Source organism: Bifidobacterium sp. H6bp9, assembly GCF_032193695.1.
GTDB classification, from domain to species: Bacteria; Actinomycetota; Actinomycetes; order Actinomycetales; family Bifidobacteriaceae; genus Bombiscardovia; species Bombiscardovia kimbladii.
In genome coordinates this window covers 1-57,671 of sequence record NZ_JASTZY010000006.1, presented here as the reverse complement: position 1 = coordinate 57,671, position 57,671 = coordinate 1, and the positions used below count along the sequence as shown (strand labels likewise).

31 protein-coding genes (1 of these 31 running past the window's edge) are annotated in these 57,671 nt (G+C 62.6%); 25 read left to right on the top strand and 6 right to left on the bottom strand.

What is annotated here, in order from left to right:
* The 6 genes from QRX40_RS07590 to QRX40_RS07565 all read left to right on the top strand — a co-directional run.
* Positions 1-152, top strand: the 3' end of a protein-coding gene (locus QRX40_RS07590; RefSeq protein WP_313837447.1) for a polyprenol monophosphomannose synthase. 592 nt of this gene lie to the left of the window's left edge; 152 of the gene's 744 nt are visible here — the last part of the coding sequence; the start codon falls outside the window, past its left edge; the stop codon is at positions 150-152.
* 220 nt (positions 153-372) lie between these two features.
* Complete coding sequence (locus tag QRX40_RS07585) at positions 373-1,230, top strand: DeoR/GlpR family DNA-binding transcription regulator (protein WP_313837445.1); 858 nt, start codon at positions 373-375, stop codon at positions 1,228-1,230.
* A gap of 82 nt (positions 1,231-1,312) precedes the next feature.
* Entirely contained in the window at positions 1,313-2,596 is a 1,284-nt protein-coding gene (gene galT / locus QRX40_RS07580; RefSeq protein ID WP_313837444.1) for a galactose-1-phosphate uridylyltransferase, read from the top strand.
* The gene (galK, locus tag QRX40_RS07575; protein ID WP_313837443.1) at positions 2,593-3,855 is read left to right on the top strand and encodes a galactokinase; all 1,263 of its coding nucleotides are present in this window, start codon (positions 2,593-2,595) and stop codon (positions 3,853-3,855) included. The genes galT and galK overlap by 4 nt, the downstream gene beginning before the upstream one ends.
* A 114-nt stretch (positions 3,856-3,969) precedes the next feature.
* A complete protein-coding gene (locus QRX40_RS07570; RefSeq protein WP_313837442.1) occupies positions 3,970-4,242 on the top strand; it encodes an ACT domain-containing protein in 273 nt (90 codons plus the stop codon).
* A 10-nt stretch (positions 4,243-4,252) separates the two neighbouring features.
* A complete protein-coding gene (locus QRX40_RS07565) occupies positions 4,253-5,617 on the top strand; it encodes a PFL family protein (protein ID WP_313837440.1) in 1,365 nt (454 codons plus the stop codon).
* A 15-nt stretch (positions 5,618-5,632) separates the two neighbouring features.
* Here the strand turns inward: QRX40_RS07565 and QRX40_RS07560 are convergent, their stop codons facing one another.
* Complete coding sequence (locus QRX40_RS07560) at positions 5,633-6,286, bottom strand: tRNA (cytidine(34)-2'-O)-methyltransferase (protein ID WP_101432005.1); 654 nt, start codon at positions 6,284-6,286, stop codon at positions 5,633-5,635.
* Positions 6,287-6,397: 111 nt separating this feature from the next.
* On the opposite strand from QRX40_RS07560, the gene QRX40_RS07555 reads away from it, so the two are divergent.
* The 4 genes from QRX40_RS07555 to QRX40_RS07540 all read left to right on the top strand — a co-directional run bounded on the left by QRX40_RS07555 (position 6,398) and on the right by QRX40_RS07540 (position 16,093).
* Positions 6,398-7,390, top strand: a complete 993-nt coding sequence (locus QRX40_RS07555; RefSeq protein ID WP_313837496.1) for an A/G-specific adenine glycosylase — start codon at positions 6,398-6,400, stop codon at positions 7,388-7,390.
* Positions 7,391-7,420: 30 nt separating this feature from the next.
* Positions 7,421-8,080 (top strand): hypothetical protein, encoded by a 660-nt coding sequence (locus tag QRX40_RS07550; RefSeq protein ID WP_313837438.1) that lies wholly within the window; start codon positions 7,421-7,423, stop codon positions 8,078-8,080.
* Positions 8,081-8,274: 194 nt separating this feature from the next.
* Positions 8,275-11,841, top strand: a complete 3,567-nt coding sequence (gene rpoB, locus QRX40_RS07545; RefSeq protein WP_198201057.1) for a DNA-directed RNA polymerase subunit beta — start codon at positions 8,275-8,277, stop codon at positions 11,839-11,841.
* A gap of 88 nt (positions 11,842-11,929) precedes the next feature.
* On the top strand, positions 11,930-16,093 hold the full coding sequence (locus QRX40_RS07540) for a DNA-directed RNA polymerase subunit beta' (RefSeq protein ID WP_313837434.1): 4,164 nt from the start codon (positions 11,930-11,932) through the stop codon (positions 16,091-16,093).
* A gap of 172 nt (positions 16,094-16,265) precedes the next feature.
* Here QRX40_RS07540 and QRX40_RS07535 read toward each other — a convergent pair whose 3' ends face one another.
* The 5 genes from QRX40_RS07535 to QRX40_RS07515 form a co-directional block, all read right to left on the bottom strand.
* Complete coding sequence (locus QRX40_RS07535; protein WP_313837433.1) at positions 16,266-18,677, bottom strand: transglutaminase-like domain-containing protein; 2,412 nt, start codon at positions 18,675-18,677, stop codon at positions 16,266-16,268.
* On the bottom strand, positions 18,674-19,921 hold the full coding sequence (locus QRX40_RS07530) for a DUF58 domain-containing protein (RefSeq protein WP_313837431.1): 1,248 nt from the start codon (positions 19,919-19,921) through the stop codon (positions 18,674-18,676). Before QRX40_RS07530 ends, QRX40_RS07535 begins: the two co-directional genes overlap by 4 nt.
* Positions 19,922-19,924: 3 nt before the next feature.
* Positions 19,925-21,457, bottom strand: a complete 1,533-nt coding sequence (locus QRX40_RS07525) for a MoxR family ATPase (protein WP_313837430.1) — start codon at positions 21,455-21,457, stop codon at positions 19,925-19,927.
* Positions 21,450-26,891 (bottom strand): Ig-like domain-containing protein, encoded by a 5,442-nt coding sequence (locus tag QRX40_RS07520; RefSeq protein WP_313837429.1) that lies wholly within the window; start codon positions 26,889-26,891, stop codon positions 21,450-21,452. The genes QRX40_RS07525 and QRX40_RS07520 overlap by 8 nt, the downstream gene beginning before the upstream one ends.
* A gap of 165 nt (positions 26,892-27,056) precedes the next feature.
* A complete protein-coding gene (locus tag QRX40_RS07515; RefSeq protein ID WP_313837428.1) occupies positions 27,057-28,610 on the bottom strand; it encodes a serine/threonine-protein kinase in 1,554 nt (517 codons plus the stop codon).
* 173 nt (positions 28,611-28,783) lie between these two features.
* On the opposite strand from QRX40_RS07515, the gene QRX40_RS07510 reads away from it, so the two are divergent.
* The 15 genes from QRX40_RS07510 (at position 28,784) to QRX40_RS07445 (ending at position 57,623) form a co-directional block, all read left to right on the top strand.
* The gene (locus QRX40_RS07510; protein WP_313837426.1) at positions 28,784-33,241 is read left to right on the top strand and encodes a PD-(D/E)XK nuclease family protein; all 4,458 of its coding nucleotides are present in this window, start codon (positions 28,784-28,786) and stop codon (positions 33,239-33,241) included.
* Positions 33,238-37,278 carry an ATP-dependent DNA helicase gene (locus QRX40_RS07505; RefSeq protein WP_313837424.1) on the top strand — a complete coding sequence of 1,347 codons (4,041 nt, stop codon included), beginning with the start codon at positions 33,238-33,240 and terminating at the stop codon, positions 37,276-37,278. Before QRX40_RS07510 ends, QRX40_RS07505 begins: the two co-directional genes overlap by 4 nt.
* Positions 37,279-37,405: 127 nt before the next feature.
* On the top strand, positions 37,406-38,146 hold the full coding sequence (locus QRX40_RS07500) for a GNAT family N-acetyltransferase (RefSeq protein WP_313837422.1): 741 nt from the start codon (positions 37,406-37,408) through the stop codon (positions 38,144-38,146).
* On the top strand, positions 38,133-39,443 hold the full coding sequence (locus tag QRX40_RS07495) for an MFS transporter (RefSeq protein WP_313837420.1): 1,311 nt from the start codon (positions 38,133-38,135) through the stop codon (positions 39,441-39,443). Before QRX40_RS07500 ends, QRX40_RS07495 begins: the two co-directional genes overlap by 14 nt.
* 26 nt (positions 39,444-39,469) lie before the next feature.
* Positions 39,470-40,207 carry a 4-hydroxy-tetrahydrodipicolinate reductase gene (gene dapB, locus QRX40_RS07490; RefSeq protein ID WP_313837419.1) on the top strand — a complete coding sequence of 246 codons (738 nt, stop codon included), beginning with the start codon at positions 39,470-39,472 and terminating at the stop codon, positions 40,205-40,207.
* A gap of 40 nt (positions 40,208-40,247) precedes the next feature.
* Positions 40,248-41,153, top strand: a complete 906-nt coding sequence (gene dapA, locus QRX40_RS07485; protein WP_313837417.1) for a 4-hydroxy-tetrahydrodipicolinate synthase — start codon at positions 40,248-40,250, stop codon at positions 41,151-41,153.
* A 722-nt stretch (positions 41,154-41,875) separates the two neighbouring features.
* Positions 41,876-42,169, top strand: a complete 294-nt coding sequence (locus tag QRX40_RS07480; protein WP_313837415.1) for a WXG100 family type VII secretion target — start codon at positions 41,876-41,878, stop codon at positions 42,167-42,169.
* Positions 42,170-42,631: 462 nt separating this feature from the next.
* Positions 42,632-44,365 (top strand): serine/threonine-protein kinase, encoded by a 1,734-nt coding sequence (locus tag QRX40_RS07475; RefSeq protein ID WP_313837413.1) that lies wholly within the window; start codon positions 42,632-42,634, stop codon positions 44,363-44,365.
* Entirely contained in the window at positions 44,362-44,805 is a 444-nt protein-coding gene (locus tag QRX40_RS07470) for a hypothetical protein (RefSeq protein WP_313837411.1), read from the top strand. The genes QRX40_RS07475 and QRX40_RS07470 overlap by 4 nt, the downstream gene beginning before the upstream one ends.
* Before the next feature lie 4 nt (positions 44,806-44,809).
* Complete coding sequence (locus QRX40_RS07465; protein WP_313837409.1) at positions 44,810-50,134, top strand: Ig-like domain-containing protein; 5,325 nt, start codon at positions 44,810-44,812, stop codon at positions 50,132-50,134.
* A gap of 468 nt (positions 50,135-50,602) precedes the next feature.
* Positions 50,603-54,709: an FtsK/SpoIIIE domain-containing protein gene (locus QRX40_RS07460; RefSeq protein ID WP_313837407.1), complete on the top strand. Its 4,107-nt coding sequence runs from the start codon at positions 50,603-50,605 to the stop codon at positions 54,707-54,709.
* The gene (locus QRX40_RS08775; RefSeq protein WP_396184514.1) at positions 54,706-55,209 is read left to right on the top strand and encodes an FHA domain-containing protein; all 504 of its coding nucleotides are present in this window, start codon (positions 54,706-54,708) and stop codon (positions 55,207-55,209) included. The genes QRX40_RS07460 and QRX40_RS08775 overlap by 4 nt, the downstream gene beginning before the upstream one ends.
* A gap of 2 nt (positions 55,210-55,211) precedes the next feature.
* Positions 55,212-55,535, top strand: a complete 324-nt coding sequence (locus QRX40_RS07455) for a hypothetical protein (protein ID WP_313837405.1) — start codon at positions 55,212-55,214, stop codon at positions 55,533-55,535.
* Positions 55,528-56,148, top strand: coding sequence for a hypothetical protein (locus QRX40_RS07450; RefSeq protein ID WP_313837403.1), 621 nt, complete (start codon positions 55,528-55,530; stop codon positions 56,146-56,148). Before QRX40_RS07455 ends, QRX40_RS07450 begins: the two co-directional genes overlap by 8 nt.
* Positions 56,145-57,623, top strand: coding sequence for a putative T7SS-secreted protein (locus QRX40_RS07445; protein WP_313837402.1), 1,479 nt, complete (start codon positions 56,145-56,147; stop codon positions 57,621-57,623). The genes QRX40_RS07450 and QRX40_RS07445 overlap by 4 nt, the downstream gene beginning before the upstream one ends.
* The last annotated feature ends 48 nt before the right edge of the window (positions 57,624-57,671 follow it).

The window sequence follows — 57,671 nt, the reverse complement described above, 5'->3', positions numbered from 1 at the left end:
GAGTCCAGGCCATGGGCCTGAGCGTCGTAGAAGTGCCTATTGTCTTCGTGGAGCGGGTCCGTGGCAGTTCGAAGATGGATGCCGGGATTGTTCTGGAGGCCATGGTCCAGGTGACCCTGTGGGGACTTGAACGGTTGACCCATAGAAACTGACATTGAATCACAATCGTGTTCGCTTTCTTAAGCGACCCTGCAGACCCTTGTTGGCGTCTTGAAGACAGAATGTGCCTTGGTTGACAGATTGCTGCAATAGCCGCGGCAGGCCTCTGGCATATGGGAGAATGGTCCAGGCATCGAAGAAATGTCGATTTTTCGCCCCCTGCTTTTGGACGGCGACCGCAGTCCAATGGCCGGCTTGCCAATTTGGGCGAATGTGTGCGATAATGTTCGAATGATATCGTCACAACGCCAACACCTGATATTGAACCGGTTGCGTACTCGTGGCGCAGTCCGTATCACCGCCCTCTCCAAGGAGCTGGGCGTCTCCGCCATGACCATCCGTCGGGACATTGCCGATCTTGCAGACAAGGGCCTGCTCAAGAGGGTCCACGGAGGGGCCGTCACCACCAGCTCGCTTCTGGCTGAGCCGCTATTCTCGGTCAAGTCGCAGATGGACATGGGCCTCAAGGACACCATCGCCCGTCATGCCATCGACTATGTCTCCCCGGGCGATGTCATCGCCATCGGCGGCGGGACCACGGCCTATGTCTTCGCCCAGCACCTCCTGGAGAGCCGTCAGTGCGCCGGCGTGACCCTGCTGACCAATTCCATCCCCGTGGCCGAACTGGTTCAGGCCATGGAGAGCAAGGATGTCGAGGTCATCGTCACCGGCGGCGTCATCACCCGGTCCAACTCCCTGGTAGGCCCCATCGCGGACAAGGTCATCGCCTCCCTGCGGGTCAACACGGTCTTTCTGGGGACTCACTCGGTTTCCATACCCCGCGGCTTCCTGATGCCCAACTCCCTGGAGGCGGCCACCGATATGGCGCTCATGGACATCGCCGACCGGACCATCATCCTGACCGATCACACCAAGTGGAGCTGCACCTCCCTGTCCCTGTTCGCCTCCTTCGACCAGGTGGACACCGTCATCACCGACGACCAGCTGGACCAGGAGTCGGCCGAGGCCACCCGCTCCCTGGTCAAACGGCTGGTGCTGGTGCCGGTCAACCCCGAGGAAGGCCAGGCTCAGGACGGAGCCTCCGACGGGTCTGGGGACCGGGTTCAATGAGCGGTAGGTCGCACAGGGGTGTGCGGGTTGCCATAGCTGGTTGCCATGGATTGTCAATCATCACGGACGATGAAGGAGCAGCATGAAGTCAGAGCAGTATGTCCCCCAACGGTATGTTCCCGGCGACTACGCCAGGGGGCATATCCGCATCACCCCCACCAGGCTGGCCGACGGGCGACGGTTCTTCTACCTGGACGACGATCCCGAGTACGTCTCCGGCCGCAGGACCAGGCGTCTGGACGATCCCCGTCCACTGACCGACCGGTTCGCCCCCCATCAGGATCAGGAGGGCAGGACGGTGCCCTTCCAGCCGCCGCAGATGCGCCGGGATCCTTTGACCGGAGACTGGATCCCCATGGCCACGGCCCGGATGAACCGGCCCATCACCGCCGGCCCACAGGCCACCGCCAAGGGCAACCCCCTGGCCGCCAGAAAGCCTGGAGACCCCTACCAGGATGGGGAGATCCCCGATGTGGACTACAACGTGGCGGTCTTCGAGAACCGTTTCCCCTCCATGATGCAGGTGCCCAGTACGCAGGCGGCCAGCCAGCCCTCCCTGGTGGACGGCAACCCCCTCTGGCCGGTGCGCGAGGCCAACGGGCGCTGCGAGGTGGTCTGCTTCGACCCTGACGAACATGCGCTCCCCGCCGATCTGCCGGTCTCCCGTCTGCGGACGGTGGTGGAGGCCTGGGCCTTTCGGACTGCTGAGATCTCGGCCATGGAGGGCATCGAACAGATCTTCCCCTTCGAGAACCACGGCCAGGAGATCGGCGTCTCCCTGGCCCACCCCCACGGACAGATCTACTGCTACCCCTTCATCGCCCCCCGGCTGGAGCAGGAGTTGAGGCAGTGCGCCGACTACCGGGAGCGCACCGGCGGCAACCTCCTGGCGGACATCCTCAAGGCCGAGCTGGACTCCGGCCGGCGGGTGGTCTTCCGCAACGCCACTTGGGTGGCCTATGTGCCCGCCGCCGCCCGCTGGCCCATGGAGGTCCACGTGGCACCCGTCCGCGACGGGATCCTGAGCCTGGACCAGCTCAACGACCAGGAGCGCTGGGACCTGGCCGTCATGTATTCGACACTGCTCAAGCGGGGCAATGCCTTCTTCGACAAGGGCGACGGCAAGGGGATGGATCTGCCCTACATCGCTGCCTGGCACCAGGCCCCGCTGCACGATCCGCGTCGGGAGGACTACAGACTCAACCTGCAGTTCTTCTCCTTCCGTCGGGCCGTGGACAAAATCAAGTATCTTGCCGGGTCCGAGTCAGGCATGGCTGCCTGGGTGTCGGACACCACCCCGGAGCGGATCGCCGACCGCTTCCGCCAATTGGGGCCCATGGACCTGGAGAATGGAGAGAATCAATGACGACGACAGTGGAATTCATGCAGGCCTGGACCCAGGGCGCCGACGGCCAAGGGGCCACCAGGGCCCGAGAGCTCTTTCACAAGGTCTATGGCGGGGATCCCCAGGGCGTCTGGAGCGCGCCTGGCCGGGTCAACCTGATTGGCGAGCACACGGATTACAACGCTGGACTCTGCCTGCCCATCGCCCTGCCTCACCGTACATATGTGGCCGCCAGCCCCAGGACGGACAGCCGGGTTCGCCTGGTCTCCACCATGGATCCTGAGCATCCGGTCCAGGCTGATCTGGATGGGCTTCAGGCTCGAGGGGTGAGCGGATGGGCGGCTTATCCGGTCGGCGTGGCCTGGGCCCTGCAGCGGGATGGCTTCACTCAGGTCCAAGGCTTCGACCTGGCGCTGGCCTCCTGTGTGCCCGTGGGGTCAGGGTTGAGCTCCTCGGCGGCCATGACCTGTGCCGTGGCACTGGCCCTGGATGACCTGTTCGATCTGGGACTGGGCGGCGACGAGGCTGGCCGGGTCAGGCTGGTCCAGGCTGCCATTGTGTCGGAGAACGATATGGCCGGAGCCTCCACCGGCGGCATGGATCAGAGCGCCTCCATGCGGTGTCGATCCGGTTGCGCCCTGCGGCTGGACTGCCGGCCAGAACTGGATGCCATGAGCAATGTGCGCCAGGTCCCCTTCGACCTGGAGGCTGCGGGGCTAGAGCTGCTGGTCGTCGACACCAGGGCCCAGCACCAGCTCAACGACGGCCAATACGATCAGCGACGGGCCACCTGTGAGCAGGCTGCGCATCTGCTGGGAGTGACCAACCTGCGCCAGGCGGCAGACCAGGTCAACGGCGCTGCTGATCCCCCATCCGCCCTGGCTGCCCTGCTGGAGCAGCTGCCCGATGAGACCATGCGTCGGCGGGTACGCCACGTGGTCAGCGAGATAGGACGGGTGGACCGCTTTATCGAGGCCTTCGGCAGGGGCGATTACGTCCTGGCCGGCCGCCTGTTCAACGCCTCCCATGACTCCCTGAGGGATGACTACGAGGTCACCTGCCCGGAGCTGGATGAGGCCGTTGACGCAGCACGCCAGGGCGGGGCCTATGGGGCCCGGATGACCGGCGGCGGGTTCGGGGGATCGATCATCGCTCTGGCTGACGCCGGCAAGGGCTCCGATCTTGCCCGCGACGTCGCCGAACGATTCGCCTCCAAGGGATTCAAGTCCCCCAGAGCCCTGATCGCCCTGCCCTCATCGGCGGCCGTGCGCGAAGCCTGAATCGGACTGCAGACCTTTGCGACCCCGCTTCTCCCGGCGCTCCTCTAAGCTGGGGGAGCGGGGTCCCGGTTTTCAGGGGTCCAGTCAAGGGCGAGGTGGATGAGGAGGACGGCCATGGACAAGGCGATCATCACAGTGGTGGGCAAGGATGCCATCGGCATCATCGGCAGGGTCTGCACAGACCTCTCCCAGCAGGGTATCAATGTGCTGGACATTTCGCAGACTATATTGGACGGCTTCTTCACCATGATGATGATCGTGGACTGCACCTCCTGCCGGGATGATTTCGACGCGCTCAGCCATCGGATGGAATCCTTGGGTGAGGACATCGGAGTCTCCATCCGCTGCCAGCGCGAGGAGATCTTCACCAGGATGCATCGGGTCTGAGGAGGCGGCCATGATCACACGCGACGAGGTCCTCGAGACCAACGACATGATCGACCGGGAGCGCCTGGACGTGCGCACCATCACCATGGGCATCAGCCTGCTGGACTGCGCCAGCCAGGATGTGGACATGCTCTGCCGGAACATTCATCGCCGGATCGTCTCCCTGGCAGGCGACCTGGTGTCCACAGGCGATGCCATCGCCCGTGAGTACGGCATTCCCATCGTCAACAAGCGCATCACCGTCACCCCCATCTCCCTAGTGGCCGCCGGAGCCTGCCACAGCGTGGAGGACTATGTGGCCGTGGCCAAGGCCCTGGACCGCTCGGCCCAGGAGGTCGGGGTCAACCTGATCGGCGGCTACTCGGCCCTGGTAGGCAAGGGCATGACCCCGGCCGAGCGGCTGCTGATCAAGTCCCTGCCCAGGGCGCTGAGCCAGACTGAACGCGTCTGCGCCAGCGTCAACGTGGGCTCCACCAGAACGGGCATCGATATGGATGCCGTCGCCCTCATGGGACGGGTCGTCAAGGCCACTGCTGAGAGCACCGCCGACTCGGACAGCTCTGGCTGCACCAAGCTGGTGGTCTTCTGCAATGCTCCGGACGACAACCCCTTCATGGCCGGTGGTTTCCATGGGGTCAGCCAGGGGTCGGCCGTCATCAACGTGGGGGTCTCCGGACCCGGCGTGGTCAAGACCGCCTTGGAATCGGCCAAGGGAGCGGACTTCGGGCAGCTGTGCGAGACCATCAAGCGGACGGCCTTCAAGATCACCCGGGTGGGTCAGCTGGTGGCCCAGGAGGCCAGCCGTCGCCTGGAGGTGCCCTTCGGCATCATCGACCTGTCCCTGGCGCCCACCCCGGCTGTCGGAGACTCAGTGGGGGAGGTCCTGCAGACCATGGGCCTGGAGCAGGTGGGCGCCCCCGGGACCACTGCGGCCCTGGCCATCCTCAACGATCAGGTCAAGAAGGGCGGCATCATGGCTTCCAGCTCGGTGGGCGGGCTGTCCGGGGCCTTCATCCCCGTGTCCGAGGACGCCGCCATGATCCAGGCTGCGCAAGAGGGGAGCCTGACCCTGGAGAAGCTTGAGGCCATGACCTGCGTCTGTTCGGTGGGGCTGGATATGATCCCCATCCCTGGGGACACTGCTGCCGAGTCCATCTCCGGTCTGATCGCCGACGAGGCGGCTATCGGCATGATCAATCAGAAGACCACTGCAGTCAGGGTCATTCCTGTCATCGGCAAGCAGGTGGGCGAGTGGGCCGAGTTCGGCGGGCTCATGGGCGGCGGGCCGGTCGTGCCCGTCAATACCCGTTCCTGCGCCGACTTCGTCAATCGGGGCGGACACATTCCGGCGCCCATTCACAGCTTCAAGAACTGAGTGCGCTCGCGGAGTTCAGCGGCCGCCTTGGAATCCCAGCTGCCGCCAGGCTTCGTAGATGGCGATGGAGGCGCAGTTGGTCAGGTTCAGGCTGCGCAGGCTGGGCCGCATGGGCAGCCTGACCTGCTCGGCTACATGAGGGCCGGCCATGATGTCCATGGGGTCGGGGATGTCGCCCGGTTCGGGGCCGAACAGGAGGATGTCGTCCGGCCGGTAGCTGACCTCGGTGTAGAGCTTGTCGGCGTGGGCGGTGAAAGCGATGATCCGGCTGTCGGGCATGGAGCGGACCAGGTCGTCGAAGTCCGGGTGCAGGACCACGTGGGCCATGTCATGGTAGTCCAGGCCGGCCCGGCGCAGCTTGGTGTCCTTGAGGTTGAAGCCCAAGGGCTCTATCAGATGCAGGATGGTCCCGGTCACGGCGCACAGGCGGATGGCCGAGCCGGTGTTGCCGGGGATCCGCGGCGAGTAGTAGCACAGGTGGGGCGTGGAGGTCTTCACCCGGCTGGCCTGATCGGCCTTCATCATGGCGTCCACTACCGATATGGGGTTGCCGTGGGCGTCGGTGACCAGCTCGTCGGGACCATAGTTCGATTTGCGGTATCCATACTCATACATGCTTTCGACGGCTTTCGACGGGTCGCCGGACCGCTCCTGCTCCTGCCTGTTCATGAGGCCAACCTACCGTCGCCAAACGACAGGCCAGGCAGTGCCGGTCGGCACCGTCGGGCAGAATACGGCGGTTGAATGAGGCAGGATCGAGTGGCGAAGGGCGGTGTGACCATGGAGAAGACGGAAACGGCCTTGGCGGAGACTGAGCCCATCCGCCTGCGGCTGTTCGACTGGTGGAGCCGTTATGCCCGCGACCTGCCCTGGCGCTTTGGACGAACCACGCCCTGGGGGGTCTTGGTTTCAGAGGTCATGAGCCAGCAGACCCAGATGAGCCGGGTGGTGCCCTACTGGACGGCCTGGATGAGAGTCTGGCCGGATGCGGCCTCACTGGCCGCCGCCCCCAAGGCCGAGGTCATTACGGCCTGGGGCCGTCTGGGCTACCCGCGTCGAGCCCTGCGCCTGCAGGAGTGCGCGCGGCAGGTGGCCGGCCAGTATGCAGACCGGCTGCCCCGGGATTACGACCAGCTGGTGGCCCTGCCTGGCATCGGCGACTATACGGCCAGTGCTGTCATGAGCTTTGCCTACGGCGAGAGGATCGCCGTCATCGATACCAACATTCGCAGGGTGCTCTCCAGGGTCTTTCTGGGACGTGAATCCAAAGGGGGTGCTGCCAGCCGAGAGGAGCGCCAGCTGGCCTGGCAGGTCCTGCCTGAGGACGAAGATCCAGAAGCTTCTGATCATCGCGTGAACGGTGACGACCGCTTGGAGACGGCTGACCCGCAGGTCCGGTCGGCAGCCTGGCGGGAGCCGCCCTCGGCCCGATGGAACCAGGCCGTCATGGAGCTGGGCGCCACGGTTTGCGTGGCCCGCAAGCCGGCCTGCGACATCTGCCCTCTAGCCGGCCACTGCCGTTTCCTCAAGGCTGGGCTGCCCGATCTGGGTTCAGGCAGGACCAGGCCCCGGCAGTGCTTCGCAGGCACCGACCGGCAGATTCGCGGATCCATCCTCCAGGCACTGCGGCAGGCTTCGGGCGCGCCCGTCTTCAGGAAGGATCTGAAACCCTTGTGCGACGACGAAATCCGACTCGATCGGTGCATCGCCTCCCTGGACGAGGACGGCCTTCTGGAGATCGGACAGGACGGCAGCCTGAGTCTGCCGCAGTGAAGGCCGCCCTGGCGATTAGAGTGGAGAAGTATGGCCAAGCGACGCATGAGCGAGAAGAAGCGGCGGATGTACCGTCGCCGGAGGATTGCGGCTGCCCTGCTGGCGGTGCTCTTCCTGCTGGTCTGCGCCGGTCTGGTCTGGGGCGTGGGGGCCGGCATCAGAGCATTGCGTGGAGGCAGCGGGGCCCAGGGAGCCTCGACCAGCGCCCAGCAGCAGACTCCAAAGACCAAATCCAAGGACAAGCAGAAGAAGGATCAGAAGAAGGACTCCGGCAAAAAGCGTTCTTCTGGAGCTCCTGACTGCGGCAAGGGGGACCTGGCTCTGGAGCTGGCCGCGCCCGATCCCAGCACTGGGGTCGGCGGATCCATCGACTTTACGGCGACCATTCGCCACAAGGGAACGGGCTCCTGTCTGGTGGACGGCTCCGACGGCGGACGGGTGCTGATCATCACCAGCGGCCAGGAGACCATCTGGCGTTCCGATGCCTGCCCGGTTGGGGCTCGCACCCTGCTCATGGCCACCGGCGACAAGGACGTGCAGACCATCACCTGGAATGCCGACAGCAGCCAGGATAGCTGCCTGCCCGATGATCAGCTGCCTCGAGTCAATGCCGGCTCCTACCAGGCCAAGCTGGTCCTCAAGGCCAATCCCCGGGCGGCTTCCCAGCCTGTGCCGGTCATGGTCCAATAGCAGCTTTCCAAAGACGACACGCCGATTGCATCCATGGTTCTTGTCTGCTATAGTTTTGTCTTTGCATGAGGTGTGTCATATAGCGGGCATGCATCATCGAGGAGATGCCCGCGAATAGGCATATGGCGGCCATTCGGCATCTCCCTGGGGTAACAGGAATGATCGAGTACGGCGAGCGATAAGGAACGTCCATTTTGGCTGCCAATAAAGCTGTAAGAAGTACCACCACTACGCAGGCACGCGCTGACGAACACGACATCAAACTGCACAAGGCCACCGACCGTGTCAACTTCGGATCCATCCGCGAACCCATCGAGGTGCCCTACCTCCTGGGTGTGCAGACCGACAGCTTCGACTGGCTGGTCGGCAACGACCGCTGGAAGAAGCGGGTCGAGGAGGACCAGGTCAACGGGACCCATACTGTGGCCCCCGTCTCGGGCCTGGATGAGGTCTTCCAAGAGATCTCACCCATCGAGAACTTCGCTCAGACCATGAGCCTGACCTTCTCGGATCCTTACTTCGAGGAGCCCAGGCACACGGTCCAGGAGTGCAAGGAGAAGGACTACACCTACTCGGCTCCTCTGTATGTCAATGCCGAGTTCGAGAACGGGGACACCGGCGAGATCAAGTCGCAGACCGTCTTCATGGGCGACTTCCCGCTGCAGACCCCCCACGGCACCTTCATCATCGGCGGCTCGGAGCGCGTCATCGTCTCCCAGCTGGTCCGCTCTCCTGGCGTCTACTTCGACCGCACCCAGGACCGCAACTCCGACAAGGAGATCTTCGGAGCCAAGATCATCCCCAGCCGGGGCGCCTGGCTGGAGTTCGAGATCGACAAGCGCGATGTGCTGGGCGTGCGCGTGGACCGCAAGCGCAAGCAGTCCGCCATCGTCTTCCTCATGGCCATCGGCATGACCAAGCCGCAGATCCGCAAGGCCTTCAAGGGCTACCCGCTGGTGCTGGACGCCCTGGAGAAGGAGACCATCGAGACCCAGGACGAGGCCCTGACCGACCTCTACCGCAAGATCCGGCCCGCGGACACCGCCTCGCCCGAGGCCGGCCGCAACCTGCTGGACTCCTTCTACTTCAACACCAAGCGCTACGACCTGGCCCGGGTCGGCCGCTACAAGATCAACCGCAAGCTCGGTCTTGAGACCGACTTCAACGACCGCAGCCTCCACCCCGAGGACATCATCGCCACACTGAAGTACCTGGTGACCCTGCATGCCGGCGGGCAGACCTTCCCCGGCCGCCGCGACGGCCAGGACATCGAGCTGCGGGTGGACGTGGACGACATCGACCACTTCGGCAACCGCCGCATCCGCCAGGTGGGCGAGCTGATCCAGAACCAGCTGCGCACCGGCCTGAGCCGTATGGAGCGCGTGGTCCGCGAGAGGATGACGACCCAGGATGCCGAGGCCATCACCCCGCAGTCCCTGATCAACATCCGCCCGGTCAACGCCACCATCAAGGAGTTCTTCGGAACCTCCCAGCTGAGCCAGTTCATGGATCAGAACAACCCGCTGGCCGGCGTGACCAACAAGCGTCGTCTTTCGGCCCTGGGCCCCGGCGGCCTGTCCCGCGACCGCGCCTCCATGGAGGTGCGCGATGTGCACCCCTCCCACTACGGACGAATGTGCCCCATCGAGTCCCCTGAAGGCCCCAACATCGGTCTGATCGGCTCCCTGGCCACCTTCGCCCGGGTCAACCCCTTCGGCTTCATCGAGACCCCCTACCGCAAGGTCATCGATGGCCAGGTGACCGACGACGTGGTCTACATGACCGCCGACCAGGAGTCCGAGCACACCATCGCCCAGGCCAACCAGGAGATCGACGAGACCGGACACTTCGTCGAGGACGAGGCCCTGGTGCGTGACGCCGAAGCCGAGGCCAAGGATGTGCCCGTCTCCCAGGTGGACCTGATGGATGTCTCCCCCCGGCAGATGGTTTCGGTGGGCGCCTCCCTGATCCCCTTCCTGGAGCACGACGAGGGCCACCGAGCGCTGATGGGCACCAACATGCAGCGTCAGGCCGTCCCCCTGGTCAAGTCCGAGCGTCCCTTGGTGGGCACCGGCTCCGAGTGGCGCTCCGCCATCGACTCGGGCGATGTCATCCTGGCCGAGAAGCCGGGCGTGGTCACCTACGTCTCCGCCGACATGATCCGCGTCATGAATGACGACGGCACCCAGTCCTCCTACAAGCTGGCCAAGTTCCAGCGGTCCAACCAGACCACCTGCTACAACCAGGTTCCCCTGATCAAGGATGGGGAGCGGGTCGAGGCCGGCACGGTCCTGGCCGATGGCCCCGCCACCCAGAAGGGCGAGATGGCCCTGGGCAAGAACCTCCTGGTGGCCTTCATGCCTTGGAACGGCTACAACTACGAGGACGCCGTCATCATCTCCCAGCGTCTGGTCCAGGACGACACCCTGAGCTCCATCCATATCGAGGAGTACGAGACCGACGCCCGCGAGACCAAGCTGGGCGCCGAGGAGATCACCCGCGACCTGCCCAACGTGGGCGAGGACGCAGTGGCCAACCTGGACGAGCGCGGCATCATCCGCATCGGTGCCGAGGTCGAGGCCGGAGACATCCTGGTCGGCAAGGTCACCCCCAAGGGCGAGACCGAGCTGACCCCCGAGGAGCGGCTCCTGCGGGCCATCTTCGGCGAGAAGAGCCGTGAGGTGCGCGACACCAGCCTCAGGGTGCCCCACGGCGAGACCGGCACGGTCATCGAGGTCAAGGAGGTCACCCGCGAGGATGCCGAGGAGGATGGCGACGAGCTGCCCAACGGCGTCAACCGGATGATCAGGGTCTACATCGCCCAGCACCGCAAGATCACCCAGGGCGACAAGCTCTCCGGCCGCCACGGCAACAAGGGCGTCATCTCGAGGATCCTGCCCGAGGAGGATATGCCCTTCATGGCCGATGGCACCCCCATCGACATCATGCTCAACCCCTTGGGCGTGCCCTCGCGTATGAACCTGGGCCAGGTCCTGGAGCTCCACCTGGGGTGGATCGCCCACTCCGGCTGGGACATCAGCCTGGATCCCAACCTGGAGGCCGAGTGGAAGAAGCACATTCCGGCAGGTGCGGAGAAGGCCGAGCCCGGCACAGCCGTGGCCACACCGGTCTTCGACGGCGTACGGCAGGATGCCCTGAACGGCCTGCTCAAGACCACCCTGCCCAACCGTGACGGCGAGCGCCTGGTGGGCGACGACGGCAAGGCCGTGCTCTACGACGGCCGCACCGGCGAACCCTTCACCAAGCCGATCTCCGTGGGCTACATGTACATGCTCAAGCTCCACCACCTGGTCGACGACAAGATCCACGCCCGGTCCACCGGCCCCTACTCCATGATCACCCAGCAGCCCTTGGGCGGCAAGGCCCAGTTCGGCGGCCAGCGCTTCGGCGAGATGGAGGTCTGGGCCCTGGAGGCCTACGGTGCCGCCTACACCCTGCACGAGATGATGACCACCAAGTCCGACGACGTGGACGGCCGTGTGCGGGCCTATGGAGCCATCGTGCGCGGGGAGAACCTGCCGGCGGCCGGCATTCCCGAATCCTTCAAGGTGCTGCTCAAGGAGATGCAGTCGCTCTCCTTGAACGTGGAGGTGCTCAACGCCGAAGGCAACGTGATCGAGATGAAGGACGAGGACGACGACCCCAACGCCGCCTCCGACGATCTGGGCTTCAACATCGGCGCCCGCCCGGACGCCGCCGCCAAGGCCGACCAGTCAGCTCCCGAGCCGGAGTACCGCTGAACCACCAGTCACAGGGATGCCCGCATTGCGGGCATCCCGCTAAAAGGCAAACTTCAGAGCAGTTACAAGATCAGAGACAGGACATAGAGTGCTGGACGTCAATGCATTTGACAAACTGAGAATCGGACTGGCCACGGCCGACGACATCCGCGGCTGGAGCTATGGCGAGGTCAAGAAGCCCGAGACCATCAACTACCGTACCTTGAAGCCCGAGAAGGACGGCCTGTTCGGCGAGCAGATCTTCGGACCCACCCGCGACTGGGAGTGCGCCTGCGGCAAGTACAAGCGCGTGCGCTTCAAGGGGATCGTCTGCGAGCGCTGCGGCGTGGAGGTCACCCGCTCCCGCGTCCGCCGCGAGCGTATGGGCCACATCGAGCTGGCCGCCCCCGTCACCCACATCTGGTTCTTCAAGGGCGTGCCCTCCCGGCTGGGCTACCTGCTGGATATTGCGCCCAAGGACCTGGAGAAGGTCATCTACTTCGCGGCCTACATGGTCACCAAGGTGGATGAGGACAAGCGCCACAAGGATCTGCCCGACCTGCAGGACGAGTTCGACAACGAGATCACCCAGCTGGGGAAGAAGCGCGACCTGGAGATCGACAAGCGCGCCAAGAAGCTGGAGGAGGACCTGGCCGAGCTGGAGAAGACCGACGAGGTCAAGGGCTCTATGAAGGCCCGTCTGCGCAACGGGGCCGAGCGGGACATGACCGCCATCCGCAAGCGCTACGACGACCAGATCCAGAGGGTCACCGCCGTCTTCGACCGCTTCAAGACCCTGAAGCCCGGCGACATGGAGGGCGACGTGGATCTGTGGCGGGAGATGCAGGACCGCTACGGTGACTACTTCGAGGGCTGCATGGGCGCCGAGGCCATCAAGAAGCGCCTGCAGGACTTCGACCTGGAGGGTGCCGCCAAGGAGCTCCGCCACGAGATCGACACCGGCTCAGGCCAGCGCAAGGCCCGTGCCCTGAAGCGGCTCAAGGTGGTCTCCGCCTTCCTGAACACCGGCAACAAGCCCGAGGCCATGGTCCTGGACGTCGTCCCGGTCATTCCGCCCGACCTGCGCCCCATGGTGCAGCTGGACGGCGGCCGCTTCGCCACCTCCGACCTCAACGACCTCTACCGGCGCGTCATCAACCGCAACAACAGGCTCAAGCGCCTGATCGAGCTGGGCGCCCCCGAGATCATGCTCAACAACGAGAAGCGCATGCTCCAGGAGGCTGTGGACTCCCTCTTCGACAACGGCCGCCGTGGCCGTCCCGTCACCGGGGCCTCCAACCGCCCCCTGAAGTCCCTGGCAGACATGCTCAAGGGCAAGCAGGGCCGCTTCCGTCAGAACCTGCTGGGCAAGCGCGTGGACTACTCGGGCCGTTCCGTGATCGTGGTCGGGCCCTCCCTGCGCATGCACCAGTGCGGCCTGCCCAAGCCCATGGCCCTGGAGCTCTTCAAGCCCTTCGTCATCAAGCGGCTGGTGGACCTCAACTACGCGCAGAACATGAAGAGCGCCAAGCGGCTGGTCGACCGCGGCGACCCCGAGGTCTGGGGCGTGCTGGAGGAGGTCATCTCCGAGCATCCCGTCCTGCTCAACCGTGCGCCTACGCTGCACCGTCTGGGCATCCAGGCCTTTGAGCCGATCCTGGTCGAGGGCAAGGCCATCCACCTGCCCCCGCTGGCCTGCGCGGCCTTCAACGCCGACTTCGACGGCGACCAGATGGCAGTCCATCTGCCCCTGTCGGCAGAGGCCCAGGCTGAGGCCCGTTCGCTCATGCTGGCCTCCGACAACATCCTCAAGCCCGCCGACGGCCACACGGTCACCATGCCCTCCCAGGATATGATTCTGGGTCTGTACTACCTGACCACTGTGGTTGACGGTGCCAAGGGCCAGGGCCGGATCTTCTCCAGCCTGGCCGAGGCCCGGATGGCCCTGGACCTGGGCGAGATCGACATGCAGGCCAAGATCCTGCTGCGGGTGCCCGCCGACTTCGTCATGCCCAAGGATTGGGAGCCCGGCGACCTCAAGGTCATCGACCCCGAGCCCGGCAGCCCCGACGTGGTCAAGGAGGAAGTCTTCAAGGACGGATCCAGGCTCTTCGCCACCAACTACGGGCGGGTCCTGTTCAACCGGACGCTGCCTGTGGACTACCCCTTCATCAACGAGCAGGTGCCCAAGGGCAAGCTGTCCGGCATCGTGGACGACATCGCCACCCGGTACTCGACCGCCCAGGTCGCGGCCACCCTGGATGCCCTGAAGGATCTGGGCTTCACCCGGGCCCAGTGGTCCGGCGTGACCATGGCCTTCTCCGACATCGTGGTGCCGCCCGAGCGCAGCGAGATCGTCAACGAGTACCAGGGGCAGGCTGCCAAGGTCAACTCCCAGTACGACATGGGTCTGCTGACCGACGAGGAGCGTCGTCAGGAGCTGATCAACCTGTGGACCGAGTGCACCGACAAGGTGGCTGACGCCATGCAGGAACACTTCACTCCGGACAACAACGTGAACATCATGGTCCAGTCCGGGGCACGAGGCAACTGGATGCAGATCCGCCAGATCGCCGGCATGCGAGGCCTGGTGGCCAACCCCAAGGGCGAGATCATCCCTCGACCCGTCAAGTCCAACTATCACGACGGCCTGTCGGTGCTGGAGTACTTCATCTCCCAGCACGGCGCCCGCAAGGGTCTGGCCGACACCGCACTGCGCACCGCCGAGTCGGGCTACCTGACCCGTCGTCTGGTCGACGTCTCCCAGGATGTGATCGTGCGCGAGGAGGACTGCGGCACCATGCGCGGTCTGACCATGAAGGTGGCCGAGCGCGACGAGCAGGGCAACCTGGTTCTGGTCAAGGCCGCCGACGGCGGACCCTACTCCAGGCTCCTGGCCGCCGACGTCATCGACCCCAAGGACGGCAAGACCGTGCTCTACAAGCGTGGCGATGCCCTGTCCATGGACGTGCTTCGCGACATGGTCGCCCACGGCGTGGAGGAGGTCAAGGCCCGTTCGGTCCTGACCTGCGAGTCCACCCGCGGGGTGTGCGCCAAGTGCTACGGCTGGTCCCTGGCCACCAACAAGCTGGTGGATGTGGGCGAGGCTGTGGGCATTGTGGCTGCCCAGTCCATCGGCGAGCCCGGCACCCAGCTGACGCTGCGTTCCTTCCACTCCGGCGGCGTGGCTTCGGCCTCCGACATCACCCAGGGTCTTCCCCGTGTCACCGAGCTCTTCGAGGCCCGTACCCCCAAGGGCGAGGCTCCCATCGCGGAGTTCCCCGGCACCGTCAAGGTGGAGGACACTGATCGCGGCCGCCAGGTGACCCTGACCCCCGATGACACCTCCGTGGAGGCGCTGACCTACCCGGTCACCCGCCGTGCGCCCATGATGGTCAAGGACGGACAGCACGTCGAGGCCGGCACCCAGCTGATCGAGGGCTCCGTGGATCCCAAGAAGATCCTGCGCATCCTCGGCCCGCGTGCCGCCCAGGTGAACATCGTCAACGAGGTGCACACGGTCTACCGCTCCCAGGGCGTGGACATCCACGACAAGCACATCGAGGTCATCGTCCACCAGATGCTCCGCCGCGTCACGGTCATCGACTCGGGCGACACCGACCTGCTGCCCGGCGAGCTGGTTGACCAGGCCAAGTTCAAGGCTGCCAACATGAAGGCCGTCAAGGCCGGAGGCAAGCCGGCTGCTGGACGCCCCGAGCTCATGGGCATCACCAAGGCCTCCCTGGCCACCGACTCCTGGCTGTCGGCCGCCTCCTTCCAGGAGACGACCCGCGTGCTCACCGAGGCCGCTCTGAACCAGAAGGTCGACGACCTCAAGGGCCTCAAGGAGAACGTGATCATCGGCAAGCTGATCCCTGCCGGCACCGGCCTGGCCAGGTACCGCAACGCCACTGTGGAGCCCGACAAGGCCATCCGCGACACCATCTACCCCAACTTCGGCCTGGGTGGCGGCGACGTGGATCTGAGCGACGCCGACCTGAACGATGTGGACTTCTCCAACATCGACTTCGGGGATCTGAAGCTGGGCGACGACTTCAACCCTGACGACTTCCTCAACGACCAGGGCGGCCAGAGCCATCTGGACACCCCCAACGTGCAGGATCCGTCTGCTGAGGCCGGCGATCAGACGGCTGCCACCACGAACACGGGATCTTCGGATGCCGCCGATGGCAGTGACTCCGCCCAGAATCCGTCCCAGCAGCCTGGTTCGGCCACCTTCTCCTCCTCGGAGGATCAGCACTCCAACCAGTGAGAGTCTGAACAACTGGTAGCCGCAGATCCGCTTGGGCCGGATGACCCGGCCTGGCGGATTCGGCTGCCGGATATGTGATAAAGGATGAGGGCCCGTGCGATCGCTATGATCGCACGGGCCCTCATCTTGTTTTTCTCGCGGTCTAGGTTGCCGGCAGACAGTGGCAGATAGGTCAGCGCAGGTGCCTAGGGGAAAGCAGGGTCCGCCAGCGTCGGGTTCGTGGCAGGGATGCCAGGATGGCGGATCGCAGCTTGTCCACCAGCTGCCAGCAGTCTACGGCCTCCTGCTCGTCTGAAGGGTGCCGGTCGAACGAGGCCTGATCGGCCATGTTGCGCAGTCGATCCAGATCCCGGCGCAGACCAGCCGACGAGGACCCTGGGGAGTCAGCCAGCAGGGTCTGGGCGATCAGAGCTGCCTGCTCGCTACGGGTGCCCTCCAGGGGCAGGCCGGTCTGTCTGCCCAGGTTGCCGATCTGTCGCCAGCCGGCGCGGATGCGCGTCTTCGGGTCGCCGGTCGACCGGGCCCGTCGGCGTAGCCAAGCCTTGACAGCCAGCAGGGACAGAACCAGAAGAGCCGGCAGCCAGAGCGGCATGGTCCAGAGCGTCACTCTGGCTATCAAAGGTCCGTACCGTTTCCAGAAGGAGGGTGAAGATTGTCGCGATGCTTCCTGTCCGCCGACGGTAGTTCGACCCTGGGTGGCCCGGTCGTCGCGGGGAGGATCGACCAGCGGGGGCGGCGGCTGGCGGACCAGGGTGCGCGGATTGGGTGGCGTGGAGTCCAGGGACTTGTCCGGGATCTTGGTCTCCGGTGGCGTGGGGTAGAAGGGGACCCACCCTAGTCCTTTCAGACTGACCTCCACCCAGGCCTGGGCATCGCGTCCGGTGAAGTCGATTCTGGTGCTCCCGTCCGCCTGGGTCCTGGTCCGTGCCCGGCTGATGGAGCCATCGCGGTTCTTGGGCAGGAATCCCAAGACCACTCGGGATGGCAGGCCCATCTGCCGGGCCAGGAGGGCCATGGCCGAGGCGTATTGTTCGCTGTCGCCCACCATGGCCTGGCCTTGCAGGAGCTGATTGATCCGATAGTCGCCATGGCCGGAGGGCGACGGGTAGTCTCCTGCCAGACCGTGGGAGAACCATCCCTCCCGGTGCAGCCGTTCCTCAATGGCCAGGGCCCTGGCGCCGCCGCGCACCTGCATGGAGGTCATGGAAGCAGCCGCCTTGGGCAGGCTGTCAGGTGCATCCGCCAGGGGAGGCACCTGCGCATCTCCCGGATCGCTGTCAGCTATACGACGGGTTGCAGGTCGGCCTTCGGCCACGCCGTGCACCGAATAGCTGGTCCCCTTCTGCAGGGGCTGATCGGTCAGTGTGGTGTCTGTGGCCTTGTTGAAGTAGAGGTCCTCCCTTTGTAGGCCCTGATCCGTATCGATGCCGTCGACTTGTCCGGCGGAGGGCAACCAGGCATGGTCGAACCCCTCCCGAATCAGGAAGGTCGCGGTAAAAGGCTGTCCGGCCTGTCCGCTGTCTTGGGCCTGCTCCTGCTGCCTTTCCGTGCGGATCTTGGCCCCGATGCGCCGGTAGTCGGCTGCTCCTGCGCCCGAGGAGTCGGACAGATTCCAGACCTTGCCGTCATAACGGTCCATGACGGCCATACGGACCGGGGTGCCAGCGGGCAGGTTGCGGACCGTGACCAGGGTATCGTCGCGGTGGCGTTTGATGTACGCCCGGTAGTCGCTCAAGGGGCTAGTGAACTGGTAGGGGTCCATGGGCGGCTGATAGTGGTCACGAATGACCAGCCGGGTCGGGGTGGGCAGCAGTCCAGCGGAGAAAATCAGTCCAGCTGTCAATGCCAAGGCCAGAAGAGTGGATGCGAGCCCTTGCAGACGGAGCAGCCCCAGCCCGCTGGCGCACCAGATCAGCAGGAGCAGCCAGAGGATGCCACCCGTCAATGCCGGGTAGAGGCCCCTGCTGGTGCCTAGGGCTGCTGACACAGCCATGGCGGCCAGGATGGGCAGCGTGGCTGTCAGAACGGCCACGGGGTGCGCGGGCCGTCCCAGGTTGCGACCCAGGCCATGGCGGGCCAGCAGCACGGCCAGATAGCAGGTCCAGAGCATCAGCGTCCACAGAGCCATCAGTCCGCCTGCTTCCTGGCCGAGTGGGGGATCGATGGCTGCCAGGGTCTTGAAAGCGCCGAAGGTGGCGGACCAACCTTGTGCCAGGGTTGCCCAGGTGGGCAGGACATGGGCCAGGGTGGTCCCGTTCAGAGCGAGGATGGGGCCCAGCAGGAACTGGGCTGCGATCAGCAGCAGAGGCTGCATGAGGGCTGTGGCAATGCCACGGCGAGGGAGCATGGCGATCAACAGTCCGGCCAGACATGCTGCGGCTCCCACTGTCAGCCAGAAGGGCAGGCTGCCATAGACCGGCAGCAGCTGCAGTCCGGCCAGCAGATCGAGTGGAGCCAATGCGGCGACCAGAATCATGGGGGAGCGGCGCCTGGTCGGGTCGACAGTGGACTGCAGACCAGCCCGGTCGATCAGGCGGATAGGCTCCCTCTGGGCTTGGTCCATCCACGATGCTGATGTGCTCATGGCTGGGTCTCCAAGAGGATGGGAAGGTCCTTCCTGTTGCCCAAAACAGCGTTGACCAACCCCGGCTGCGTCTGCAGGCTTGGATTGGCGCCCAAGTCAGCAGCCAGCAGCATGACCGGAGATGCGCTTTGGGCCGATCCGTCCATCAGGGCTGAGGGTTGGCGGTCGCCCAGCGAACCGGTCACCAGGATGGTCAGACTGGTCCGCTCGGGAGCCTCAGCCAGGTCGGGCTTGTCGGAGCTGTCCTGACGGGGGCGGATGGCGCTGCAGGCATCCAGAAAGCTTCGGGGATCCTCCGTAGGCAGGGTGGTTCCATGGGCATCAGGATCGTCCGGTTCCGGAGCCAACGCTTGCAGCCGACGGCCGTCAAGCAGGCATCGGCAGCCCAGGGAAGCATAGATTTCGACCGCCAGTTCGAACTCATCCGCGTTCCGGTAGGAGGCGGCCTGGCCGTCCAGGATCAGTTTGGTCCTGGTGCGCAGGGTGGGCTCGTACTGGCGGACCATCAGGGTGCCGGCCCGGGCAGTGGACAACCAGTGGACCCGTTTTATGTCATCGCCCGGAACGTAGGGGCGCAGAGCATGAAATTCCAGATCGTCGTCGACAATGCCAGAACCAGGATTCCCCTCCAGGTCGCGTTCCAGTCCGGCTTCGAGGGGCGGCAGGGCCACCGTGCGGGGATGGATATAGAGTTTTCGGGCGCCGGTCAGAATTCGGCGGCGACGGATGAGCCCCAGCGGATCGCCGGCCTCCATGGTCACCGGGCCCAGGTCAATCACGCCACGGGACCTGGCTTCCAGCTTCAAGCGGATCTGGTGACTCTGGCCGGGGGCCAGGGCTGGCAGGGGCGCTATGACCGTTCCTTGGCCTAGAGCCAGACCGATTCGGCCGCGACGGGTGGAACGGCTGCCTGGGTTGGTCAGAACCAGGACCAGCTCGGCCTGGCCACCCACCTCCAGATGGCCTTGGTCCAGACTCGTTTCAGCGTTGCAGGACAGGTTGCCCAGGCTCGTCAGCAGCCCAAACAGCAGCATGCCCGCGCCCAGCAGAGCGCCCGCCAGCAGTTCACGCCAGCCTGTAGGGACGAAGGCCAAAGCGCACAGGAGTGCGGCCAGAGCCATAGCCCGGCCCAGGGCGGTGATCGACTGCCATAGGTCGGCGGCCCGGGATCGCAGGCTCTGTCTGGATCCCGTCGAGGATGCCGGTCTCGCTTTCGGGGCAGGTCGGCTGGCGAAGGCGGTCATGGCTCACTGCTCTCCTGTGGGGACGGGGACCTTGGCCAGGGCTTCGGCCAGCGCTTGGTGTTCATCCATGTCCGCCAGCCTGCTCTGGGCGGTCAGGACCAGCCGGTGGGCCAGGATGGGGTCGACCAGGTCCTTGACATCATCGGGGATCACGTAGTCGCGGCCCTGGGCACAGGCCTGGATCCTGGCGCAACGGACCAGAGCCAGCCCCCCTCTGATGGAGGAGCCGACCCGGATGGCGGGGCTGTGCCGTGTGGCTTCGATGATATGGATGACGTATTCCATGATGGATGAATCGCAGAAGACCTTGGAGGCGCAGGCGGCCATGGCCTCCACCTGGGCGGCGTCGACCACCGGTTTCACCAGGCCTGCCCGGTCGCGGATGTCGGCCTCTTGAAGGATGCGCATGCTGGCATCGTGCCCAGGCGCCCCAAGCGAGGTGCGGATCAGAAAGCGGTCCATCTGCGCCTCGGGCAGGGCATAGGTGCCCAGCTGCTCGATGGGATTCTGGGTGGCCATAACCATGAATGGCCGGGGGAGGCGGTAGGTGCGGCCATCCACGGTCACCTGACCCTCCTCCATGACCTCCAGCAGGGCCGACTGGGTCTTGGGGGAGGCCCTGTTGATCTCGTCGGCCAGAACCAGGGAGGCGAAGACCGGCCCGGGCCGGAAGGAGAATCGTCCTTGAGACTGGTCATAGAAGGTCACGCCCAGCAGATCAGAGGGCAGCAGGTCGGGGGTGAACTGGATTCGCTTGCAGTCCACGGCGATGGAGGCAGCCAGGGAGCGTGACAGCTGGGTCTTGCCGGTGCCTGGATTGTCTTCCAGGAGCACATGGCCTCCCGCGATCAGGGCAGTGACGCACAGGGCGATGGTCTCCTCCTTGCCCAGCACCGCCTGGCCGACGTTGTCCACGATGGAGCGGAAGAGGCCGGCGAAGGTCGGCACATCCACGGCGGCCTGGCTGCTGCCTGCGGTCTGGATTGATCGCCTCTGCTGCCTTGTGCCTGCTGCCCGATCCGCTGCTTCGGTGGAAGACCGCCTGTCCCGTTCTGTCTCTTCCACCTCCCCGGGTTCGTCGGTCCTGACTGCGTACGTGGGGGCCGAGGTCTTCTCCAGCTGGGGGTGACGGGACTGATCAGTGACATCGACAAGGTCAGGCCTTGCAGGAGCTGATGAGGGCCGGGCGAACAGGTCACGGACCGGTTGGCGGCCGGGGATGGTCCCGTCTTCAATCATGGTGCGGTCAGATGGGCTGGATTCCGCTCCGGACTCCCGGCTTGTTCTTTGTCTGGCAGACACAGGGATGCGACCGGGCCGGGTCCGGTCATCGCTCACCGCAGGAGTGGATTCCTGCTGGCCCAGACCGGCCATGAGGGCTTGGCGCTGCCGCTTGAGTACATCCAGTCGGTCGGCAGGGATCCGTCGGCTCTCGCTGCCCTCCTCGCGGACGGCTTTGGGGGTACTTCTCCTGGTCGCGTCATCCGGGATGGTGCCGTCCTGCTGGATGGGTTCCTGTGCGTTTCGTTCATCCATGGTCATTCATCCTTGTCTGCTGAGGGGACCCCTGACGGGTAAGGGTCTTGTCTCTTGGCTTGTCGGTCTCCTTGGGCAGGGTCAGCTCCTTGGCGGCGGCAGGCGAATGGCCTTCGGACCCCATCCCGCGGATGCGAGCGACTGCCCGGAAGGTCAGCGTGTCACCTGGCTTGGCGGATCCAGCAGGCAGGGTGATGACTTCACTGACCTCCGGCTGGTTGCAGGGCAGGGGCCAGGAGGCCTTGTCGGAGTCGAGGCCATCGATGCTCACCTGGATGTCTGCGCAGGACCGGCCGTGTTCGCCCCCAGGGGCAAGGACCAGCTTGACCTGGTCCTTGCCCTGGTACTCCAGAGTCTGGAATGCAGGGGAATCCGGATGCGACCAGGTGGCTCCGGAGGCTGAGGCCACAGGTCCGGATCCGGCCATATTGGCCGGAGTCACGCTCACCGTGCAGGTGGCTCCTGCCTCGTCATGGCCGACATCGAAGACCGCCTTGGTGGCGGTGGCCGCGCGCCATCGTGGCGAACCGCAGCCGGAACCCTCGCCGTGGACCGTATAGCCCTGGATGGGCGAGCCATGATTCTCTGGCGGGCGCCAGGTGACGGTCAGAGTTTCCTTGCTGCCGCCGTCCACGGTCAGTGCCTGCACGCCTCCGGGAAGCGCGTCCGGTCTGGCTGCCGCCGGCGAGGAGGCAGGGGACCAGCCCACCTGGTTGTGGGCTTGGACAGTGAAGGAGTAGTCATGGCCGTTGGCCAGCCCGTCGACCCGGCAGGTGACGGCATTGCCGCAGGAGCGTTGTCCCGAGCCTGCCGATGAGGTGTAGGAGACCCGGTACTCGTCCACTGGACTGCCGTTGGCTGCGCCCGGCTCCCAGGCCAGACGAACCGTTCCGTCGCCGGCCTGGGCGGCGCCCGCCAGCATTCTGGGGGCCTGCGGGCGGTCGATGATGCCCACGGTGATGGTGGCGCTCACCCGGCGTCCCGGATCCCGGCTGCCATCCTCGACCGTGGCCAGAATGGTGTTGGTGGAGGCGCCGATGTCACGATCGGCCTTGATGGCGATCCTTCCGTCGCCTAGGTTGCTGGCTGTCAGTCGTGAGGCGTCATCGCTGACCAGGCCGACCAAGCGCAGCGGAGTGTCGGGGAAGGGGTTGAGGGCGCCGTCGAACAGGTTCAGCTCCAGGCTCTGCCCGGCTTTGAGCCCCACCTGACGTGAGGGGACCGAAGCCAGGGGCCGAGTGGTGGCGACGATGCGGAAGGCCAGGGCCGTATGCACATCGCCGGATGAACTGGTAATGGTCACCGGCAGGGTGGCCTTGGTGCCAGGCGTTGCGGTCTTGTCAGCGGACACGTTCAGTTGGCCCCGAGGGCTCAGCCTGGCATGGATCGGCCCCTGGGGGTCCCCGGAGGAGAAGGTGCTGTCTGCCGGGTCGCTTCCCTGGGGCCAACGGGTCATGGCAGGCAGGGATATGGTCTGTGCCGGCTCCCCGGCCACCAGATCGATGACCGGTGCCGAGAGGGCCGGCGGGGCTGCTCTGCCGCCCACCACGGTGATGGGCAGGGTCAGCACCGACTCGTTGACGATGGCCTGACCGTCCGGATCCCCGTCACGGACGGCAAAGGTCAGTGAGGCTGGACCGGCATAGTCCTTGGCGGCGGTGAACCTCAGGGTGTGCTCGTCCACATAGGGGTCGGATCCGTCGGACTTGGTGGCCGAAACGGACTGGCGGGAGGTGATCCGTGCGGTCTTGCCTGCACCCACCCTGACCTGATCGGCGATGTCGATGGTGATGCTCTGGCCAGCCCGCACTTTGAGGGCCGGAGCCCGAGGCCTCAGGACAGGGGGGAATACCCCATAGGCGGGGACCTTCACAAAGGCCATTGAGGTGATCTTGTACCGGGTGTTGGTGACGGTGTAGGGCACAGCCCTGGCCTGGTCGGTCAGATCGATGACCAGCTTGGCGGAGCCGGCTTCGCCTGCGGTCCTGGCGTGGGCCCTGGCTCCAGGATGAATCCCAAGGCGCAGGTCATCGAGGGTGCCGGATGGATTGCTGATGGAGTCGTCCAGATTGACCTCCACGCTGCGCTTGTCCACCGTGTCCTCGGGAGCCACCTGGTAATCCTGGGCTATGGGCGGCTGGATGGGGGCTTGAGGATCCGAGACCACGGTCAGGGTGGCCTGGTCGCTCAGTCCCGCCCGGTTGCGTGCCCGGTAGATCAGGTAGGAGGTGCCCGGCTGTGAGGGGGCGGTCAGCCGGATCATGCCGTTTTCCACGCTGGCCTGATCCAGGCCCTGGCGCTCCAGGTGGGGGTCCAGACTCAAGGAGTCATCATCCCCAGAGATGTCGTTGAGCAGGACTGGCACATCGGCCACGGTCCCAGGCCGCAGCCTGACCTTGTCGTCCCGGGCGAAGACCCCGGTCACCGACGAGTCAGGGAAGACCCCGATGCGCACGCGCGCCTGGGCACGCTGCCCCACCCAGTCCTCCACGGCGTAGGTGAACTCGTCGGTGCCGTGCGAGTCGGGATAGGCCTCATAGATCAGGTAGTCGGCCCCGGCTTTGACGATCCTGCCCAGCCTGGGCGCCTGGTTGCCCAAGCCGGACAGGGTGTCGCAGTCTCCATCCTGGTCGATGCCGGTCAATGGGACGGGGATGCGCACCTTGGTCCCGGCAGCCACCTGGGCCCGCAAATCCTTGGGTGTAGGCGCGGGTTTGCTGGCCGGGTCGGAGACATGCACCCGGAAGGTGATGGTGCCCGAGGCCGCGTTGCCCAGATCGTCCCTGACCGTATAGGCGGCCGGGAAGTCCCCGGTGCGCTCGCTGGCCTGATATCTGACCGTGTCCCCGGATACGAAGGCCAAGCCTGCAAAGGTCCGCTGATCCGTAGTCAGCTGCTGGTCCAGGGTGACGCTGGTCCCGTCAGCGTGAGCGACCTTGTCCATGACCGAAACCGTGACCAGGCCCGATGAGCGGACCCCAACCGTCAGATTCGGGGCCTTGGGCGCCGAGGCCGCCCTGCTCAGGGAGGGGGGCTGCAGGACGATGGTCCCCTGAGCCGTACCATCGGCGTTGGCAACTGTGTAGGCGATGCTGAGCGGCCGTGTGGGGATTTTTCTGGCAGACAGGTAGATCCGGCGGTGATCCACGATGCCGACCTTGATGCCGGAGTCCGGATCCACGCGCACATCGGTCAGGGCCAGCACTCCGCCCATGGGATCCAGGTCGTTGTCAAGCGGATCGACGATGGCGGTCTGGTCGGCCCCCAGCAGGGCTACGTCGTTGACAGGAACCGGCAGCGCGGATCCGCCCTGGCTGTGTTCTACTTCCAGCCTGACCAGCCCCTGGGTCTCCCGGTCACCCTGGGCCACCCGGTATGGCACATAATAGGTGCCCGGGTTGGCGGCGGTGGCGGTGAAGGAAAGGCTTTCGGCGTTGACCTCCACCTGGATTCCATCGGGTTTGTCGACCCGGACCAGGCGGAGCGGCTGAGCGGCATTGGCGTGTACGCTCCTGCTCAGGTCCACGGTGGCCTCTCGGCCGGCAGTGGCCTGGCGAATGACCGGATCGACCAGTGGTGCCAGGGTATTGACGGGTTTGACGGTGAAGTAGATCAGTCCCTGACCGCTCATGACTCCGTCCGAAACAGTGACTTTGACAGCCAGCCGACCGGAGGTGGCCGACCCGGCGCTCATGGTCAGCTGTCCGTCAGCCCTGGTGGACAGGGATATCCGATCCGAATTGACGGACTCGGCGCCGGCCAGGGTCAGCGGGTCCCCATCAGGATCCTCGAAGCCGGCCAGGGCGTTGACAGTGGTCGTGGCGCCCTGCTCCACCTCGTACTCGGGAGGGGTGTCGTTCTGGACCGGTGCCTGGTCGCCTCGGTCCATCTTGGCAGGGGCGATGCTGAGGTCGATGCCAGCCGAGGAGACCTGTCCGCGTCCGTCGGTGATGGAGTAGTTGATTCGGGCCCGTCCCACAGGTGCGTCGCTGGCATCCACCTGCAGGTAGCGGCCGTTCATGACCGGAGTCAGGCGCAGATTCCCTTGCGAGCTGCGCGCATCCTCGATTCGCAGAACCGAGCAGTCGGTCTGGCGATCGTTGCGCAGGGGGTCCAGCAGGGCTCTGGAACCGGCCCGGATGCCCAGGCTGTCGTCCTCGGCCTGGATGGGTTGGGATCCTGATCGACAGGTGGCCGCGAACCGCTGACGATTGTCGGCCGAGTCCTGACGCTGATCGGTCCTGTCCGCGTGCTTGACCTCCATGGTCTGCCACTGCGGCCGAATCACCTTGGTGGAGGATCGAGGATTCCAGACATCGCCGGTCAGCACGTCGTTGAGGATGACCCTCCGGTGGTTGGCCCGGAAGACCAGATCCGAGGTGGGACTGATGGCCTCCAGGGTGGAGGGGCGCGGCTGGGGTGACCGGACCCGCGGTACGGCTGTCCCTGTTGCGCACAGCCGCAGGAAATTGTTCCCCGAGGAGGCCCAGGCCGTCCAAAGGCATCCGCCCGAGGATACCGGCTGGGCGGGTTGGCCGCTGCCGCCGGTGCCTAGAGTCTCAACCTGATTCCGTGGGTGATCCAGATCGACCAGGTGGACGCTTTCCTGATCGGTCAGGCCCACCCAGGATCCCTGGCGGTCCATATCCACTGGAGTGGACTGGAGCTGCAGGTCTCCCCGGTGCGGTATCCGGATGGATCCCTCAGGCCAGTAGAGCCGGTCGCCTGCCAAGAGGACGGGTCTTCCGTCGATGACGCTGAACGCAGTGGCCCGGACGGGAGTGTGGTCCGTCAGAGAGTCCAGCTCACGGTGGGCCCGGGAGTCCGGTCCGTCGATCCTTAACACGACCCCGTCCGAGGGCCGGTAGGCGTAGACGGCCCCGGAGGCATCCACAGTGACGGCGGCCCCGGAGCCTAGGGTCAGCGCAGGGTCTCGGCGCTGAGGGTCCAGATCTCCCGGCGAAGCGGCCCGGCCCACCCAGATTCTGCCGGTCCGTGCCTGGAAGAGGGCCAGAGTGGGCCCATTGACCATCCGTTGAACCCTGGCATCCGACCGGGTGGTGTCCCCCAGGGTGGCGGTGGAGGCCGCTATGGGAGCCATGCCTCCCTCCCGGCCCAGGATGACCGCGTATCCGCTCTGGGCCAGGTCGAAGCGGTCGGTGCCCGTCGACAGGGCCACGTCCGCCTCTCCGATGTCGGGCTTGAACCGGGCTACCTTGCGCTCGTTCTGGGAGGTGATCCAAATGCTGCCGTCATCCACCTGAACGGCGCGGCGGTCCACCCCATGCACGAATAAGACGCCCAGGACGAGCAGGACCAGCGCCGTCAGCGTGACGGCCAGGATGGCGGCAGGGTTCCTGGCGCGGACGGCCAGAGCATGCCGCAGGCGCAGCCCGGCCCGGCGCATCCGCAGGAATCGTCCCTGCAAGTCCATAATCCCCTGGGTTCCTTTCCTGTCCTGCCACACAGGCTTGGCTTCTTAACTCGTCCCGGACCGCCGTCAATGCTCTCTCTGAGGACTGATTTTAGCTGGTTTGCAGGGTCTTGGCGGTCTGTGAAAGTCGGGGTGGTCGAATGTGAAAATTCATCCACCGAGGGTTCACTGAACGGCGCAGATGATGGTCGGTTCCTGGGACATGCTCCGGTCGGCCCGCACCAGGGTGACGCTGATGCAGGTCTGGCCCCCCTGCGGATCGTCGATGCGGGCGGTCGGCTGTCGGGTCTGTACGCTGCGGCCACGATCTTCGGTGCCGCTCTGGTCCAGGGGATGCCAAACATAGCTGTCTCCAGGTTTGGGGTCGGGATTGGCCCAAGCGAAAACTGCCGTGGTGCCCTGGTAGCGGCCCTGACCCTGGGTGGGCGAGGGAACTGAGCCCTCCTGCAGGTCATGAGGGTCGCTCGAATCCGTCGGGTCCGGGGACTGTGCCTGCTGGGATTGGACCTGGGAGGAACCTGCAGCCGGCTGTGAACCTCGCTCGGATCCGTTCGGCAGGCCGACAACCAAGGCCCAGACCAGGGCAACGGCCAGGACGGCAGCGAGGATCAGAGCCAGAAGAATCACACGGCGGCGGCCGGGAAACCGCCTAACCTGGCTGCCTTCATGGTCAGTGACGGCCTCCCTGTCTTGTTGCAGGCGCGATTCGGAGCTGACCCCAGTCCCGGTCCAGGAGTTAACGGACTCCTTGCTTTTTGTCCGTCCTGCCATGGCACCGGTATGGGCGTGCGAGCGTGCATCTCCCTGCGGATAGGGGGCGATTCCCTCGCCGATGAAGGGCGTCGCATGGCCGTAGAGCTGCTGCTGGACCTCCTGCAGGGCGCGGCCGAACTCCAGCGCCGAGTAGTAGCGGTCGTCCCGGTCATGGGCCATGGCCTTCTCCAGAACCGCAGCCAGCATAGGGGAGGCCTCACCCATGTGCAGAACCGGGGTTTCCGCTGTCAGGATCAGCTGTGCCAGGTGATCCTCATCCCGGGCCCGGTAGGCGTATTCGTAGGGGGAGCGGCCGGCCAGCATGCCGAAGAGCGAGGCGCCCAGGGAGTAGATGTCGCTGGCCTCGGACCCTCCCGAGCGGTTGGCCAGGACCTCCGGGGCCGCCCAGGGTATGGAAAGCCCGCCGGCCCGTTCGCCTCCATAGATGCCCGAGGAGATGCCGAAGTCGGCCAGGACGGGCAGGCCCTGGTCGGTGATCAGAAAGTTGCTGGGTTTGACGTCCCGGTGCAGGATCCCGCGTTCATGGGCGCAGCAGAGGGCTGAAGCCATGCGCACTCCCAGGTCCAGCACGCCTTCCTGGTCCATGCCCCCCTTGAGCATGATGGTCTTACAGCTGCCTCCCGGAGCGTATTCGAGCACCAGGCAATCCCGTCCGTCATCGCTGACCAGGGCCTGGTGGATGCTCAGGATGCAGGGATGGGTGGAGAGCTTGGCCAGGGTCTTGGCCTCGCGCAGAAAGAGCTGATGGGTCTGCTGGTCCATGCTGCCTTGGAGGGCCGCCTTGACCGCCACAGGTCGGTTGAGCCCCTCCTGCTCGTACAGGTAGACGGCGGCGGTGCCTCCCAGGTCCAGGGGTCGCAGGAGCCGCAGCCCGGGCAGCGCCGGCGCCTGGTCCATGGCTGGAACCGCACCCGGGCGCCGGGCCTGGGAACCATTCTGCTGCAAGGGACATCACCTCCTGGGGACTGCCTGAGAACTGTAATCCACGATAACAGCACGCCGTTCCCGATCAGGCTTCCTTTGAGCCTCCTGCGGACGGTTCAGGACCAGTGGGTTCCGGGGCCTGCAGATGGACCATGCCGACCCCTATTCTTGTAGCTATGAGCAAGCAGCCACCGGTGGATCCGCAAGAGGCCATGGAACCGGTCCGCGCCCTTATCGGCGATCGGCTCCGGAACGAGGAGGGTCGCCCCACCCGGGCCCTGGTGGTGGCCGGTCCCCCCCGCAGCGGCAAGACCAGGCTGGCCACCCGGGCCCTGCTGGCTGGCATGGAGCAGTTCGGTGACGGAGCCAGCATGGCCGTATCAGGTAGGACCGCGGCCGACCAGGTCAGCCGCCAGGTCATTCTTGAGCGGGGCAGGTCCGACCGCACCCGGCCTGTGGGCACCCTGCAGGCCCTGGCCTTCCGTCTGCTGACACGGTCCCGGCTGGCCCAGGGAGGCCACGATCCGCTCTTGCCCAGACTGCTGAACGGTGCCGAGGAGGATGCCCTGCTCAGGCAGGTCATGACCGTCCATCTGGAGCATGTGCAGGCCGGGGATGACTGTGCGGTCTGCCGACTCCTGGAACGCTACTTCCGCAACGGGGCAGGCTGGTCGGCCGTCCTGGTCGGCGACGGTCAAGGACGGGTCGTAGGGGTCGCCGACAGGTTCATCGCCCAGCTGCGGGACATGTTCGCCCGCATGACGGAATTAGGCCTGGACAGGGGTGACCGGGACCAGCTTCTGGATGCCTTGGCCGTACAGCCCATGGACCCTGACCGTCGCGACCGGCTGGGCCTGCAGTGGCGGCTGGCTTTCGCCCTGGAAGATGAATATCGCCAGAGCATCACCGAGAGCTACCCGGACGAATTCCGTCTGGATCCCTCCATGCTTATGGTCGAAGCCTCCCGCAGCCTAGGCGGGCTGGCTGATGACGACCTGCCTGACCTGCTGGTCGTGGACGACTGGCAGGACATCACCCTGGCCGGGATGGGCCTCTTGCAGGGCTTGAACCAGGCTGGCTGCCGACTCCTTCTGGTGGGCAACCCCGACCAGTCGGTCCAGTCCTTCCGCGGCTCCTATCCTGAGTTTCTGGCCACTCGCCTAAAGGCCCTGTCCAAGCCCATGCCCGGCGTCGCCGCCCCTCTCCTGGCCCAGGACTTCGCCTGTCTGGGCGCTGCCACCGTGACCCTGAAACCCCGGAGGATGGTGGTTCCTGAAGCGGCCGCAGAGCATGCCGAAAGCGTCCAGGGCTCCTACGCCGATCTGGTGGCTGCCAGGGTCAGCCTGGGCATCGCCGGGGTTGAGGAGAGCGACACCCCTCTGCCCGACAGACCTGGCAAACTGCCCGCCTGGCCCGGCGCCGGCCCGGTGGCGCCCCTGGCCGCCGGTGACAGCCTTATCTGCGACGGCAGCGTGCAGACCAGGCTCTTCCACACCCCTGACCAGGAGGACGATGACCTGGTTTGGCAGATCAAGCATGAGTTTCTGGCCAATCAGCGTGACTGGAACGACATGGCCGTCATCGCCCACGACAACATGACCCTGCGCAACCTGGGCCGCAAGCTGCGCGTTCAGGGCGTGCCGGTGCGCTTCTCCTCGGTGACCCGTCCGCTCAGCCAGGAGCCTGCCATCCAGGGGCTCTTCGCCCTGGTCGAGCTGGCCCAATCGGTGCTGGACCCTGGCACCGCCGGAAGCGCCCCGGACGATCCCGCCCAGGTGGCAGCCTGGATCCGTTCGCGCCTGCGCACCCTGATGGCTGGCCCGCTCTTCCGGGTTCCCGCCACCGCCGCTCGTCAAGAGCGTCCCGTCAGGATGGAACGCCTGGAGTCCATCATGGAGACCATGGCCGCATTGGCCCCCTTGTCCGGCCAGCAGGGGAGCGATCCGGACTCATCAGGCTCCTTGGACGACCTGCCCCTCCTGGGACAGGCCTGGCAGGCCTGGGTCAAGGATCTGGCCGAGCGGCGTGCCCAGCGGGACCGTTCATCCGGCATCAGCGTCGACGATTCCCTGTTGACCAGGCACGATTCCGTCGAGCCAGGGGGCGCGTCCGGCCCCTTCTCCACTTCCTCGGCCCCAGACCAGCCGGTGGATCTGGGAGACCGGGATGGTCAACAGCCAGCCATTCTGTCTGTTCAGGCCCTGGAGACCCTGCTGGTTCTGGACCCGGATGACCGATCCTCAGGGATCATTCTGGAGGCCATGACCGCCATCGCAGGAGGTCGCCGTGAGGATCCTGACGTTCAGGTCCTGGACAAGGCCCTGCAGGTTCTGCGCCTGACGGCCACACGCATCAGTGCCCTGGAGGACCGTCAGCCCCAATACGTGCTCTGGGAGGCCTGGCGGAGCCTGGACCTGGCCGACGACTGGCAGCGGCGGGCCCTGATGGCCACCCAGGAGGGTGAGGAGGCCAATGACCGTCTGGACGCGCTCATGCGGCTCTTCCAGTACGCGGCCGGCTCCCGTCGTTTCCCCACGGTCGAGGCCTTCATGGACCAGGTGCGCACCATGCAGATCGAGGCCGACTCACTGGCGCGGATCGGGCCCATCGAGCACGCCGTCACCCTGACCACACCCGCCGGCGCCGCCGCCCTGGCCACTGACTGGCCCCTGGTCTGGCTGCCCGCCGTCCAGGACGGGGTCTGGCCCAATCTGATTCCCCGCGACACCATGTTCGGAGCCGAGGAGCTGGCCGACCTGGTCCTGCACGACCGCATCGGCGACCCCCTGGCGGACACGCTCAGCCACGATCCTGCCCTGCGCTCCATCCTCTATGCCGAGAAGAAGGGCTTCCTGGAGGCGCTGACCCGGGCCCGGACCCAGGTGCGCATCAGCGCGGTCTGGAACGATGACCTGGTTCCTTCGGACTTCCTCTACGGCTATCTGCCTGAACGTTATCCGCGCACTGCAGATATGAGCCAGGCCGAGTTCAGCATGGTCGGCGCTGGCTCAGGCGGCAGTGAGCGCTACGGAGGGCTGGAGGTGTCTGCCAGGGGCCTGACGGCGGCCGCCCGGTCCATCCTGGCTGTCCAGGCGCTGCTTCCGGAGGGCCGGATTGACCGTGACCGCGTGGACGATGCCGTGCAGACCTTGCGGCTGCTGGCTGACCTGGGCCAGGATTCAGCCGATCCCAGGCATTGGCCTTTCCTCTATGACTATGGCCAGGATGGCGCTGCTGAGCCGGCCTCGGAGGAAGAAGTTCATACTGCACAGGCCGCCGCCTCAGGCGTCGCATCGGTTGCTGAAAGGGACCGTGCTTCTCGGCCCGCACCTGTTTCCGCCGGGCAGGCTGAGCGACCGGATCGAACCCACGACCGTGACCATCGCCATGAACACCGGTCCGACCGCCAGGTGGTCCTCCTTTCGCCCTCAGCGGTCGATGCCATCTGGAACTGCCCCCTGGAGTGGGCCCTGGGTGACCAGTTCTCCGGCCCCTCCCCGTCAAGGGTGCCCACGGAGTTCGGCTCCCTGATTCACAAGGTGGCCAGCGAAGGCACGGCCCAGGGTCTGGATCGCCCTGGCCAGGGCGATCCGGATGCCCGCCAGCAGCAGGTGCGGGATGCGCTCCTGGACATCTACCAGGATCTGGCTCCCCAGGAACAGCGCCTGCGGGACCCTGACGAACTCTATGACCAGCGCGGTCGCAGCAGCCGGGTGGGGTCCATCCTGGACAACCTGGCCTCTTATTTCGTCCGCTCCTCGGATTCCGAATACGGCCTGGAGGGCAAGAGCCCGGTCCCGGTCGGCGACCTGCTGGGGGTCCAGAGCGAGCGTTCCTTCGACGTCAGCCTGTCCGTAGAGGACCTGGTCCCTCTTTGGAAAGCCACCTTCCCTGACAGGCCTCTGGATGCCGACGGGCTCTTCGCCCTGATGTCAGGCCTGGTCGACGGCTTCCCCGCAGCCCTGGATGCCAGGACGACGGTCAGGCTGACCGGCCGCATCGACCGTCTGGAGGTCAGGTCCCTGCCCGAGGGCATCCGTCTGCGGCTGGTGGACTACAAGACCGGCAGAGTCCCCTATACCCAGGGGCAGCTCTTCAACGACCTGCAGCTGGTCTGCTATCAGCTGGGACTGGCCTTCCCGCCCACGCCCGGCAGCAGCCCGGAGGTGGGGGCGGCCTGGAGCCTGTCGCAGGCCCCCGACTTGGAGAGGACCGAAAGTATGAGGCTGAGCCAGTCTCTGCTCCTGCAGCTGCAAGCCCCGCCCAAGGATGCGCAAACGGGCCTGCGCCGGGAGGAGATGGCCTATCAGCCGCCCCTGTTCGAGGGTGACAGGCTGGTCACTGTCGCTCAGCCCAGAACCGGCATGCCCTCCCCGCTCAAGTCCAAGGCCGAGCCTGCGGACCTGCCTGATCAGGTGCCGCCCGGGGTGGATGCGGACCTGTGGGCCATGGTCCGAGCCGCCAGGGTCTCCTCCCAGGCTGTATGGGGGCTGACCATGATAGCCAGGGTCTTCTTCGCTGCCGGGGTCAAACTGGCGGCTGGCCTGGATGATGCGGTCTTCGACCCGGCCCGTTGCCATCGGGCCGGCAATGGCCAGGAATGCCAGGCATGGCAACTGGTGGCGCCCAACCTACTGGAGGATCAGGAATGAAGCAGACTGCCGAACAGTCCGCCATCGTCGATGCGGATGTCAATGAGGATCTTCTGGTGGTGGCCGGCGCCGGCTCGGGCAAGACCATGACCATGACCAGCCGGATCATCGCCCTGATCCGCCGGGGAGTGCCCTCCGAGCAGATCCTGGGGCTGACCTTCACCCGCAAGGCCGCCTCCGAGCTCCAGTCCAGGGTGGGGGCTGCGGTCATCCGACGCGACCAGGACAGAGGCGCCTCGACCGTGGATCCCGAACGCAACTTCCTCAAGCCGACCGTGTCCACCTATGATGCCTTCTTCCAGTCCATCGTGCGCCAGTACGGCCTGCTGGTGGGCATGGACCAGGACACGCGTCCCCTGAGTTCGGCAGGGGCCTACCAGCTGGCCTCCCAGGTGGTCGCCGACCATCTGGATCTGATCTTTCCTGCCGGTTCCTCAGCACAGGATGGCCAATCCGACGACCTGGGCTCTGCGACCTTCTCGACCACCGTCAACCGGGTCCTGGGGCTGACCGGGGCGGTGACCACCTCCATGATCAGCAGCGACTGCCCTGATTTCGACCAGGCTGTGGAGCGGATCCGTGCCTGGGACCGCGCCTTTGTGGATCGCGCAGACCAGCTCATCGGCGACCAGCCCGTGCCGGACGCAGAACCCACAGTCAGCTTGTCGCCGCCCAAGCGCAGCAAGAAGGAGACCGACGAGCACTATCAAGGCAAAATCAAGGCCTTCCAAGACAAGCGGCAGAGCATTCGCCTCTACCGGGTGGATGCCATGCGACGGGCGGTTCTGACATGTGAGAAGCTGCTGACCCTGGTCCAGGACTACCAGAGGGCCAAGCGGCAGGCCAACATGGCCGAGTTCGGCGACTTCACCCTGGCCGCCTTCCAGCTGGTCGAGCGCTTCCCCTCCATCAGCGCCCAGCTGCGGCGCCGCTACAGTCACGTTTTTCTGGACGAATACCAGGACACCTCCACCACCCAGGCCCTGCTGCTGGCGGCCATCTTCCATCCGCAGAATCGGCAGGAGGGCCGGGGGAGGGAGGAACAGGCTCCCGGCAGATCGGCCGTGACCGCCGTGGGCGACCCCTTCCAGTCCATCTATGCCTGGCGCGGGGCCAGTCCCGGGGCCTTCCGCACCTTCCAGGCCCAGTTCGGCATGCTGGCCGACCGGCCCGCCTCCGGCGGCGGCCCTCTGTCTGGCGTGACCGCCTTTGGGCGCTCGCAGGACCAGGACCCGCTGACCCTGTCGCGCACCTTCCGCAACTCCAGCTGGGTGCTCAAGGCCGCCAACCAGCTGACCGTCCCCCTGCGCCATCGGGGCCAGGAGAGCCGGTCCGAAGCTGAACTGCGCGAGGTGGACGTGGCCAGGCTCCGCCCACGTGAGGACGCCGACCCGGGTACCGTGGGCCTCTTGGGCTACAGTACCGGCGGTCAGGAGATTGATGGCGTGGTCAGGTTCGCCCTCAGGGCGCGCGAACTCTATGGCAATCACGGTGACTCGCCGCACGTGGCTGTTCTCTTCCGCTCCAAGGCCGCCCTGCCCAGGTACCGCCAGGCCCTGGAGGCTGCAGGGCTGAGCTGTCAGGTCGTCGGGTACTCCTCCCTCTTCGACCGGCCCGAGGTCATGGATCTTAGAGCCCTGCTCTCCCTGGTCTGCGACCACACCGACAGCGATTCCCTGATGCGTCTGCTGGCCTCGGCCCGGTTCGGCATGGACGCTGCCGATCTGAGCGCTCTGGCCTCCCTGGCCGCCAAGGTCAACGAGGACAGCCAGTACCGGGCCCTGGTTAGGGCCGGCCTGGTCGAGTCCGACCCTGATCCGCGCCGCCGTCGCGAGGATCTGCACCGTTACCGTGACCAGGTTCCCAACGATGTCTTCCTGGTGGATGTGCTCCTGCGCGACGACCTGCCAGACCTTTTGAAGAGTTCCGGGCTCTCTGCCAGAGGGCGGGCCCTGGCCGCCGAGGCCGCCCGGGTCATCTGCCAGGTCCAGGCCGAGTCCTCGGCCCCCCTGCGCCAGGTGGTCATCGCCGCCATCCGTGCCTTGGATCTGGATGTGGACCTGGTCTTGTCTCGTTCCCTGGCCAACCCTGAACGCCCTCTGGAGCCCAGCCAGGCCAAGGTTGGCATCCAAGCCCTGTTGGACCAGGTTGATGTCTACTTGTCTGAGCTGCCCCAGGGCCTGGGGCCCAGCCTGCGCGGGTTCGTCTCCTGGCTGTCATCCCTGGACCAGAGTCCCGAAATGCCTACTGACGGGGACGACCGCCATGCCGATGTGGCCCTGATGACCGTCCACCAGGCCAAGGGACTGGAGTGGGATGCCGTGGCGGTGGTCGGGCTCAAGCGTGGAGCCTTCCCCAGCAGCCAGGGCGACCGGCTCACGGTCAAGCCCGACTCGGACCGGCCGGTGGTCCAATCCCCGGATGGCCCGGTCTACCAGTACAACTGCACGGCCCGTACCTGGCTGGTCGATCCCGAGTCCGTGCCGGTGCCGGTGCGGGCTGATGCCATGATTCTGCCCCGCTTTCCTCACGACGCCCCCCTGGGAGCTGACCCTGAAGACCTGCTGGGTCGGCTGGACCTTGCGGGCCTGGAGGAGGAGGCCATGGGCCTGTCTCGGGAGAGCGGGCTGGATGACCAGGCCCGCCCGGTCCGGGCCGATGCCATCGCCCCTTCTCAGCGCGAACAGTACGGCCGCCGGCTGCTGGACGACGAACGACGGCTGATCTATGTGGCGGCGACCAGGGCCCGGCATGACCTGCTGCTGACCTTCAGCCAGGATTCCCAGACGGAGACTGCCGCTCTGAACACGCCGGCTCCAGACCCGGATAAGGCCTCCAACTTCTGGACCGAGCTGGTGGAGCTCTTCCAGGAAGAGCCCGATGCGGTCAAGCTGGAGCAGGCAGAGGATGCGCAGGAGGGCCAGCCAACGCCGCCCTTGGGGCTCTTTGTCGGTGAGCACGCCCAGTCCTACCGCCAGGCCATCGTCGACCGTGCTCTGAAAGAGGTGGATCAGGTCGCCGCCCGCGACGGCCAGCGTGACCAGGCGCTCTGGCCTCCGGTGCTCAATGCGCGGACCCGTGAAGCCCTGGATCGCTCGGCCGCCTGGGTGCGCGCCGGGGAACCGGGCGACCCCGCAGTTGATGAGGAGGGCGATGACGGGCTCTACGCCAATGCGGTCCGCGTCCTGCAGGTCAGCACGGGTCGTCTGGGTGTCGCTGATGACCAGCTGCTCACGGATCTGGATCTGCTGCGGCGCACCGGCCGTCGGATCCTGGGGCATGGGGCTCGCAGCGTCACTGCCATCCAGGCCGGTTCGGCAGGGGGCGACCCCAAGATGGAGAGGGATTACTGGCAGGGGCTGGTCAGACCCATACCTCAGGTGGCCTCCCCGCAGGCTGAGGCGGGCACCCGCTTCCATGACTGGGCCAGGCGCTTCATCCTGCCCGAAATTTCCGACCCTCAAGGACTGGTGGACCTGCCCGATCAGGCGGAAGCGCCGAATCTGCTCGATGGTCCGCTGGGTCCCGGGGCCATGGCCGAGCGGGCCCGTATGCTGGCCGAGCTTGACCAGGAGCAGGGGTCTCTGGATCCCCAGGCCGATCCCGTGCAGGCCCGTCTGCTGACCTGGGAGCAGCGGCTGGCTGAGTCTGACTGGGCCAAGCGCACCCCTGTCTGGGTGGAGCGGCCTATCGTGGCGGTGCTGGCAGACCAGATCGTCAAGGGCAAGTTGGATGCCGTCTTCGCAGGCGGGCTGGACCCAGATCGAACGGATCTGCGCTACACCATCGTGGACTGGAAGACCGGTGCCCGACCGCACGGTGAGGAGTCGACCAACCGCCGTCTGGTCCAGCTGGACTTCTACAGGCTGCTCCTGTCACGCTTGGAGGGTATCGGCCTGTCGACCATCGACGCCTGCCTTTACTATGTAAGCGAAGACCAGTCCCAGGATCGACTCATCAGGGCCCGTGCCAGGACCGAAGAAGAAATTCTCGCTTCCCTGGCCGAGGGCATACCCGAGCAGTCGGACGAGGACTGAGTCTGCGGCAGACCCCGCCAGATAAGGCGATGGGTGCCGCGCATCAGCAATCATGAACAGCAGGCGATCGGCAGACGGCCAAAGGCCGGCATGGGGCCGGGCACGCCCGAATGGAGCAATGAGACAGATGACTACGTCCAGTAATCGCGACCAGGCCTCCCGCAGGAGGGGGAGCGTGGAAATACGACCTATGGTCTGGGCGGATATGCCCGACCTGGTGGGGACCTTTGACGCCACCTGGAAGGTGCAGGAGGATCCCGAAGGAACTGTGTCCCGGCTGAGTGCCGCCCACTTCATCCTGCACTATCTGGTGGGTGCTACCAGGGCCCGGATAGCCGTCGGTGGACAGGACTTTCTGGGGGTGACCCTGCTGGCTGAGGGGCGTGGCGAACTGTGCTTCCCCCAGGCCCAAGAGGAGCTGGAGCAGGTGGACCAGCAGCTGTCTGCCACGACCTTGGGCGCCCAGACCCTGGACCGGGCCCGCCAGTGGCAGCTGACCGAGGTCAGGCTGGAGGAGCAGTGCGGCCTGGCGGTCCCGCCCCAGGCTGAGCTGAGGCTCTTCCTGGTCTCCAGCCGTGCCCGGGGACGAGGCGTGGGCGGCGCCCTGTGGCGTGACACCCTGGAGCATCTGGACCAGGCGGGCATTGAGCGCTTCTACCTGCACACGGACTCCTCCTGCGACGTGGGCTTCTACGACCATCAGGGCATGGAGCGGCTTGCCGAGCTCAAGGGCCGGGACCATGCGGCCTTCGCCGGTCGCGACCCCTCCGACGATCCGCAGTTCTTCGAGGGTATTGACGACATTTTCATCTACGGCGCCCGCGTGAGCGACCAGCTGGGCAAGGACGGTGATCATGGCGGCCGCTAAATCCCCCTTCCTGCGCCTGTTCACCTACCCGGGCGCCGCCGGCTTCTGCCTGTCGGCCGTCCTGGCCCGCCTGCCCCTGGGCATGATGGGTCTGGGCATCGTGCTGGCCCTGAACAACATCTATGACAACTGGACCTCGGCCGGGCTGATGAGCGCCGTCTACACGCTCTGCGCGGCCCTGGTCACCCCCTTCTATGCCCGCTTGTTCGACCGGTTCGGCCAGCGTCGGGTCGGGGTGACCGCCCTGATTGTGCAGGCTCTGGCCATCCTGGGATTCGCCGTGGGGGCCATGCGCCGGGTTCCCTTGGGAGTGCTCTTTGTGCTGGCGGCACTGATGGGCCTGACCCAGTTCGCCTTCGGAGCCCTGGTGCGCACCCGCTGGGCCTGGGTGCTGCGCGAGGACAAGACCAATCTGCTCAACACCGCCTACGCCCTGGAGTCGGGACTGGACGAGTGCGTCTTCATCCTGGGACCCATCCTCTCCGCCTACCTCGCCACCTCGGTGAGCCCGGTCTCCCAGCTCTACCTGCCCGCTCTGGCCCTGCTGGTCGGCGGACTGACCTTCTTTGCCATGCGTTCCACCGAGCCTCCGGCCGTCGTTCGCATGGAGGCCGTCGACCAGTCTGCGGCGGATCATTCCCCGGTTGATGCTCATGGGGACGTGCTGCCGAGTGATACTGACGGCCACCAGGGATCGCGCTCGGCTCTGGTCTACCCGGGCATCCTCCTGTTGGTCGTGATCTTCGTCGTTTTCAATATGAGCTTTTCGGCGGTGGACGTCTCGGTGACCGCCCTGACCAAGTCCATGGGTCGCGAGGGTGCTGTGGGCCTGCAGCTGGCCCTGTTCGCTTTGGGCTCCCTGTGTGGAGCGCTGATCTTCGGCTCGGTCAAGCTCAAAGGATCCCGCTGGCGCTATCTGACGACCTTCCTGGTACTGCTGACCCTGGGCTACGTGGTCTTCCGCCTGGTCATGGACAACCTGGTCCTGCTGGGTCTGGCCGAGGTGCTGACCGGCCTGTGCGTCTCGCCCATCTTCGCCACCGGCAACCTGATCGTGCGCGAGAACGTGGATGCCCGGGCCCTGACCGAGGGGCTCTCCTGGTTGTCCACAGGCGGATCCATCGGCACCTCCCTGGGATCAACCCTGGCCGGAGTCGCCCTGGATCAGTTCGGGCCTCACGGCGGCATGACCATTCCGGCGGTGGTCACCTGCTGCGCTGTCCCCTTGGCGCTGCTGGGCTGGGCCAGGAGCCGCAGGAGGGGTATGGTCGTGGAAAAGACCGAAAATGCACAGTGAATGAACAGTGAAGAAGGAGGCAGCCGATGATCCGCGTATCGGTGCTGGGTGCAGGCGGACGCATGGGAACCGAGGTGGTGCGTGCTCTGAAGGGTGCGCAGGATATGCAGACGGCCCTGCTGCTGGGGCCGGATGACGATCCGTCGTCCATCAATCCGAGCAATACGGATGTGGCGGTCGACTTCACCAGCCCCGATGCCGTCCTGGGCAACACCCTGACCCTGATAGGGCAGGGGGTCCACGCCGTCATCGGCACCACCGGCTGGACCAAGGAGCGCCTGGACCAGGTCAGGCAGGCCCTGGACGGGCATGCCGGACTCAGCGTCTTCATCGCCCCCAACTTCGCCATCTCCGCAGTGCTGGCCGACCGGTTCGCAGCCATGGCGGCCCGCTACTTCGAGTCGGCCGAGGTGGTCGAGCTGCACCATCCCGACAAGGTTGATGCCCCCTCCGGCACGGCTCTGGGGACCGCTTCCGCTATCGCCGAGGCCCGCCGTCAGGCTGGGATGGGTCCCATGCCTGACGCGACCCAGCAGGCTGATGCTTCCAGGGGCCGGGTGGTTGACGGTGTCCATGTCCATGCCGTCCGGCTGCGGGGACTCAATGCGCATGAGGAGGTGCTCATGGGCAACCCCGGCGAGCAGCTGACCATCCGCGCGGACAGCTTCGAGCGTGTCTCCTTCATGCCCGGAGTCCTCCTGGCCGTGCGCCGTGCTGGGAGCATTCCCGGACTGACCGTGGGCTTGGACCACTACCTGTTCTGATATCCGCAAGAGCGTCCCCTTCTGCAAGTAGCGTGAAGACATGACTGAGACTGGTGCCCATCTGCTTCCTCCTGCCCCATTTGGCCGGGTGATCCCCGCCATGATCACGCCTATGAACAAGGACGGATCCGTTGATTACGAGGCTGCCGCCAATCTGGCCCGGACCCTGGTGGCCGATGGGGTCGATGGCATCCTGGTCAACGGCACTACAGGCGAGTCTCCTGTCACCCACATGGAGGAGAAGGTCAACCTGGTCAGGGCCGTCAAGGATGCCGTCGATGTGCCTGTCATCTCCGGAGCGGGATCCAACGACACCGCGCACACAGTACGGATGGTGGAAATGACCCAGGAGGCAGGCGCCGATGCCCTGCTGGTGGTCATGCCCTACTATTCGCGGCCCTCCCAGGATGGGGTGGTGGCTCATTTCCGTTCGGTCTGCCAGTCGGCTCAGCGACCGATCATTCTTTACGATGTACCCGGACGGACCGGACTGCACGTCGAGCTGGACACCTACCGGCGGCTGGCCGGGCTGGACGGGGTAACAGCCGTCAAGGATGCCACGGGCGATCTGGCATCCATGCCCCGCAAGCGCCAGGAGACCGGCCTGACCTGGTATTCAGGTGACGATGGCCTCTATCTGCCCTTCCTGGCTTTGGGTGCGGTCGGCATCATTTCGGTGATTGCCCATGTGGCCTCCGGGCCTATGAAACGCCTGGCCGATGAATTCGATGCCGGGGACCTGGATGGCGCAAGGGATTTGGCCGCACGTCTGGACCCGCTGGTCCAGGCTCTGAACGGTCAGGGACACCAGGCCGTAATGGCCAAGGCTGCCCTGAAGGCAGCCGGAAGACTGGATCAGACCGCCATGAGGCTGCCCAATCTGGGTCCCGATGAGGATCAGGTGGCTCTTGCCCGTAAGGGCATGAAGGCTGCCGGACTGATCTGAATTACTCCTGAGAGCAATGGCGCTATTGCCCCTTCTCCAGCCATGTACACTGGGTGCAGCGGGTGGGGGCAAACCGTCGCTGGTTGTTGGCTTAATCCTCCCGCTGGTTTGTGGCCCTGGTCTCCCTGACATCCATGGTCCGCCACTGGATTCTGATCATCTACGCTGATTTCCGCGGATTCCAGACGTGCCCGGCTTGGCTGTCATTGAGGATGAACTGTCGGTGGCAGGGCGGATGGGTTGGAGGGTGACCATACAGAGATCCTGCCTCGATTTGTCTCCCGGGCTCTCTCCTGTTGACATCGCGGTGGATGATGCCCTTGGTGTATGCACTGTAGAGGGCGCTCGCCATCCTCACCCCACCCCCAGATCGAGGGCCTGCTTCCCCCTCAAGAAGAGTTCATGGGCATCATGGCGTATGTGCTTGCCTTGGCGCCACCGGGCGTGAAGAGGCCTCCTGCTCGTACAGGTACACGGACGATGTGGCCCCTCTGCGTAAAATGCGGACATGGCGATAGCCCGCAGATATGGTATTGATATTGGTGGGGCTCCGGAAGGTGGTCGTGTCATAAAAAACAATAACCTATTCGCAATTTTGTGGATTATACAGCCTCCTTGATTAGGTGAAATGCCCGGCCCGTGTTAAACTTTTCTTGTTGGTTGAGGAAGCTGATTGTTTTTGGAGGTATGTATCAGCTGATTCGTGCATAGGAGGGAATGCTATGGCAAATGTATCGGTTACTTATGGTGATTTGGACGGCGCTGTCAACGATTTGAAGAGTGGGCACGATACTCTCGTCTCCGAATTGAACGCCCTGAAGAGCAAGATTGATGCCCTCGTCGCAAGCGGATTCGTCACGGACCGTGCCTCCGGCGCTTTCCAGCAGTCTTATGAGGAATTCACCAAAGGAGCCACCCAGACCGTCGATGGTCTGGACGGCATGGAGGACTTCCTGAACAAGACCAAGCAGTCACTGACTGATCTGGATAGCCAGCTAGCCAGTTCTTTGCAATAGGTCTTCTGTCTGCGAGGGGAATACGCGCCTTTGATGCCTACGGGTGTGATGACAGGTGGGGCATAGTTGTTGCTCAAGACGTGTATAGGTACACTTTGGCTATCTTGTCTTTAAGACACGCGATCGAAGTTTGTGGAGTTGTCTAGGCTTATTGCGGCTCCTTCTGGCCAGCCATGATCAGAAGGAACCGCAACTGTCTCTCTCCAATGGCTCGTTGCTGTGCTACGAGAATCAGCCTGTCGGATGTGTATTTGTCATCGTTATAAGCGAGCCTGGATTGCAAGACTGAGGTGTTCGCGTGCACGAGTCCTCCGCAGGAATCAGAAACATTGTTAAGGATTGAGTGTGGGCTTGATTCCGTATTAATGCCGGGATTGGGATCGTGTCTGATTCCTAAACAATGCAGTTTCTTTTACGAAGTCGATTGATGACTCGAAACATGCACAATGGCTGGAGAGAGATGTGGCTGCTGAGAATACGGTAATCGGCGGGAGATATCGTATCTTGACGCAGATAGGCAGGGGCGGAATGTCCACCGTCTATCTTGCACTGGATACATCATTGAACAAGCAATGGGCTGTTAAGGAGATCAGGCGGGTAACCGATCCCGTGAAGCGGGACATGATTATCAAGAGCATCACCGTTGAAGCCAATATGATCAAGCGCTTGGACCATCCGGCTATTCCTCGGATTGTAGATCTGATCGATGAGCATGGCACGCTGTATGTCGTCATGGACTATGTGGAGGGCCGGACGCTCGCGGATATCCTTAAAAACGAGGGGCCGCAGCCTGAAGACCGCGTAGTTGATTGGGGCATCCAGCTATGCGATGCACTTAACTACCTGCACAGCCGGAAGCCTCCGGTCATTTACCGGGATATGAAGCCATCGAACGTGATGGTAACCCCAAATGGAGCCATCAAACTAATAGATTTTGGCATTGCCATTGAAATGGGAGCTGATGACGACCGGTCCTCACTGATCGGGGATGACAGGCAGTTGGGCACGCAAGGTTATGGTGCTCCCGAGCAATTCAGCGAAACAGGTCGCGTGGATCAGCGTACCGATATTTATGCCTTGGGTGCGACACTATACAACCTGCTGACAGGTGTGCACCCGCGTTCCGGATCATTCAAACCCATCCGGGACATTGTTCCCTCCCTGTCTGCTGGCCTTGAAGAGATCATATCTGTCGCGACTCAGACAAACCCTGGGGCAAGATTCCAAAACAGTGCTCAGATGGCTTATGCATTGAGACATTACAAAGAGGTTGATGAGGTTCATCGTCAAGCGCTCACCAAGAAATGGCGCGCGTTCATCGCTGTCATAATTGCTTCAGCGGTCTGTTTTGGTCTTTCGGCATGTTCGCTGGGCATGGTGTATAGAACGCGCAATGGCGACTTCAGTTATTGGATGAACCAAGCCGCTCAGACAACGGTCAGTGCTAGGGCCGAAAACGACTTTGTCCATGCTGCCTCCATCAAACCGGATTCTGTCGACCCGTATATAGGGTTGATCAGTTTGTATACGGCAGACGGTGCATTCGACTCACAAGAGGAGCGCACTTTCAATGCTGTAATCACAGAGCACAGCAATTCTCTGCGTAAACATTCCGAGGATTGGTCGAGATTGTGTTATGAAACAGGAAAGCTGTATTGGTACTACTTCAAGGTGCCTGAAGAAGCCAAAACAGCCTCAGGTTCCGCTATGACGGATCAGGAATCAATGAGGATGGAACGCATCAGAGCGGCCTCTCCTTGGATGCACGAGGCAGCTAAGAGCAAGGACTACAAGAAGGCTGAACTCGCGGATATCTACGCAGGCATGGCAGATTTCAACACGCAAATCGTTCCACTCATCAATGAGGGATCGGATGCCGGCAAATACAAGCCGTATGCAAGGCGTTTGCAACAATTGCTGGATGCTTCCCGCCACGAAAGCAATGATGTTATTCGATTGGAAGCCGCCAATCTGACGCTGGACGCCTTGCAGATCTTTCCAAGGAAGTTCAGGGCGGATGGCATCGGCAAGGATCAGATGAACGCCTTGGCGGATCGGTCTATCTCCTTGGCCGCCTCGGTAACCCCTACGACTGCGTTGCTTGATGAGAGAAAAAACGAGGCCAATGAATCCTCAAAACGGGTGCACACCGATATAGACAACGCCTTTGTGGATATCAAGGGGGATAAGCAATGAGCACCTGGTCCTGGAGAATGCTGGCTCTGGTATTTCTGGCGGTTGCCCTGGTTCTGGTGGTTGCCGCGATTGTGCTCTATAGGGTCCTGCATATACGCCAGGTGCGGGATGTCCTTACTGGCCGCAGCGCGGCTACTGAAATTGAACAGATGCGCACAGCCAGGGCAGGCACATGGGCAATGGCCGGCTCACAACTGCAGACTGGCGATCTGAGTTTCAACCCAGGAGTTGGGAACAGTCAGGATTTCGCCTCCTCCCGCGAGCGTCCGGTCGAATTCGTGGTGCATTCGACCGATGCTTCATCGGAATCCGGGCAAGTGAGCGCTCAATCATCAGAGGTTGATGATGATGAGCAGCAGACCTCTCTGATCGGCCATGGGCATGCTGAAACCAGCGCTCGCGATGATGAGGCCCAAACCACGCTTGCAGAAAGGTTTTGAAACCATGGTGGAGTCCGCAAAAAGAACTAAGGCGATAAAGGTCTTTTGCTGCATGATGAGTGTTTTAGTTCTGTTCTGTCTCACCTTGCTCGTATGGCAGCTATTGCTCCCCACCCGTGCCTTTGCGGCAGAGAAGAAGAGTGCCAAGGACCGCATAACCGTGTCGATGACTTATCGGCAGATGAAGTCCGAAGATGACCTTACAGACGGAAAAACATGGATTGCCGCAGGGCCGCGTTCTGTTACCTTGACCATTACTCCGCGTTCGGCGGACGGTGTCGATTGGCAATCCTCAAAAGATGGCTCGCTGGCAATCGAAGGCATCGGCCTCTCCGGCAGCGGACCATGTCCAGTCCTGCAAAGCGACGATCCCGGACAACAGCCCACCCGGACCTACACGCTTAGATACACCGATGGCGGAGGTAACTCCCACGAAGGTCAGGAATATTCGTTGGACGAGTGTCGGCTGAAATTCAGCTATACATTAACCTCGGACAATGAAGGCGGGAAGGCCGAGAGCCTCAGTGGAGACTTTTCAGAAACGCTCAGTTCTATAGATATGGCTGCCGTCGATAGCGAAGGTAAGGATATCGATTTTGCTCAACACCCCGATTCTATAATTGTGGATTCAACATCTGACAGAAGCCTCAGACTATGGGTATCCGGAGCTCCGACTGCCGACCCGCTTTCTGGCTATTTCAGCAAAGTTGACACAGTATCTCTTTCGTCACGCGACCCGTGGCTGGACCGTATAGTCAACATTGCCTTCAACAACTACAAAAGGGCCAATTCCAATGCCGATTTTGCTCCCATGACCATAAGTCGGATTCCTCAGCATAACCAGGCCGATGACCCCAATCATCTTCCTCCTGCCAGCTTCTCTTGTGGGCGCCACACCTTATACTCGCAAAGAGATGCCAAAATCGACAAGGGCCATGGGGATCACTCAGGGGTCTGGAAGGTGCTCAATCAATCATGTGTAGCTGATATGAACAGGCTGCCATACAATTCCAATGCCCGTTATGAGGCCCGCCCCCAAGAGGAGCTCTCCCGCTATCTGCATCCAACGGATACCGGGCAGGATCACAACTACCTTTCATTCATTTATGACACTGAAAAGCCTATGCTGACCTCAGCCAGCTATTTGTCCCACGGTCTTGAATCACACCCTGGAGATGTTGATTTCCCCGTTTCCGACGGAGTCATGGCCTTCAGGGATCGCGTCATCAGGCTGAGGGCCAAGGATATTCTTCCATCAAGACCAATCGTCGATCCGAGTGGCAACCAAGTCTACCCGCCGCGAATCAGGAATGATGGTCGCAGTGATTCCTCTGCTTCCGGCTTGGCAAGGCTCATACTGGAAGGGAGCCGTTATGACGGTGTCGACAGTCAAGGTAATTCCCGGACTCCGGTTCCATTGAAGCAGTGCTCTGCTGACACTGGTGTTCGGGAAGATGGCGGCTGTGATTACTCCATCTCCACAGGTTCTGACGAACAGGGCGAATACTATGATGTGGATTTCCGATCCTCCGGATATTACGATTTCAGCGTCATAAAGGCCAAAGTCGTTGATAAAGCTGGCAATGAAGATGACTTCTTCCCACTTAAAAGCGGACAGACGGATCGCTCCCAGGCTCCTAACACGGATGCAATGATTGGAAAACTTCTGATTGATGTCAGCTATGAAACACTCGGGGAGCCCAGGATTGCGGTTGCGAGTCGTTCCTCCGACGCCCCCCAGAAGCCAGGCGCTGTGCCTCCTGCCCCCTCTGGCAGTGGACTGGACAGGTATTATTTCAATTCAGATGTCCGCTTGGCCGTGCAGACCAAAGACCAGTATTTGGCCTACTACTTCCGTAAGCTGGCCAGTGATCCCCGCAGAAATGTCGGCGTATTGAAGTATTGGCGCGATGATATGCCAAATGGGCCCAACGAGGCCAAGACGGCCTGCAAGGTGGAGGAACCCAACATAACCGAGGATCGCGACGAAAACTGGACGTGGAGTCTGGCCTGTGCTGACAGTGTCGAGCAGATCAATGGAGTCAGCGGGTCCTATCCGACCAACGGTAAATACACCTTTGTGCTCAATGCGGATATTATGCCTGCTTGGTTCACTTCCTCAAGGACTCAGTTTGGTATAGATACCAGTGCTCCTGTGGCAGATGGATTTGAGGGTCCGCGTGGTGACGGATTGAAGATAATCCGTAGATTCCCTGTCAAGGGTTCCCATAAGACCATTGTGACCAGTCCGGGTGAAAATCATATCCGGTTCAGGGTTCAGGATCTCCTGCCAAAGGAGCAGAGGGGTGCTGATGAAGTCCCGGGAGCCTCCCAGGAGGGAGCATCAGGTATTGCCGGGGATTGCGCTGCGGGCACCTGTCATGGCACGATCCAGATTTCCATGCCTGCTCCAACCGATTTGCAGGGCAATGCCATAGGCGATTCTGCTGCAAGGAACATGACCGTACCGGTGGATGAATCCGGCTGGGTCAAGATCGATTTGAAAGACGAAGGTTTATACGATCTGTCGAAAATCGTGCTGACTGTTGCTGATTGGGCAGAGCATCCGGTCAATAGCGGTGATGGTGACCGGGCGCGGAATGTGCTGAAAATCAGCCTTGACAAGTTGGTCAACAAGTATCCTGATGCCGGAGGTTTCAATGAAGCCTACGATGCCCTGGTGATCGACAACCCTCAGAATCAGAGGACGGCCGAGATAATACTTAGACAGGCCGAGTCCAATCCCGCTTCTACAAATCCTGCATACTACTTCAGAGGCGAAGCGCTCGTCGACTTCAAAGTGAAAGACAGGTGGTTCCCACTATATCAGTCTGTCGGCGACGAGAGCAATAAGAATTTCTTCCATGGCTCCGTCAGCCCGGCCGCTCCGACAGCATTCCCTGCAGTGTCGTTCGAACCTGACGCCTGGGTTCCTGACTCAGCGAGTCCGGACACCTGGGTGTTCCGAGGATATCGGGTTCCCCGTTCTTCCGCCAACCAGAAGAGTCCCCATGAGGGGGTTTATGAGTTGACGCTTTCCTATGCCGGCCTGCAGTGCGACAGCAGCCGGTTCGCTACCGCCCAGCGTAAATTCGTCATTGACTATACAGGTCCCCGGCTGGGCAGTCTTCACTTATCGGCGACCACCCCCCATCATTGGCAATGGATATTCCCTACATCGCCCCTGCATGTGTCCCTGGACGGTGTTAAAGACGAGGTTTCCGGTGTGGATGAGAAGAGTGCGTCCTTTACGGACTACCAGGGGGATGAGGCGACTCCTATGCTTGGGTATGACCCCTGGCTGGCCCCTAAGGATGCGCAGACCCCTGAATCCACCTTGCGATTCGAATCTGATGAGGTCATTGCTTTCGACATGAACGCCGACAGTCAGCGTCTCAGGTTTGATACCACATCGATAGCCGTCAAGGATTTAGCCGGCAACCCCTCATCGACTCATGCGCTGAATTCTTATGGCGGCGATCGAAGCGACATAGTCAACGATACCCAGGGATATACGGGGGCTGCCCTCGATCTTGCCGGTCCGAAGATCACTGTGACCTATGACAACAATGATGTCAGAAACGGCAAGTATTACAAGGCCAATAGGGTGGCCACCGTTGTTGTTGACGAGTCGAACTTTGATTTCATAAGTGCGAAGGACAGCGGGCGCATCATCGTCGAATCAAGTGTTGATGGTCGCAAGGCCCGGCTTGCCGCCAAGGATTTTTCCAACCCAAGCGGCGATAAGCACACTTATCTGGCAAAGCTGGCCTGTGAGAGCGATGGAGATTGGACCGTCGATGCCTCGTTGACCGACCCGGGCGAGCACCAAGCGGTTGCATTCCATGACGAATTCGTCATCGATACAACCAGGCCGGTGCTCTCTCTGAAATTCGACAACAATGACTCTAAAAATGGCATGTACTATAAGGCCCCCCGGGTGGCCACCATCGAGTTGGTGGAGCGTAATTTCAGCAGGGGGGAATCGACGGTAACAACATCGGCCAAGGACGACGCCGGCCATGAGGTTCCGGCATCTTCGGGTGATGGCTGGTCGTATGCAGGAGATCCCAAGGAGTACACCCTGGTCCAGCAGGTATCGTTCAAGGGTGAGTACCATTACACGCTCGAGGCCAATGCCACTGATCTGGCCGGAAACACTGCGGAGGCGGTGAAGGAGCCGGAATTCGTCATCGATATGACCAAGCCCGATCTTCATATCGAAAAAGTGGAGGACAAGACAGCCTATGCGGGCACGGTGGCGCCACGAATACAGGTCGCTGATACGAATATGGATCAGAGCCGAACGACCTATGCGCTTGTCGGGGACAGGCGGGGCAAGGTCAAATCCGCAGACTTGGACCCGAACGAGCATGAGGAAGATAACACCCGAACGGTCGATATTCCTGATTTCAAGCGCAAGGTAGCAAACGACGATGTGTACACGCTGACTGCAACAAGCGAAGACATGGCCGGTAATTCCGCATCTGTGAGCAAGACCTTCTCGGTTAACAGGTTCGGCTCGACCTACCTGTTTTCAGCGGGAACGTCCTCGGTCAGGGGTGCATATTTGAAGAAGGCGGTGCCTATCGAAGTCACCGAGCTGAATGTCAGCGGCATTGATTTGGGTAAGTCAGCCATCAGGTTGGCCAAGGACGGAAGCATCCATGCTGTTCCCGGATCCGATTATCGGATTGTCGACGATAGCGACAGCGGATGGAGCAAACGAACCTATGAAATTCCTGCCAGGTTATTTAAGGGCGACGGCTACTACCGCCTGATGCTCACATCCACTGATCGAGCAGGGAATCTGTCAGAGAATACCATGCAGCACAAGGATGCGAAGCGCAAGGGGGATGCCTCGGTGAACTTCGCAGTGGATTCGCAAGCTCCAACAGTCTCAGCTCTGGGCATTGCCTCCAACAGAGTGTACTACGGGCAACGGCATGGTGTGGGCATAGATGCCAAGGATAACATGAAAGTACACTCCGCCCGGATTGATGTGGATGGCAGGACACAGGGGCGGTGGTCTGGCGATGAGCTCCTCAGAGGCGCGCAGTCCATTAATCTGCCGGCGGATGCTCATAGGCACACGGTGACAGTCAGGACCGAAGATGCGGCGGGCAACACATCCTTGATTACCTATCAGGATGTGGTCGTCGCTTCGGACTGGTGGCAATACATACGTGAGAACGGGTTGCTTTTTGTGCTGGTCATCTGCCTCGGAATCCTTATGGCACTGGCGGCCATCGTCCTTGCGGCTCTGATTGTCAGGCACCATGCGGCAATGGCCTATAGGCGCAATCCATTTGGCAGGCAGGAGCTGTGAGCCATGAAAGGCCTTGTCAATATTCATGATGCTCAGTCGCAGTCTCGGTTTACGGCCTACTTTGATGTGCCGGGAGACTCGTCGTTGGCTGACCTGCTTCCCTCTCTGGCCGGATTCACAGAGGGAGCAACAGGCAGGAAGGTCGATGTCGGTATCGACGGGCGCCGGGTGGACCCGCGTCTGAGTATTGACCAGGTAGGTCTGCATGAAGGATCATGGATTTCCTTGCTGTGTGAGGGGGCGACGATTATCGACCCGCGGGTTCGCTCGGTTGATGACCCAGCAGCGGTTCAGCTGCGCTTTCTCAGTGGGTTCAATGCAGGTGCTATATATGACGTACTTCCAGGTATCTTGAGGATAAGTTCCCTGATGGATCCTGAAAAAGTGTCGATCAGCGCTGATTTTCTTCTTGACGTTCATCCGGATGGCCGTTTGACGGTGGTGCCAAACATACGCGAAGGTGCAGTGGTGAAAGCTGGCTTTCTGCGAAAGCCCAAGCGGCAATTGCACTCCGATGTCTGGCTGGACGGGCATGAGCTGATAGAACCGACCGAGCTGGATTATGGACAGGAGCTTGTGCTTCCCGAATGCATCATCAGCGTGACCAAGGGGCATCCGGATTCCGTGCCAGTCGATAAGGAAGACAGCCCGGGGCACTGGCTGTATACCCGGCCGCCGAAGATCAGGAATGAAGTACGAAACAGACGATATACGCTTCCCGGCTCCCCGACCCGTCCTGACAAGGCCCCTATACCGATTCTGTCGACCTTGTTACCATTTGCCATGTCCGTGGGCATGGCGGTCATTCTGAAGAATTATTCTTATCTGGCTTTTGGCATCATGTCACCGGTGATGATGATAGCTTCGTATTTCTCCGGCAATAACGGCATGAGGAAGAAATACAAGGCGCAGGTCAAACGTTACGAGCAGAGCCGGGACCGCATCAAGGAGCAGGCCAAGCATGCGCTTGAAGAGGAAGTCAGTGATGTTCGGGCCGAATACCCTGATCCTACAGCCTTGCTTGATCTATGCGCCAGTCATAGTGCACAGCTATGGAATAGAAGGGCCACGGACGACTCATGGCTTGGATTGCGCATAGGCACGGGAGATGTCAAGTCGCATGTATCCATGGAAATGCCCGATAACCTTGAATTCGAACGTGTCAAGACGTGGCAGCTCCATCATTTCCCGGTCGTTGTGAATTTGCCGGCCGCCGGCTGCCTGGGGTGCACAGGTGAGCAAGCAGTCATATTCCCGACAGTGCAGTGGATTGTCGCTCAAATGGCAGCTCTGCACTCAGACCGGGACTTGTCGATATACCTGCTTTCGCCCAGGTCCAGAAAGCAACCAGAAGGGGGTCGGCCTGCTCCCGTACCGGCGCAGATTGATTGGTCCTTCGCCCAATGGCTCCCGCAGTTGATTCCGCAGCAAGGGCAGAATGCAGTACGCACATTGGCTACCGGCATCGAAGACATAGCGATGAGGATTTCGGAACTCATCGCCATGCTGGACGATCGTAAGGAGCTGATGCATTCCCAGTCCATGCAGAAGTGGGCTGGGCCATCGGTGGTTGTGGTGATGGAGCATGCACATGTGCTCAGATCCATGCCTGGCACTATCAGGCTCCTTAAGGAAGGGCCCCTTGTCGGCATGTACATGCTATGTGTGGAGATCGATGAGAGGCTCCTGCCTGAGGAATGCCAGACCGTGGTGACAGGGGAGGCTGGCCAGCTGAAGATCCGCAGCAATGTCTCTGATGATGTCAATGACATCATGCCCGACCTGGTCACACAGCAATGGCTTGATGCCCTTTCGCTGTGCCTCGCGCCTTTGGAGGATGGCAGTCCTGACGAGAGCCAGTCCGCCATCTCCTCGCAGAGCAGACTCCTGGACCTGTTGAAGCTGACGCCGACTCCTGAAGAGATCGAAGCTCGATGGGCCCTGCAACCCCGCTCGACCTTCTGCACAATCGGTGAATCGGTCGACGGCCCCTTCGGCCTTGACATCGCCAAGGACGGGCCCCATGGGTTGATAGCCGGTACAACCGGCTCGGGCAAGTCGGAGCTGCTCCAGTCCCTGGTGGCTTCGCTGGCCGTGGCGAATAGGCCGGAATCGCTGAACTTCGTGCTTGTCGATTACAAGGGAGGTGCGGCGTTCAAGGACTGCGTCAAGCTCCCCCATACGGTCGGAATGGTCACGGATCTGGACAACCATTTGGTGACCAGGGCTCTGGTCTCGCTTGGCGCGGAACTGAACTACCGCGAACATCTTCTGGCCCTTGCCGGTGCCAAGGATCTTGACGATTACATGGACTTCCGGGAGCTCCGCCCTGATCTGACTGAGATTCCCCGTCTGCTGATCATTATCGACGAGTTCGCCTCCCTGGCCAGGGAGCTTCCCGACTTTGTCACCGGCCTGGTGAACATTGCGCAAAGGGGCAGGTCATTGGGCATCCACCTTCTCCTGGCGACTCAGCGACCAGGAGGTGTGGTCTCGCCGGAAATCAGGGCCAACACCAACCTTCGTATAGCCCTGCGCATGACGGACGACAGCGAGAGCCAGGATGTGATCGATGCCAAGGATGCATCGCTGATCAGCAAGTCCACTCCGGGTAGGGCCGTGGTGAGGCTCGGGTCGAATTCCTTGGTGCCCTTCCAATCCGCCAGGGTTGGAGGCAGGTATATCGACCCGAACGACAAGGCTGGGACAAAGACAGAGAAGCCCTTTGTCCGCGTGCTTTCCTTCCCCCAGATCGGCCAGCCGGCTCCTGCGCGTCCCAAGTCGAAAGAAAACAAGGGGGATGTAAGCGTAACCGACCTTATGAAGTTGGTCGAGAGTATCTGCGAGGTGGCCAAGGATGAGGGCATTCCCCAGCAGCGGCAGCCGTGGCTGCCTGCCTTGACCGATGAGATTGGTCTGGGTGATCTGCCAGACAGCGAAGATGGTGCTGCACAGGCGGGCCTTCGAGTTCCTTTTGCCATCGGGGATTACCCCAAACTGCAGAAGCAAAGCACGGTTTTCCTTGATATGGCGACCTTCGGTAACCTCTTCATCATCGGCACGTCGCGCAGCGGCAAGACCACGGCCCTTCGGACCATAGCTTTCTCCGCCTGCAAAAAGTATGCACCCACGAAGGTCCAGGTCTACTGCATCGATGGTGGCAATGGCGGCCTCGCTCCTCTCACAGCCTTGCCCAATGTGGGCGTTGTGGCCCTGCGCAGCGAAACGCAGAAGATCGAACGGCTCCTGAACAAGGTCGAAAGGGTGCTCAAGGCCAGGTCAGCCACCCTCTCCAAGGGCGGATACAGCAATATTGACGAGTTCAATCGTGGGCTTGACCAGGATCATGAGGAAGAGGCCCTGCCGCATATGCTGGTCATGTTGGATTCATGGGACGGGTACAACTCCACCTTCGAATCCTATGACAGCGGTTCCCTGATCACCCGCATGCAGAACCTGATGAGGGAAGGGCCGTCGGTCGGTGTGCATTTCATCCTGTCCGGCGACCGCTCCCTCCTGTCCGGACGGATGACCCTGCTGGCAGACAGCAAGATCATGCTGCGGCTGGTCGACAAGACCGACTATTCGGAAATCGGAATTCCCGCCAAGGAGGTACCCGACAAGATGGCGGATGGGCGAGGTTACCAATCCGTTGACGATGCCGAGATTCAGATTGCGCAGATTCGCCGGGGGGAGGTGGGCCAACAGGAATCCGAGGCCATCCGCACCGCCGGTGTCGCACTGGCTACCGGCAGGGATGCCGGCCTCTCGCGGTCCCGTCTGCCTTTCAACGTCGAACAGCTGCCCGATGAGATATCCTTCGATCAGGTATACGCCTTGGTCAAGGAATCCGGGTCCCTGGACAATGGTTTGTTGCCTTTGGGCATCGGCGGCGAAGACAACGATCTTATTGCCTATGATCCGGTGGCAACGCCGATTCTTCCGGTCTTCGGCGGCATGCAGAGCGGCAAGACGACATTGCTGATTTGGTTGGCCAACATGGCGTTGTCCGCTGGGTATCATCTGGTCATCGCGGCCCCTAAGGACAATGCCCTGAGGCGTTTCGAGGGGGTGCCCGGAGTCGTGCGCTTGTTCACGACCCCTGCGGACCTGACACAGGAGAATCTTGAACCATACGCGCGCAATGGCGACGAGAAGGCTCTGGAAAGCAACACCGAAACGGGATTCAAAGGCAATCTTCTGGTGTTCGATGACTGTCAGCTGCTCAAGGAGATTCCCGCCAGTGAGTGGATGCAGAACCTGGTCGGATCATTATCGAAGAGTGACGCCTCATGCATCTTTGCTGGAGACATCATCGACTTCCCCCAGGGCTTCGGGAACTGGGGGTCTTCCATGAAGAAGATCAAGCAGGGCGTGCTGATCAGGCCCGAGGATATGATATATGCGGATCTGATAGGGGCAAGGGTAAAACGGTCTCTTTTCAAATCCGAGATGCCTCAAGGACGTGGAATCGCGAAGCTCGGTATGCAAACTGTCTCTATCCAGTTCCCGAAGTTGGACGGACAATCGAGCGTCCCCTATAGTTTCAGCAACGCTGGGGGTTTGAAGAGATGAACGGGCATAGGAAGAAACAAGGGCTGGCGCAATCCCTGCAGCCGGCAAGGGTCTCTGCGGAGATTCCTGTGCTCCCGCCGATTCAGCAGCCGTCCTTCGTCAACGGGTGGGATTTGCACGATAAGGCCCTGAAACCACGGTCGGTTGGGGATAGTACCGGCCGTCACGCGGAATCGTATCAGTTGGTTTTTTCCGATGGGCAGCGGGTGCCTTGTCAAGGACGTAGTGTCGTGGGGCGGATGCCGGAACAGCCGGGTGAACACTATGCCGCTTATGTAGTTGTCGAAGATCCTTCGCATCAGACTTCCCGAAGGCACTTTGAATTTGGAACAACACCCATTGGCCAGGTATGGGTCATGGATCTGGGGTCGGCGAATGGCACTTTCGTCCGTTCCGGCGAGACGTATATGCAATTACAGGCAAAGAAACGGACCGGGTTGTCTGAAAACGATGTGATCAGGTTCGGTAGTCTCAGCGCAAAAGTTGAAAGGAGTAATTGATCATGGCTGGCGATCTCGAAATTTCGTATGATGAACTCAGTAGTGCTTCTAGGGTCCTGAAGAATATCGAACAGACGATTGGTGATTTTACGGGAGCTGAAGCCGATTCGGATTGCATGGGCCATCCTGGAGTGAGTAAGGCATATGCTGATTGCATAACCCGTTTGCATACACTGAGCCGTAAATACTCCAGGAAAGCGGGTGACCTTGGATCGATGCTTGACAGTGTGGTCAAGGAGTTCCGCGATGCGGACAACAGGATAGGGGACCAGGCTGGTCAGATGCTCAGTTCCAGCTCGAATGCTCAGGCGGTGCATCGTGGCTGACCAAGACATCCACTTCAGCATGGCGATCCCTGATGATTGGGAGCGATTGGACCTTACCGGAAAGGGGAGGCGGGATTACGCGCGCGCCCAGGCCCAAAGGGCGGTGGAACAGATACCAGCTTTGGCGGGCAAAAGGAAAGTGATAGAGAACAGCCTCTACCATGAGCTCACATCCTCTTGGGCGAAAGGTGTGCGGTATGGGGCCGCAATGGCGCAGCCCACTGCCGATGGGATTCTGGACGCTGCGATAACCGTCTCGATTCTTCCCGAGCCTCCTCATCACGACGACGAATCTGTTTTCGAGGCGATATCTGCCACCGTGCATGAGAATGATGAGGATTCGGATGGTGATGACGAGTCGGATGTTTCGATGATCAATCTGCCACAGGCGGGAAGGGCGGTGCGGGTTTACGGGCATCGCACCTTGCATCCGGGCGAGGGTTCCCGATCTCTCAAGTATTCGGTCCTGCAGACTTTTGTTCCTTTTGGAGGCCGCGTGGTCATGGTGATGGGATTCACCTTTTCCTCTGATGTGGAGGACCAGTTATTTGAATTGTTCGATTTGATTACCGGTACATTGTCGGTATGGATTGAGAGGGGCGATGACAGATGAGTTTGAGTCTTGACTGGTCCGAGATCGAGTTATACATGGATCCTGTGCCCGGGGATCCGGCAAGGGTCAGGCAATGTGCCGCCAAGGCAAGGTTGAAGTCTTCAACAGTGGATTCCCTGAAAGATGGTGTGAGCCGAATCAGGTCCGTTCACGACAGTGGATCGGTATTCGTTGGCAAAGCGGCGGACAAGTTTATCTCCAAGCTGGACGATTTCCCCAGCAATCTTTCCAGCTTATCGAATGGATTGAATACGACTTATAAAACCCTGGATTCGTGGTCCGCCTGCATGGAGGATTGCCAGCACAGGGCCGCCAATGCCTATCATCGGGCGGTGGATGCTAAGAACGATGTCTCCAATGCGCAGTCACAGCTGGATGGTGCGCGCATCGACGCGTTGAAGGCCAATGCCTACAAGGATCTGCTGCAGGGGAAGCGTACGCTGGGTGCGGATGTCGATGATGCAGATATGCGACGGGCGCAGAGCCGTGCCGACACCGCCCAGGGGCAGGTGGCTTCCTTCCGCAGACAGTTGGACAGTGCGCAGGGATCGTATGACGCAGCCCGTCGTGATGTTCTCAAGGCTGGCGACGAGTACAATAACGGCGCCGACATCGCTGTTCACGGGCTGAACGGGGCCCTGGACGATTTGCCGCCCGTCTCGGTGTTCGATCGTGTCTATTACAGCGATACCTGGCGGACGATCGTCAAAGTCGCGGAGGTCGCCGGCTATGTTGTCGGCGCAGCGATGCTGCTATTGGGGCCTGGGGGCATACTCGGCCTGCTTGCTTTTGCTTTTGCAGCCGTAGGCTTTGCAAATGATTTTCTGGCTTTTACCCGCGGAGATGAAAACTTTGTACAGTTATTGCTTGGTGCTGCTTCATTGGGGTTTTCGGCTACGAGCGGTTTAGTGAAAGAAAGCGCTGCCGGGGTGCGGTTTTTCGCTAATTCAAAGGAATTGCCTATGTATCAACGGGTGATCGGCGGGTTGAATTCGTACGGCCATAATTCCGGCATGGTCACGGATTTTTCGACCGCAATGAAAACGAGTAATTATGAATTACTTGAGAATAGTGGCTTTGCCAAGCAGCCCGCGGAGAAGATTTTGGATCTCTTTAAGGCCCTTGTCGATGGACCGGAAAAAGCGACCCGCATATTCAATGATTATCAGATAAGGGGCTTATTGCCGCATGATTGGAAATGGATACTGGAGAAAAGCGATCTGTACGGGGTTTTCAACCCGGCGGATGTTGCGACGATAAAGCGGTATGGGCTGGATGCAAGCCGCGAGGCTTTGCGTAAAGACTCCATGAAGGATGTGCTCAAGGATTTGATTGATGCAGAAAAGCGTATCGAAGACCATAAGGCTGAGGGCAAGACTGGATTCGGGGCCGGCCTGACGGAGTGGGCCGGCCTGCTTGCCCCGGCTGTGCCGGTCCTTGGCCTGGCGGGCGAAGTGGCGGATTCGAGGCTTTGAGCGGGAGGGTGGTGTGTGATGGCTGTTGGTGTTTCCGGTTCCTTGCGG

Excerpts from the sequence above, each read along its gene's own strand:
- galT (WP_313837444.1), top strand. The coding sequence starts at position 1,313 with ATGAAGTCAGAGCAGTATGTCCCCCAACGGTATGTTCCCGGCGACTAC.
- galK (WP_313837443.1), top strand. The coding sequence starts at position 2,593 with ATGACGACGACAGTGGAATTCATGCAGGCCTGGACCCAGGGCGCCGAC.
- QRX40_RS07570 (WP_313837442.1), top strand. The coding sequence starts at position 3,970 with ATGGACAAGGCGATCATCACAGTGGTGGGCAAGGATGCCATCGGCATC.
- QRX40_RS07565 (WP_313837440.1), top strand. The coding sequence starts at position 4,253 with ATGATCACACGCGACGAGGTCCTCGAGACCAACGACATGATCGACCGG.
- QRX40_RS07560 (WP_101432005.1), bottom strand. The coding sequence starts at position 6,286 with ATGAACAGGCAGGAGCAGGAGCGGTCCGGCGACCCGTCGAAAGCCGTC.
- QRX40_RS07555 (WP_313837496.1), top strand. The coding sequence starts at position 6,398 with ATGGAGAAGACGGAAACGGCCTTGGCGGAGACTGAGCCCATCCGCCTG.
- QRX40_RS07550 (WP_313837438.1), top strand. The coding sequence starts at position 7,421 with ATGGCCAAGCGACGCATGAGCGAGAAGAAGCGGCGGATGTACCGTCGC.
- QRX40_RS07535 (WP_313837433.1), bottom strand. The coding sequence starts at position 18,677 with ATGAGCACATCAGCATCGTGGATGGACCAAGCCCAGAGGGAGCCTATC.
- QRX40_RS07530 (WP_313837431.1), bottom strand. The coding sequence starts at position 19,921 with ATGACCGCCTTCGCCAGCCGACCTGCCCCGAAAGCGAGACCGGCATCC.
- QRX40_RS07525 (WP_313837430.1), bottom strand. The coding sequence starts at position 21,457 with ATGGATGAACGAAACGCACAGGAACCCATCCAGCAGGACGGCACCATC.
- QRX40_RS07520 (WP_313837429.1), bottom strand. The coding sequence starts at position 26,891 with ATGGACTTGCAGGGACGATTCCTGCGGATGCGCCGGGCCGGGCTGCGC.
- QRX40_RS07505 (WP_313837424.1), top strand. The coding sequence starts at position 33,238 with ATGAAGCAGACTGCCGAACAGTCCGCCATCGTCGATGCGGATGTCAAT.
- QRX40_RS07500 (WP_313837422.1), top strand. The coding sequence starts at position 37,406 with ATGACTACGTCCAGTAATCGCGACCAGGCCTCCCGCAGGAGGGGGAGC.
- QRX40_RS07495 (WP_313837420.1), top strand. The coding sequence starts at position 38,133 with ATGGCGGCCGCTAAATCCCCCTTCCTGCGCCTGTTCACCTACCCGGGC.
- dapB (WP_313837419.1), top strand. The coding sequence starts at position 39,470 with ATGATCCGCGTATCGGTGCTGGGTGCAGGCGGACGCATGGGAACCGAG.
- dapA (WP_313837417.1), top strand. The coding sequence starts at position 40,248 with ATGACTGAGACTGGTGCCCATCTGCTTCCTCCTGCCCCATTTGGCCGG.
- QRX40_RS07480 (WP_313837415.1), top strand. The coding sequence starts at position 41,876 with ATGGCAAATGTATCGGTTACTTATGGTGATTTGGACGGCGCTGTCAAC.
- QRX40_RS07470 (WP_313837411.1), top strand. The coding sequence starts at position 44,362 with ATGAGCACCTGGTCCTGGAGAATGCTGGCTCTGGTATTTCTGGCGGTT.
- QRX40_RS07465 (WP_313837409.1), top strand. The coding sequence starts at position 44,810 with ATGGTGGAGTCCGCAAAAAGAACTAAGGCGATAAAGGTCTTTTGCTGC.
- QRX40_RS08775 (WP_396184514.1), top strand. The coding sequence starts at position 54,706 with ATGAACGGGCATAGGAAGAAACAAGGGCTGGCGCAATCCCTGCAGCCG.
- QRX40_RS07455 (WP_313837405.1), top strand. The coding sequence starts at position 55,212 with ATGGCTGGCGATCTCGAAATTTCGTATGATGAACTCAGTAGTGCTTCT.
- QRX40_RS07445 (WP_313837402.1), top strand. The coding sequence starts at position 56,145 with ATGAGTTTGAGTCTTGACTGGTCCGAGATCGAGTTATACATGGATCCT.